This window comes from Comamonas koreensis, assembly GCF_021026195.1.
Lineage (GTDB): Bacteria > Pseudomonadota > Gammaproteobacteria > Burkholderiales > Burkholderiaceae_C > Comamonas > Comamonas koreensis.
In genome coordinates this window covers 1-56163 of the sequence record NZ_JAJNCT010000036.1, presented here as the reverse complement: position 1 = coordinate 56163, position 56163 = coordinate 1, and the positions used below count along the sequence as shown (strand labels likewise).

At 64.5% G+C, this 56163-nt stretch carries 51 protein-coding genes and 1 pseudogene (1 of these 52 only partly in view); 31 read left to right on the top strand and 21 right to left on the bottom strand.

All coding sequences use genetic code 11. The annotated features are described in order from the left end of the window. Both LPW39_RS23190 and fur read right to left on the bottom strand, forming a co-directional pair. Positions 1-622: the start of a DUF1800 domain-containing protein gene (locus LPW39_RS23190; protein ID WP_230781112.1), read on the bottom strand. The gene continues 971 nt to the left of window position 1, outside the view; the window shows 622 of its 1593 coding nt (coding positions 1-622); it begins with the start codon at positions 620-622; the stop codon falls past the left edge of the window. 145 nt (positions 623-767) lie between these two features. Beyond that, on the bottom strand, positions 768-1190 hold the full coding sequence (gene fur, locus LPW39_RS23185; RefSeq protein WP_230781110.1) for a ferric iron uptake transcriptional regulator: 423 nt from the start codon (positions 1188-1190) through the stop codon (positions 768-770). Positions 1191-1290: 100 nt separating this feature from the next. Here fur and LPW39_RS23180 point away from each other — a divergent pair, with 100 nt between their 5' ends. The 6 genes from LPW39_RS23180 to LPW39_RS23155 all read left to right on the top strand — a co-directional run bounded on the left by LPW39_RS23180 (position 1291) and on the right by LPW39_RS23155 (position 7072). Beyond that, positions 1291-1857, top strand: a complete 567-nt coding sequence (locus LPW39_RS23180) for an outer membrane protein assembly factor BamE (RefSeq protein ID WP_230781108.1) — start codon at positions 1291-1293, stop codon at positions 1855-1857. Positions 1858-1974: 117 nt separating this feature from the next. Next, positions 1975-2811 (top strand): 4-hydroxy-tetrahydrodipicolinate reductase, encoded by an 837-nt coding sequence (dapB, locus tag LPW39_RS23175; RefSeq protein WP_230781106.1) that lies wholly within the window; start codon positions 1975-1977, stop codon positions 2809-2811. A gap of 46 nt (positions 2812-2857) precedes the next feature. After that, positions 2858-3592: a MotA/TolQ/ExbB proton channel family protein gene (locus tag LPW39_RS23170; protein ID WP_230781104.1), complete on the top strand. Its 735-nt coding sequence runs from the start codon at positions 2858-2860 to the stop codon at positions 3590-3592. Between the two features lie 27 nt (positions 3593-3619). Next, positions 3620-4048, top strand: coding sequence for an ExbD/TolR family protein (locus LPW39_RS23165; RefSeq protein ID WP_230781102.1), 429 nt, complete (start codon positions 3620-3622; stop codon positions 4046-4048). A gap of 190 nt (positions 4049-4238) precedes the next feature. Next, a complete protein-coding gene (locus LPW39_RS23160) occupies positions 4239-5240 on the top strand; it encodes a DUF2157 domain-containing protein (protein WP_230781100.1) in 1002 nt (333 codons plus the stop codon). After that, positions 5240-7072, top strand: coding sequence for a GDYXXLXY domain-containing protein (locus tag LPW39_RS23155; protein WP_230781098.1), 1833 nt, complete (start codon positions 5240-5242; stop codon positions 7070-7072). The genes LPW39_RS23160 and LPW39_RS23155 overlap by 1 nt, the downstream gene beginning before the upstream one ends. Positions 7073-7085: 13 nt before the next feature. On the opposite strand, the gene LPW39_RS23150 is transcribed toward LPW39_RS23155, so the two are convergent. Continuing rightward, positions 7086-8312 carry a mechanosensitive ion channel family protein gene (locus tag LPW39_RS23150; RefSeq protein ID WP_269075938.1) on the bottom strand — a complete coding sequence of 409 codons (1227 nt, stop codon included), beginning with the start codon at positions 8310-8312 and terminating at the stop codon, positions 7086-7088. 294 nt (positions 8313-8606) lie between these two features. Here LPW39_RS23150 and leuS point away from each other — a divergent pair, with 294 nt between their 5' ends. The 4 genes from leuS (at position 8607) to LPW39_RS23130 (ending at position 13416) form a co-directional block, all read left to right on the top strand. Beyond that, a complete protein-coding gene (gene leuS, locus LPW39_RS23145; RefSeq protein ID WP_230781094.1) occupies positions 8607-11306 on the top strand; it encodes a leucine--tRNA ligase in 2700 nt (899 codons plus the stop codon). A 5-nt stretch (positions 11307-11311) separates the two neighbouring features. Continuing rightward, positions 11312-11824, top strand: a complete 513-nt coding sequence (locus LPW39_RS23140; RefSeq protein WP_230781085.1) for an LPS-assembly lipoprotein LptE — start codon at positions 11312-11314, stop codon at positions 11822-11824. A gap of 40 nt (positions 11825-11864) precedes the next feature. Then, on the top strand, positions 11865-12917 hold the full coding sequence (gene holA / locus LPW39_RS23135) for a DNA polymerase III subunit delta (RefSeq protein ID WP_230781083.1): 1053 nt from the start codon (positions 11865-11867) through the stop codon (positions 12915-12917). Positions 12918-13011: 94 nt separating this feature from the next. Next, positions 13012-13416 (top strand): VOC family protein, encoded by a 405-nt coding sequence (locus LPW39_RS23130; protein WP_230781081.1) that lies wholly within the window; start codon positions 13012-13014, stop codon positions 13414-13416. On the opposite strand, the gene LPW39_RS23125 is transcribed toward LPW39_RS23130, so the two are convergent. From LPW39_RS23125 to LPW39_RS23105, 5 genes are read right to left on the bottom strand one after another with little or no spacing between them, the layout of a single operon-like run. Beyond that, positions 13413-14030 carry a hypothetical protein gene (locus tag LPW39_RS23125; RefSeq protein WP_230781079.1) on the bottom strand — a complete coding sequence of 206 codons (618 nt, stop codon included), beginning with the start codon at positions 14028-14030 and terminating at the stop codon, positions 13413-13415. The genes LPW39_RS23130 and LPW39_RS23125 overlap by 4 nt on opposite strands. After that, entirely contained in the window at positions 14030-14548 is a 519-nt protein-coding gene (locus LPW39_RS23120; RefSeq protein WP_230781077.1) for a carboxymuconolactone decarboxylase family protein, read from the bottom strand. Before LPW39_RS23120 ends, LPW39_RS23125 begins: the two co-directional genes overlap by 1 nt. A gap of 15 nt (positions 14549-14563) precedes the next feature. Then, complete coding sequence (locus LPW39_RS23115; RefSeq protein ID WP_230781068.1) at positions 14564-15550, bottom strand: Bug family tripartite tricarboxylate transporter substrate binding protein; 987 nt, start codon at positions 15548-15550, stop codon at positions 14564-14566. Between the two features lie 30 nt (positions 15551-15580). Then, a complete protein-coding gene (locus LPW39_RS23110; protein ID WP_230781065.1) occupies positions 15581-16414 on the bottom strand; it encodes an SDR family NAD(P)-dependent oxidoreductase in 834 nt (277 codons plus the stop codon). 21 nt (positions 16415-16435) lie between these two features. After that, positions 16436-17323: an amidohydrolase family protein gene (locus LPW39_RS23105; RefSeq protein WP_230781063.1), complete on the bottom strand. Its 888-nt coding sequence runs from the start codon at positions 17321-17323 to the stop codon at positions 16436-16438. A 94-nt stretch (positions 17324-17417) separates the two neighbouring features. On the opposite strand from LPW39_RS23105, the gene LPW39_RS23100 reads away from it, so the two are divergent. From LPW39_RS23100 to LPW39_RS23085, 4 genes are all read left to right on the top strand, one after another. Further along, on the top strand, positions 17418-18305 hold the full coding sequence (locus tag LPW39_RS23100; protein WP_230781061.1) for a LysR family transcriptional regulator: 888 nt from the start codon (positions 17418-17420) through the stop codon (positions 18303-18305). A gap of 264 nt (positions 18306-18569) precedes the next feature. Continuing rightward, positions 18570-21008 carry a membrane-bound PQQ-dependent dehydrogenase, glucose/quinate/shikimate family gene (locus LPW39_RS23095; protein ID WP_230781059.1) on the top strand — a complete coding sequence of 813 codons (2439 nt, stop codon included), beginning with the start codon at positions 18570-18572 and terminating at the stop codon, positions 21006-21008. Between the two features lie 135 nt (positions 21009-21143). Next, positions 21144-21827 (top strand): TetR family transcriptional regulator, encoded by a 684-nt coding sequence (locus LPW39_RS23090; protein ID WP_230781057.1) that lies wholly within the window; start codon positions 21144-21146, stop codon positions 21825-21827. A gap of 90 nt (positions 21828-21917) precedes the next feature. Then, positions 21918-22424, top strand: a complete 507-nt coding sequence (locus LPW39_RS23085) for a hypothetical protein (protein ID WP_230781055.1) — start codon at positions 21918-21920, stop codon at positions 22422-22424. A gap of 161 nt (positions 22425-22585) precedes the next feature. Here LPW39_RS23085 and LPW39_RS23080 read toward each other — a convergent pair whose 3' ends face one another. Beyond that, positions 22586-23956 carry a hypothetical protein gene (locus LPW39_RS23080; protein WP_230781053.1) on the bottom strand — a complete coding sequence of 457 codons (1371 nt, stop codon included), beginning with the start codon at positions 23954-23956 and terminating at the stop codon, positions 22586-22588. Positions 23957-24106: 150 nt separating this feature from the next. Between LPW39_RS23080 and LPW39_RS23075 the strand changes: the two genes are divergently transcribed. The 8 genes from LPW39_RS23075 (at position 24107) to LPW39_RS23040 (ending at position 31391) form a co-directional block, all read left to right on the top strand. Further along, on the top strand, positions 24107-25024 hold the full coding sequence (locus tag LPW39_RS23075; RefSeq protein WP_230781051.1) for a LysR family transcriptional regulator: 918 nt from the start codon (positions 24107-24109) through the stop codon (positions 25022-25024). Between the two features lie 4 nt (positions 25025-25028). Beyond that, positions 25029-26021 (top strand): Bug family tripartite tricarboxylate transporter substrate binding protein, encoded by a 993-nt coding sequence (locus LPW39_RS23070; RefSeq protein WP_230781049.1) that lies wholly within the window; start codon positions 25029-25031, stop codon positions 26019-26021. A gap of 325 nt (positions 26022-26346) precedes the next feature. After that, positions 26347-27072, top strand: a complete 726-nt coding sequence (locus LPW39_RS23065; RefSeq protein WP_230781047.1) for an OmpW/AlkL family protein — start codon at positions 26347-26349, stop codon at positions 27070-27072. Positions 27073-27288: 216 nt separating this feature from the next. Further along, positions 27289-27873, top strand: coding sequence for a DJ-1/PfpI family protein (locus LPW39_RS23060; protein ID WP_133858255.1), 585 nt, complete (start codon positions 27289-27291; stop codon positions 27871-27873). A 69-nt stretch (positions 27874-27942) separates the two neighbouring features. Continuing rightward, positions 27943-28380 (top strand): hypothetical protein, encoded by a 438-nt coding sequence (locus LPW39_RS23055; protein WP_230781045.1) that lies wholly within the window; start codon positions 27943-27945, stop codon positions 28378-28380. Between the two features lie 109 nt (positions 28381-28489). Beyond that, the gene (locus tag LPW39_RS23050; protein WP_230781043.1) at positions 28490-29284 is read left to right on the top strand and encodes a MetQ/NlpA family ABC transporter substrate-binding protein; all 795 of its coding nucleotides are present in this window, start codon (positions 28490-28492) and stop codon (positions 29282-29284) included. A 92-nt stretch (positions 29285-29376) separates the two neighbouring features. Next, positions 29377-30156: an enoyl-CoA hydratase-related protein gene (locus tag LPW39_RS23045; protein WP_230781042.1), complete on the top strand. Its 780-nt coding sequence runs from the start codon at positions 29377-29379 to the stop codon at positions 30154-30156. Positions 30157-30164: 8 nt separating this feature from the next. Further along, on the top strand, positions 30165-31391 hold the full coding sequence (locus LPW39_RS23040; RefSeq protein ID WP_133858259.1) for a CaiB/BaiF CoA transferase family protein: 1227 nt from the start codon (positions 30165-30167) through the stop codon (positions 31389-31391). A 97-nt stretch (positions 31392-31488) separates the two neighbouring features. Here LPW39_RS23040 and LPW39_RS23035 read toward each other — a convergent pair whose 3' ends face one another. From LPW39_RS23035 to LPW39_RS23020, 4 genes are all read right to left on the bottom strand, one after another. Next, positions 31489-32475: a siderophore ABC transporter substrate-binding protein gene (locus tag LPW39_RS23035; protein ID WP_230781040.1), complete on the bottom strand. Its 987-nt coding sequence runs from the start codon at positions 32473-32475 to the stop codon at positions 31489-31491. Positions 32476-32549: 74 nt separating this feature from the next. Then, positions 32550-34604, bottom strand: a complete 2055-nt coding sequence (locus LPW39_RS23030) for a ligand-gated channel protein (protein WP_230781038.1) — start codon at positions 34602-34604, stop codon at positions 32550-32552. A gap of 393 nt (positions 34605-34997) precedes the next feature. Beyond that, positions 34998-37079 (bottom strand): ligand-gated channel protein, encoded by a 2082-nt coding sequence (locus LPW39_RS23025; protein ID WP_230781031.1) that lies wholly within the window; start codon positions 37077-37079, stop codon positions 34998-35000. Positions 37080-37452: 373 nt separating this feature from the next. Beyond that, positions 37453-38778 (bottom strand): DUF445 domain-containing protein, encoded by a 1326-nt coding sequence (locus LPW39_RS23020; RefSeq protein WP_230781029.1) that lies wholly within the window; start codon positions 38776-38778, stop codon positions 37453-37455. A gap of 139 nt (positions 38779-38917) precedes the next feature. On the opposite strand from LPW39_RS23020, the gene LPW39_RS23015 reads away from it, so the two are divergent. Next, entirely contained in the window at positions 38918-39169 is a 252-nt protein-coding gene (locus LPW39_RS23015; protein ID WP_230781027.1) for a DUF3297 family protein, read from the top strand. 150 nt (positions 39170-39319) lie between these two features. Here the strand turns inward: LPW39_RS23015 and hmpA are convergent, their stop codons facing one another. Further along, on the bottom strand, positions 39320-40495 hold the full coding sequence (gene hmpA, locus LPW39_RS23010; protein ID WP_230781025.1) for an NO-inducible flavohemoprotein: 1176 nt from the start codon (positions 40493-40495) through the stop codon (positions 39320-39322). A gap of 141 nt (positions 40496-40636) precedes the next feature. Here hmpA and norR point away from each other — a divergent pair, with 141 nt between their 5' ends. Beyond that, positions 40637-42244 (top strand): nitric oxide reductase transcriptional regulator NorR, encoded by a 1608-nt coding sequence (gene norR, locus LPW39_RS23005; RefSeq protein ID WP_230781023.1) that lies wholly within the window; start codon positions 40637-40639, stop codon positions 42242-42244. A gap of 87 nt (positions 42245-42331) precedes the next feature. Here the strand turns inward: norR and LPW39_RS23000 are convergent, their stop codons facing one another. The 3 genes from LPW39_RS23000 to LPW39_RS22990 form a co-directional block, all read right to left on the bottom strand. Then, a complete protein-coding gene (locus tag LPW39_RS23000; protein WP_230781020.1) occupies positions 42332-42748 on the bottom strand; it encodes an FKBP-type peptidyl-prolyl cis-trans isomerase in 417 nt (138 codons plus the stop codon). A gap of 83 nt (positions 42749-42831) precedes the next feature. After that, the gene (locus LPW39_RS22995) at positions 42832-43968 is read right to left on the bottom strand and encodes a pyridoxal-phosphate-dependent aminotransferase family protein (protein WP_230781019.1); all 1137 of its coding nucleotides are present in this window, start codon (positions 43966-43968) and stop codon (positions 42832-42834) included. Positions 43969-44073: 105 nt separating this feature from the next. Next, positions 44074-44802 carry a YggS family pyridoxal phosphate-dependent enzyme gene (locus LPW39_RS22990; protein WP_230781017.1) on the bottom strand — a complete coding sequence of 243 codons (729 nt, stop codon included), beginning with the start codon at positions 44800-44802 and terminating at the stop codon, positions 44074-44076. Between the two features lie 83 nt (positions 44803-44885). Here LPW39_RS22990 and LPW39_RS22985 point away from each other — a divergent pair, with 83 nt between their 5' ends. The 4 genes from LPW39_RS22985 to LPW39_RS22970 all read left to right on the top strand — a co-directional run bounded on the left by LPW39_RS22985 (position 44886) and on the right by LPW39_RS22970 (position 48859). Next, on the top strand, positions 44886-45929 hold the full coding sequence (locus LPW39_RS22985) for a type IV pilus twitching motility protein PilT (RefSeq protein WP_021027363.1): 1044 nt from the start codon (positions 44886-44888) through the stop codon (positions 45927-45929). Between the two features lie 110 nt (positions 45930-46039). Beyond that, entirely contained in the window at positions 46040-46648 is a 609-nt protein-coding gene (locus LPW39_RS22980; RefSeq protein ID WP_230781006.1) for a cyclic nucleotide-binding domain-containing protein, read from the top strand. Between the two features lie 71 nt (positions 46649-46719). Then, a complete protein-coding gene (locus LPW39_RS22975) occupies positions 46720-47856 on the top strand; it encodes a PilT/PilU family type 4a pilus ATPase (RefSeq protein ID WP_230781004.1) in 1137 nt (378 codons plus the stop codon). 76 nt (positions 47857-47932) lie between these two features. Next, complete coding sequence (locus LPW39_RS22970; protein WP_230781002.1) at positions 47933-48859, top strand: NAD(P)-dependent oxidoreductase; 927 nt, start codon at positions 47933-47935, stop codon at positions 48857-48859. Positions 48860-49077: 218 nt separating this feature from the next. Here LPW39_RS22970 and LPW39_RS22965 read toward each other — a convergent pair. From LPW39_RS22965 to LPW39_RS22955, 3 genes and pseudogenes are all read right to left on the bottom strand, one after another. Next, positions 49078-49737: pseudogene (locus LPW39_RS22965) on the bottom strand (BON domain-containing protein); the annotation flags it as partial. Then, a complete protein-coding gene (locus LPW39_RS22960; protein ID WP_230780998.1) occupies positions 49737-50336 on the bottom strand; it encodes an SIS domain-containing protein in 600 nt (199 codons plus the stop codon). The pseudogene LPW39_RS22965 and the gene LPW39_RS22960, both read right to left, overlap by 1 nt. A gap of 200 nt (positions 50337-50536) precedes the next feature. Beyond that, positions 50537-50983: a YraN family protein gene (locus LPW39_RS22955; RefSeq protein WP_230780996.1), complete on the bottom strand. Its 447-nt coding sequence runs from the start codon at positions 50981-50983 to the stop codon at positions 50537-50539. Here LPW39_RS22955 and rsmI point away from each other — a divergent pair. Beyond that, positions 50974-51906: a 16S rRNA (cytidine(1402)-2'-O)-methyltransferase gene (rsmI, locus tag LPW39_RS22950; RefSeq protein ID WP_230780995.1), complete on the top strand. Its 933-nt coding sequence runs from the start codon at positions 50974-50976 to the stop codon at positions 51904-51906. The two genes, LPW39_RS22955 and rsmI, sit on opposite strands and share 10 nt — an antisense overlap. 21 nt (positions 51907-51927) lie before the next feature. Here rsmI and LPW39_RS22945 read toward each other — a convergent pair whose 3' ends face one another. Further along, positions 51928-53193 (bottom strand): Hsp70 family protein, encoded by a 1266-nt coding sequence (locus LPW39_RS22945; protein ID WP_230780993.1) that lies wholly within the window; start codon positions 53191-53193, stop codon positions 51928-51930. A gap of 330 nt (positions 53194-53523) precedes the next feature. Here LPW39_RS22945 and panC point away from each other — a divergent pair, with 330 nt between their 5' ends. Together panC and LPW39_RS22935 are read left to right on the top strand one after the other, a co-directional pair. Further along, complete coding sequence (gene panC, locus LPW39_RS22940) at positions 53524-54372, top strand: pantoate--beta-alanine ligase (RefSeq protein ID WP_230780990.1); 849 nt, start codon at positions 53524-53526, stop codon at positions 54370-54372. Positions 54373-54820: 448 nt separating this feature from the next. Continuing rightward, the coding region (locus tag LPW39_RS22935) for a DUF7933 domain-containing protein (RefSeq protein ID WP_230780988.1) at positions 54821-56163 on the top strand (1343 nt) is incomplete at its 3' end.

Genomic DNA, 56163 nt, shown 5'->3' with positions numbered 1-56163 from the left:
GGAAGTTGCCCAGGGCATGCGGGCGAATCGCCCGCTCCTCATAATCGCCAATCCAGAGCCGGGTTTCAGCCTTGCGCGTGCTGACATTGAAGTGGTTCATCCAGAACCAGGTCATCTGCTCCTGCAACTGGGCGGGTGAGTACAGCGCACGCAGCACCTGGCGCTGCTGGGCCTGGGCGGCGAGCTGGTTCAGGTGGCTCTGCACCTCCAGACGCAGGCGCGCGCCCTCGCCTTCTCCCTGGCCTTGCTCGGTCGCCGTGCGGGCGGCCTGGCGCTGCGCAGCAATGTCGCGCTGCAGCTCCAGCATGCTGCGCTGGCTGATTTCCAAGGCCGCAATCTGCTGCTGGACCTGCTCCGGCAAACGCGGCGGCTGCTGGGGGGCGAGCTGCTGGTCCAGCCAGCGCTGCAGGCCCAGGCGCTGCAGCTGCCGGTCGGCGCTGTCGCTGGCGCCCCAGCTGACACGGTCCAGCCACTGCTGGCGCTGGGCGGCGCTCAACGGCGTATCGGGCAGCGTCGCCGGTGTGCTGGCCGCATCCGGTGGTACGTGGGAAGCGCAAGCGCTGAGCCACAAGGTGCCTGCCAAGGCGGCGGCGCTGAGGGTGAGCAGTCGGTAGGAGCGCATGGGATCTGGAAACCTGGTGCAGAGGGCTCCATGCTGCGCCTGCACCGTCGCGCTGCTGTAAAGCTATGTGTGCAAAACGTAAAAAGCGAAGCGTTTGAAGCGCTTCGCTTTTCAGGGGTTGGCGGGCAACGCTGGGATGGCGTGCTTACTTGGCCTTGACCGCACACTCCGCGCACTGGCCGTACAGGGCCATCGAGTGGTCATGCACGATCCAGCCCTTGCTCTTGGCAATCGACTGCTGGCGCTTCTCGATCTCGGGGTCATAGAACTCCTCGACCTTGCCGCAGCTGGTGCAGACAAAATGGTCGTGGTGCTGGCCTTCGTTGAACTCGTAAACTGCCTTGCCGCTCTCGAAATTGCTGCGGATCAGGATGCCGGCCTGCTCGAACTGGGTCAGCACGCGGTAGACCGTGGCCAGACCGATGTCGGAGCGCTCTTCCAGCAGCACGCGGAACACATCTTCCGCCGTCATGTGGCGCTGAGCACCGTTCTGGAAGATATCCAGAATCTTCAGCCGAGGCAGCGTTGCCTTGAGGCCAGTGCTTTTGAGTTCTTCAATATTTTTCATAACAAGGTCTTTCAAGTGGGCCCGATTGGTATACGGACTTCTGGAGAAGGCCTGGAGACCAGCCGCTACAATGGCCGATCATATCGCTATGTCTAAAACCATGCCTGAATTTGTTCGTTCCGGTGTCCGCATGGCGGCGCTGTTGGTCCTGGGCGCCAGTGTGGCCGCTTGTGGCTCCTTCAATGAAGCCAGCCGTAAGTTCGCCAGCGCCATCACCCCCTACAAGGTGGAGGTGGTGCAAGGTAATGTGATCACCAAGGAGCAGGTCGACGCCCTGCAAAAAGGCATGAGCCGCCAGCAGGTCAAGGATCTGCTGGGCACCCCGCTGCTGGCCAGCGTGTTCCATGCCAACCGCTGGGATTACGTGTTCACCATCAAGCGCAAGGGCGTGCCGGAGCAGGAACGCCGCTTTACCGTGTACTTCGACGACACCGGTCTGGAGCGCTTTGAAGGCGATGAAATGCCCAGCGAGCAGGAGTTCGTAGCCTCGGTCACGACCTCGATCAAGAACCCCAAGGTACCCCGCTTGGAGGCGACGCCTGAGGAGCTGGCCAAGTACAAGGCGGAGCAGCCTGCCCCCGCCCCGAGCGCCGACATTAGCAGCAGCGACACCAGCACCGCCGCGCCGCCTGCCAACTACCCGCCGCTGGAATCCCCCCAGCGCTGATGCCATGGCGCTGGCAACCACCCGCCTAGTTGCGCCAGCGGGGAGCCAGCGCCGTCTTTGGGCCGTGTCCGGCGCTTGCTGAGATGCCGCCCGTTTGAGCCCCAGGAACCCCGATCCATGACCGCCCCCCTCTCCCCCGACAACAGCCCCCGTATTGCCGTCGCCATTGCAGGCGCCAGCGGCCGCATGGGCCGCATGCTGATCGAAGCCGTGCTGACCAGCCCCGACCTGCAGTTGAGCGGTGCGCTCGACGCGCCGGGCAACCCCAGCCTGGGCACCGATGCCGGCGCTTTTCTAGGCCGCAATACCGGCGTGCAGATCACGGCCGACCTGGCCCAGGGCCTGCAGGGCGCCGATGTGCTGATCGATTTCACCCGACCCGAAGGCACCCTGGCGCACTTGGCACTGGCGGCTGAACGTGGCGTAGGCGTGGTCATCGGCACCACCGGCTTCAGCGACGCGCAAAAGGTGCAGATCCGCCAGTTCGCGGACAAAACCGCCGTCCTGCTCTCGCCCAATATGAGCGTGGGCGTGAATGTGACCTTCAAGCTGCTGGAGATGGCGGCCAAGGCATTGCAGGAAGGCGGCTACGACATCGAAATCGTCGAAGCACACCACAAGCACAAGGTCGATGCTCCGTCGGGCACGGCGTTGAAAATGGGCGAGGTGATTGCTGAAGCCCAGGGCACGCAACTGGCCGACCGCGCCGTCTACGAGCGTTTTGGCCACACCGGCGCACGCGTGGCCAACAGCATCGGCTTTGCCAGCATGCGCGGCGGCGATATCGTCGGCGACCATACCGTGCTGTTTGCCGGCGATGGCGAGCGCATCGAGATCTCCCACAAGTCCAGCAGCCGCGCCGGTTACGCCAATGGCAGCCTGCGTGCAGCGCGCTACCTGGCGCGCCAGAAGGCCGGCCTGTTCGACATGTACGACGTGCTCGGCCTGAAATAAGCCCGGCCCGTCACCCCCACCCAGCTTCTTAGAAGGACGGCCAACCATGACGATCTGGCAATGGCTCTCGCAAGCAGATGGCGTCGCCCGGGCCACGGCTCTGGTCTTGTTGCTCATGTCTGTCGCCAGCTGGGTGCTGATTCTCTACAAGGCCTGGTGGCTGGGCCGCGCCCATGGCTCCACCTTGCGTGCCACCGATGCCTTCTGGCAGGCCAGCAGCTGGGAGCAGGCACGCCTGGATCTGCCCAAGATTGACCGCGCCGCCTTGCTGACCCCGGTGGCCGATGCGATTGCGCATATTGTCGCGGCCGAGCCCGCCGCCCACCACAGCCTGGCCGTGGCCAGCGGTGCCCAGGTGCAAACCACCCGCGTGCTGCGCGAGGCGCTGCATGGCGCCAGCCACCGGCTGCAATGGGGGCAGACGGTGCTGGCCTCGATAGGGGCCACCGCTCCCTTTGTCGGTTTACTGGGCACGGTCTGGGGCATCCACCAGGCGCTGGCGGCACTGGCCGGTGCGGACCATGTCAGCCTGGAGCAGCTGGCTGGCCCCGTGGGCGAGGCGCTGGTGATGACCGCAGCTGGCCTGGCCGTTGCCTTGCCGGCCGTGCTGGCCTACAACCTGCTGGGCCGCAAGCTCGCACAGATCGAGGAGCTGCTCGAAGGCTTTGCCCACGACATGCAAACCTGGGCCTTGCAGCAAGCCACCCAGGCGCCGCAGGCCTACGCCGGCATGCAGGCCCACCATGCGGTCGATGCCATTGCCGTGGTCGGCAGCCGCTGAGCCGCCGCCAAACCCGCCCCTTGCACCATGGCATTCGGTCGCTTCAACAAAACCCCGGCCAGCGCGCCGATCAGCGCCATCAACGTGACGCCGCTGGTGGATGTGATGCTGGTGCTGCTGGTCATCTTCATCATGGCCGCGCCCTTGCTGGCCGCCTCCATTCGCCTGGACCTGCCCCAGGCCGCCAGTGCCACCCGGGCCAATCCGCCCGCCGCGATTGCGGTGCAGATCAACGCCCAGGGCGAGCTGTTTGCCGACGGCAAGGCTACTGATATGGAGGCCCTCAAGGCCCTGCTCAGGCAGCAGGCAGAGCGCAATCCGCAGACCGAGGTGCAGCTGTCCATCGACCAGAGCCTGCCCTATGCCCGCGCCGTCGAGCTGATGGATGCGGCGCAGACTGCCGGGCTCAGCCGCATGGGCTTTGTGGCCCAACCGCAGGCGCCAGCAGCGCGCTGACCCCTACCCACTCCCGCCCCGGTCGCGTTTGGCAGGGCCGGACAGTATCGTTTGATGCTACCTGACCGGGCGCATAGCCAGGTCCGTACCCGTTTGGTTATATTGCTGGCTGTGCCGTCCACATCGGGCGGTGGCAACCGGGCCCTTGCTGCAGCAGCGTGCAAAGTGGCCCAGCAACGAGGAACAACGGATGGACTCCACCCTGTACCAGGTCAATGCCCAGTCGGCGCCCGGCGACCCGCGCATGGCGCCGCTGTATGCATTGGCCGTCTCGGCCGGCGCGCCCGCCGATCTGGCCCGCAAGATCCGCGCCGGCTTGCTGCTGGTCGCCGCATTGCTGGTCGCCAGCGGGCTGATCTTCTGGGTGGCGGCCAACTGGCAGGCCCAGTCGCATTGGTTCAAGCTGGGGCTGATCGAAGGCACGCTGGCGCTGTCGGTGCTGGCCGCCTGCCTGTGGCCGCGCCTGCGGCTGGCCGCCCTCTTCTGCGCCACCCTGGTACTGGGCGGCCTGCTGGCCTATGTGGGCCAGACCTACCAGACCGGTGCCGATGCCTGGCAGCTGTTTGCCGCCTGGGCCGCGCTGGCGCTGATATGGGTGGCACTGGCTGGCAGTGATCTGCTCTGGTCCGTCTGGGTGCTGATCGCCGCCGCCGCCATCGTCTTTTGGACCGGCAAGCTCGACCTCTGGCAGGTGCTGGTCGCCGACCGCGACAGCTTTGCGCAGCTGATGCTGCGCCTGGGGCTCTGGCTGGCGCTAGCGCTGGTACCGCTGCTGGTGTACTGCGTGCCGGCTTTGCGGGTGCGTGGCGGCATGGGGTGGTGGTCGCAACGCCTGGCGCTGGGCGGCGCACTGGCGGCCTGGTCGGCGATTGCCACCGTGCAGCTGTTTGACGACGTCACGCGCCAGACCGTGGCGGCCTTTGCACTCAGTGCTGCCTTGGTGGCTGGCAGCCTGCTGGTGTCGCTGTTCAGCCGTTTTCGCGACTTCATCTGCACCTGCCTGGCCACCGTGGCCGCCAATGTGCTGGTGCTGTCGCTCATCGCCCGCTGGATATTCGAATGGCATGAGACCGAAGCCCTGCTTGCCTTTGCCGTCATCGTGATGGTCTGCTTGGGCATCTCGGTCAAGGCCTTGATCACCGCGCAGCACTACCTGCACGCCCAGCAACGCGACCACCAGGAGGTGCTGTGATGGCTGCCATCCGTCCTTTGTCCTTTCTGCGTACCCAACCCAGCTGGTGGGCCCAGGCCCGCCAGCAAGGCCTGGTGCAAGGCGATGCGCCGGCCCCGGATCTGGAGGAGCCGCCCGTTCTGGTGCTGGCACTGGCCATGCTGGGCGCACTGGCCAGCCTGGTGCCGCTGGCAGTGTTTTTGGCATTTGCGCTGGGCGAGCGCTTTGTGTTCGGCACCGGCGGCGTCGTGCTGGGCCTGGTGCTGCTGGCCGCAGCCGGTGGCTTGATGCACCAGTCGCGCCAGGCCTTTGTCAACTGCGTGGCGCTCGTGCTCTGGTGCGCGGGCGGGCTGCTGGTACTGGTCAACCTGGGCGATGTCGCCGACTCGCGCCTGGGCATGCTGCTGATCGGCACGCTGTCAGCGCTGGTGCTGATGCTCGGCGCCGCGCTGGCGCAGATGCGCTGGATCCAGTCGCTGATGGGCCTGGGCTGGGGCATGGCAGTGGTCGTCAGCCTGATGGCGCTGCAGTCCTGGCTGCCAGCAATGCTGCCGCTGCAGCTCGATGCACTGCTGCCCGCCCTGCTCTGGTGCCTGTGGCTACGTGCCGAGCCTGCCCGCCTGGCCCAAGCGGCGCAGCGCTGGTCCCAGCCACGCTGGGCGGCCTTTGCCGATGCGGCTATCGTCGGCGTGCTGATCAGCAATTTCGCGTCCGACTACGTGGCCCGCGCCATCTTCTGGGAGCAGAGTGGCAACTTTGTCCCCTGGGCTTACCCAGCCGGGCGCGCACTGGCCGTCGTCGTGGTGGCGCTGTCGACCTGGATGCTGGCCCGCCAATGGCGAGCCCGGGGCACCACCAACCGCCAGGGCGAGCAAAGCCTGCTGCTGGCCGGTGCCATGCTGGCGCTGGCCGCCTGGTTCAGCACCGGTCTGGCCGTCGTTGGACTGGTAGCAGCGGGGGCCTTGCTGGCGGCGCGCTGGCGCATTGCGGTGCTTTGTGCGCTGCTGGCACTGGTCGCGCTGGCCCAGTTCTACTACCACCTGGGCTGGTCGCTGGCTGCCAAAGGCCTGGGCCTGGCGCTGGCCGGCCTGCTGCTGCTGGTCTGCCTATGGGTGCTGCGCCGCGCGGCCGATGCTGACACGGCGGCAGCAGGCGCACAACCCGCAGCGCCGCAGCGCCGTCTGCAATGGGTCGGGCTGGTGGTGGGCGCCGTGCTGGCGCTGGGCATCGTGAACTGGGATGTGCGCGGCAAGGAGCAGGTCATTGCCCATGGCCAGCGCATTCTGGTGCCGCTGGTCCCGGTGGACCCCCGCTCCTTGATGCAGGGCGACTATATGGCGCTGAACTTTGCACTGCCCTTTGAGATGCGTGAAAAGCTCCAAGACATTGTCGGCCCTAGTCAGCTGGTGCGCGCCAGCATCGACGACCGGGGCATTGCTACCATCCAGGGCCTGCTGACCGCTAGCGACCCCTTGCAAAAAGGCGAACTCGCCCTGCCGCTCAAACGCCTCAAGGGCCAGTGGGTGCTGGTGACCGATGCCTATTTCTTCCCCGAAGGCCAGGGCCGGCATTTTGAGCAGACCCGTTATGGCGACTTCCGGGTGCTGCCCGATGGCCGCGCGCTGCTGGTGGGCCTGGCTGACGCCGATGGCCAGCCGGTGCTGCCGCTGCCCGGCCGCTCGATCTGGGAAAGCCCATTGGGCATCCACAGCCCGGAAGCGACCAGCGCAGCCAGCGAAGCGCCGGTGCCAGAGCCCGACGAGCCGGTGGCCGTGGCGCCGGAGCCGCTGCCCGCAGCGGTAGCGAACGTGCCGTCTCCGGCGCCAGCACCGGCCCAGGGCACACGCCGCTAGGCAACTGGCAGGCTCAGCGCTGCAAGGCCTGCACCTCGTGCTGGCGCAGCGCCACCTGCATGTCATTGCCCGAGGGCACCTGGAACACGCGCAGGCCGAACTCCGGCAGGATGGCGATCAGGTGGTCAAAAATATCGCCCTGAATAGCCTCGTACTCCAGCCAGGCGGTGGTGTCGGTAAAGGCGTAGATCTCCAGCGGTGAGCCCTGGTTGGTCGGCTCCATCGCGCGGGCCATCAAGGTCATGTCCTTGCGCAGCTTGGGGTGGGCCTGCAGGTAGGCATTGCAGTAGGCGCGGTAGGTGCCGATATTGGTGAGCTGGCGCAGGTTGACGATCTCGTCGGCCATGTCCGGGGCCTTGGCGGAAAAATCCTGGTTGTACGCGGTGATCTCGGCGACCTTGCTTTCCAGGTAAGGGCGCAGCAGCGCGATATGGCTCAGCTCGGCGATTTCGGCGCGGGTCAGAAAGCGCACCGAGGTGGTGTCAATGCACAGGGGCCGCTTGATGCGGCGGCCGCCCGATTCCGACATGCCGCGCCAGTTCTTGAAGCTGTCGCTCATCAAGCGCCAGGTGGGGATGGTGGTGATGGTGTTGTCCCAGTTGCGCACCTTGACGGTGTTGAGCGCCATGTCCACCACGGCGCCATCGGCGCCGACCTGGTTCATCTCCAGCCAGTCGCCCACGCGCAGGATGTCATTGCTGGACAGCTGCACGCCGGCGGTGAACGACAGGATCGTGTCCTTGAACACCAGCATCAGCACCGCCGACATGGCACCCAGGCCGCTGAGCAGAATCAGCGGCGAGCGGTCGATCAACGTGGCCACCATCACGATGCCCGCAACCACCATCACCAGCATCTTGCCCAACTGCACATAGCTTTTGACCGAACGTGTGCTTTGTTCGGCCTCCAGCTGGCTCTCATTGGCCTCCTGGATGCTGTCCATGATGGCGCAGAGCAGGCGCGCCACCTGCAGCGCCGTCACGGCAATGGCCACATTGCGGATCACCGTGCTGGCAATGACCGGCAGGTGCGGCACGGCGGCAATCCCCGTCTGAACCACCAGCGACGGCACGATCTGCGCCACGCGCACGAGGATGCGGTTGTCGAGCAAGGTACGCAGCCAGGCCGCGCCCAGGCTGGAGCGAAAGCGCGGCACGATCTGCAGCAGCGCCAGGCGCACCACCAGGCGCAGCGCATAGGCCAGCAACACCAAGGCCGCCAAGCCGGCGGCCGTTTGCATCCAGGGTTCGAATTGGTCCAGGGTTTCCCAGGTCACGAGGCAAGGTCCTTTCAAAGAGGGGGAGGATAAATCGGGTGGAAATGGGGGATGCAGCCGGCACGGCCAACGGCGTGCCGCCATCACATAATTGGCTATCAATAAGACGATAGCCATTTATTTTTACATGCACTGGATAACCGCACCCCAGCGTGCGGCACTCGCCATCCACGGGCTATGGCGATGGGCCTACAATCTTTGCCCAATTGACCTCGCCCCGGAAAGCCCGTGGGCGGCCGCTTTTTCCTGACCAGTTCCATGCAAGAAAAATACAACCACTCCGACGTAGAAGCCGCCGCGCAAAGCCAGTGGCAAGCCCAAGATGCCTACCGCGTGTCCGAGGACGCGGGCAAGAAAAAGTTCTACGCCTGCTCGATGCTGCCTTACCCCAGCGGCAAGCTGCACATGGGCCATGTGCGCAACTACACGATCAACGACATGCTGACGCGCCAGCTGCGCATGCAGGGCTACAACGTGCTGATGCCCATGGGCTGGGATGCCTTTGGTCTGCCAGCTGAGAACGCCGCGATCAAGAACAGCGTGCCACCTGCGCAGTGGACCTACGACAACATCGCCTACATGAAAAAGCAGATGCAGGCGATGGGTCTGGCGATCGACTGGAGCCGCGAGGTCGCCACCTGCGACCCCGACTACTACAAGTGGAACCAGTGGCTGTTCCTCAAGATGCTGGAAAAGGGCATCGCCTACCGCAAGACCCAGACCGTGAACTGGGACCCGGTGGACCAGACCGTGCTGGCCAACGAACAGGTGATCGACGGCCGCGGCTGGCGCACTGGCGCACTGGTGGAAAAGCGCGAGATCCCGGGCTACTACCTGGCCATCACCCAGTACGCGCAAGAGCTGCTGGACCATGTGCAGATGGGCAACGACAAGGCAACCTTGACCGGCTGGCCCGACAAGGTGCGCCTGATGCAGGAAAACTGGATCGGCAAGAGCGCCGGCGTGCGCTTTGCGTTCACGCATGGCGTGAAGAGCGCCGACGGCAGCCTGATCGGCGATGGCAAGATGTATGTGTTCACGACCCGTGCCGACACCATCATGGGTGTGACCTTCTGCGCCGTGGCCCCTGAGCACCCGCTGGCCATGCATGCCGCTGCCACCAACCCCGAGCTGGCCGCCTTCATCGAAGAATGCAAGAAGGGCGGCACCACCGAGGCCGAACTCGCCGTCAAGGAAAAGGAAGGCAAGCCCACCGGCCTGTTCGTCACCCACCCTATCACCGGCGCGCAGGTCGAGGTCTGGATCGGCAACTATGTGCTGATGAGCTATGGCGACGGCGCTGTGATGGGCGTACCTGCCCACGACGAGCGCGACTTTGCATTTGCCAACAAATACGGCCTGCCAATCCGCCAGGTGGTCGCCGTGGAAGGCGAAGGCCCCTACGACAAGCAGCAGTGGCATGACTGGTATGGCGACAAGGAGCGCGGCGTCCTCATCGAATCGGGCGCCTTTGATGGCCTGCACTACAAGGAAGGCGTGCAAGCCGTGGCCAAGGCGCTGGAAGCCAAGGGCCTGGGCGAACTCAAGACTACCTGGCGCCTGCGCGACTGGGGCGTGAGCCGCCAGCGCTACTGGGGCACGCCGATCCCGATCATCCACTGCGAAGACTGCGGTGCCCAACCGGTGCCTGAGAAGGACCTGCCAGTCGTGCTGCCGCAAGACCTGGTGCCCGATGGCTCCGGCAACCCGCTGATCAAGAGCGAAGCCTTCCACGCTGGCGTGGTCTGCCCCTGCTGCGGCAAGCCGGCCCGCCGCGAGACCGACACCATGGACACCTTCGTGGATTCGTCCTGGTACTTCATGCGCTATTGCGATGCCAAGAACAGCGAGAAGATGGTGGCCGACGGCGCCGACTACTGGATGCCGATGGACCAGTACATCGGTGGCATCGAGCATGCGATCCTGCACTTGCTGTACGCCCGCTTCTGGACCAAGGTCATGCGCGACCTGGGTCTGGTCAAGGTCGATGAGCCCTTCACCAAGCTGCTGACCCAAGGCATGGTGCTCAACCACATCTACAGCCGCCGCACTGCCAAGGGCGGCAAGGAATACTTCTGGCCCAAGGATGTGGAGCAGGTGTTTGACGAGACCGGCAAGGCTGTGGGCGCCAAGCTCAAGGTTGCCGTGGACAGCGCCGATGGCCTGCTGCCCGAAGGCACCGCGATCGACTACGAGGGCGTGGGCACCATGTCCAAGTCCAAGAACAACGGTGTCGATCCGCAGGACCTGATCGAGAAGTACGGCGCCGATACCGCGCGCCTCTACACCATGTTCACCGCGCCACCCGAGCTGACCCTGGAGTGGAACGAGTCGGCCGTCGAAGGCAGCTACCGCTTCCTGCGCCGTGTCTACAACTTCGGCAGCAAGCTGCATGCGCGAGAGTTCGATGCTGCGCGTGCCCAGGCGGCCAGCGCTGCCGGCGCCGCCTTTGGCAAGGAAGCCAAGGCGCTGCGCCTGGAGATCCACACCGTGCTCAAGCAAGTGGCCTATGACTACAGCCGCATGCAGTACAACACCGTGGTGTCGGGCGCGATGAAGATGATCAACGCGCTGGAAGACTTCAAGGCCGTGGACAGCGAAGGCGGCCGCGCCGCGCTGGTCGAAGGCTTTGGCATTTTGCTGCGCGCGCTCTATCCGGCCACCCCTCACCTGACGCAGGTGCTGTGGGATGCGCTGGGCTACCAGCAAGCCTTCGGGGGCCTGCTGGATGCCGCCTGGCCCGAGGTCGATGCCCAGGCGCTGGTGCAGGATGAGATTGAGCTGATGCTGCAGGTCAACGGCAAGCTGCGCGGCTCCATCATCGTGGCCGCTGGCGCCGACAAGGCCACGATTGAAGCTGCCGCTCTGGCCAACGAAGACTTCCAGAAAATCGCCAATGGCGCGGTGCCCAAGAAAGTCATCATCGTGCCGGGCCGCCTGGTGAACGTGGTAGTCTAAGCGCCATGCAAAAACGCACGCTGCTTACTGCCCTGGCAAGCGTGCCGCTGCTGGCGGCATGCGGCTTCAAACTGCGCGGATCGGTGGATTTCGCCTTCAAATCGCTGTATTTGAACGGCAACGCCAATTCGGGCTTCCTCAAAGAGCTGCAACGCCACCTGGAGGCTGCCGGCAGCCTCCAGGTGCTGCGCGACCCGACCCAGGCCACGCAGGCCGAGGCCATCTACGATGACCTGGGCCAGCGCCGCGAGCGCGTCGTCGTCTCGCGCAATGCGGCCGGCGAGGTGCGCGAGCTGCAGATCCGTCTGATCGCGCGCTTTCGGGTGCGTGATGCCAAGGGCGCCCTCTATGTGCCCGATTCCGAGCTGATGCAGTACCGCGAAATCAGCTACCTGGAAACCTACGCACTGTCCAAGGCGAACGAAGAGGAAATGCTCTACCGCAACATGCAGACCGACATCGTTCAGCAGATCGTGCGGCGCTTGGCCATCGTCAAGTCCGTCACCCCTACCGAATGACAAGCGCTGCGGCCACGCAGCCCGGGAAGCGCCACCAAGCATGCAAGTGCCGTCGAATCAGTTGAGTGCCCAGCTGGGCAAGGGGCTCCGGTCTCTGTACACCGTGCATGGCGACGAGCCCCTGCTGGTACAAGAGGCCGTGGATGCCATCCGCGCCAGCGCGCGCGCCAACGGCTATACCGAGCGCAGCAGCTTTACCGTCGCCGGCGCCCACTTCGACTGGAGCGCGGTGCTGGCCGCTGGTGGCAGCCTGAGCCTGTTTGCCGACAAGCAGATCATCGAAGTGCGCATCCCCAGCGGCAAGCCCGGCAAGGATGGCAGCACGGCGCTGCAGCAGTTGGTCAGCAGCAGTGTGGACAACGACAGCACCCTGACCATCGTGGTGCTACCGCGCCTGGACAAGGCCACCAAGACCGGCGCCTGGTTTGCCGCGCTGGACTCGCATGGCGTCACCTTGCAGGTCGACAGCATCGAGCGCGCCGCGCTGCCCGCCTGGATTGCCCAGCGCCTGCAGCAGCAAAAGCAACATGTCAAAGCCGGTGAAGAAGGCCAGCGCACCCTGGCCTTTTTTGCCGACCGGGTCGAGGGCAACCTGCTTGCCGCCCACCAGGAAATTCAAAAGCTCGGCCTGCTCTACCCGGCAGGCGAGCTCGGCTTTGAGCAGGTCGAGCAGGCGGTGCTGAATGTTGCCCGCTATGACGTGTTCAAGCTCTCGGATGCCGTGCTCTCCGGCCAGGTGCTGCGCACCGAGCGCATGCTCAACGGCCTGCAGGCCGAAGGCGAGGCCGAGGTGCTGGTGCACTGGGCGCTGGCCGAAGACATCCGCGCGATGAAACGGGTCAAGGACGCGCTGCGCAATGGCCGGCCCATGCCGATGGCCCTGCGCGAGAACCGCGTCTGGGGCAACAAGGAACGCCATTTCGAGCGCGTGCTGCCCCGCATCAGCGATGCCACCGTCGCCCGCCTGCTGCACTCGGCCCATGCGGTCGATGGCATTGTCAAGGGGCTGAAGGTGCCCGAGTGGCCGGCCAATGGCTGGCAGGCACTGCACCGCCTGGCCTTGCAAACCTGCAAGGCCTGCAGCAACCGCTAAGGGTTATCTGCAAAGCTTGCCTTCATGCACGCACCCAGCGCTGCATGGCCAGCTGGCGCAGGGTTCAGCATCTGTTCTCAATCAGGCATTCACCATGCAAGCACTACAGTTCGGTTACACCATCGTCTACGTGCCCGATGTCACGGCATCGCTGGCCTTTTTCTCGCAGGCCTTTGGCCTGACCACCCGTTTTCTGCACCCGTCGGGCAGCTATGGCGAGCTGGAGACGGGCGCCACCACCTTGGCCTTTGCCGACCACGCGCTGGGGCATGCCAATTTCAGCGGCGGCCATGTGGCAGCCTCTGAATCGGCCCAGCCGCTGGGTGTGGAGATCGCCCTGGTCAGCGGCGATGTCGCTGCGGCCTACGAGCGCGCCCTGGCCGCCGGTGCAACGGCCTTGGCCGCCCCCACCACCAAACCCTGGGGCCAGGTGGTGGCCTATGTGCGCTGCCCGGATGGCAGCCTGGTGGAGCTGTGCTCGCCGGTGGCTGGCGCCTAAGGCAGCGCCTGCGTATCAAACATGGTGCGCCGTGTATTCGTGAAATGCGGCCGCACCCGCGCGCTCCAGTCTGTACCCCGCACCGCCAGCCAGGCCGGGCAGCCCATCACCTCGGCATCGACCAGGTCATAGCAGGCCAGCGACAGCGGCCCATGGTCCAGGTTCAGGTAGCGAAAAGCCTGGGCGGTGCCGGCCACGCTGGCCAGACCAGGCAGATGCTCCTGGTCATACCAGGCAAACAGCTCGTCCTGCCAGCCGCTCTCGGGGTCCATCTCGACGGCATAGTGCACGGGTGTGGCCTCGCCCAGGGCGGGGCCGGTGCAGTGCATCACCAGTTGCAGGCGCGATAGCTCGCAAGCCGCCAGGCCGGCGCTGCCCGCATTCTGCAAACGGCGCTCGGCCTGCACTGTTTGATCAGCGCTCAGCGGCTGCGGGCTGCCGAGTGCAAAGTACAGATAGGCGGTGCCTTGCGGCTGCTGGGCCACACGCAGCAAACGCAGACCGGCCAAGTCCTGGCGCAGCAGCGCCAGCGCGGTCTGCGCCAGCGTGGTGGCGGTTTCATGCGCCGCTGGCGTGCAGCGCAGCAGCAGGCTGTCGATGACGGGTGTGGACATCAGTGGCCAATCTCAAAGGCGTTCAAGAAGCGCGACACCATGTTGTAGGCGCCGATGGTGGCAAACAGCTCCACCTGCTCCTGCGCATTGAAGCGCGCAGCCACCTGGGCAAACAGCGGCTCGGGCACCTGCAGATCGCGGGTCAGCGCATCGGTCACTGCAATAGCCAATTGCTGCAGGCCATCCCAGTCCGGGCTGGCGGTGGTGGCGGTGTCGCGCGTTGCATCGATGGCGGCCTGCGTCACGCCGGCCTTGAGCGCATGCGGCACATGGGCATCGAACTCATAGGCCGCCTGGTTGAGCATGGCCACCCGCAGGATGATCAGCTCACGCAGCCCGGCATCGATGCTGCTGTAGTTGCGCACGGCAGAGAGCATCTGCTCCCAGCCCTTGGCAATGGCGGGGCTGTGCAGCAGCACCTGGTAGAGCGGCGAGATGCGGCCACGCTCGGCCTGGATCTGTTGCTCCAACTCCGCCAAGGCACTGCGGGTGCCTGGCTCAATCGCTTCTATGCGCATGTCGGTCTTTCCATCTCAATCGGGAGTGATGCGGTTGCGGCGGATGATGGCGGTCCACTTCTCGGTGTCGGTCGCCAGCTGCTGGGCCAGCGCTTCGGGGCTGGAGCCCACCACCTCGGCACCCGAGGCCTCGATCTTGCGCTGCACATCGGGTGTATGCAAGGCTGCATGGATGGCGCGGCTCAGGCTGGCCGCCACCTGGGGGCTGGTGCCCTTGGGTGCAAACACCGCATACCAGTTGTTCGAATCGACGCCCTTGTAGCCCAGCTCGTCAAAGGTGGGCACGTTCGGGTAGCGGGCGCTGCGCTTGGCAGCGGCAATGCCCACGGGCCGGAACTTGCCGCTGTCGATGGCACCCACCAGGCCGGGAATATCGCCAAAGAAGCCATCGACATGGCCGGCCATCAGGTCGGTAATGGCAGGGGCCGCGCCCTTGTAGGGCACATGCATCAGGTTCAGGCCGGCCGATTCATTGAGCTGGATGGCCGCCAGATGCGGCACGCTGCCGGTGCCTGACGAGGCCATCGTCATCGGCTTGTCCTTGCGCTGGCTGGCGGCCTGCACAAAGTCCTTACCGTCCTTGAAGCTGGTCTGCGCGTTGACCACCATGATCTCCACATTGTTGACCACCAGCGAGACGGGCACCAGATCGCTGGCGGGCTTGTAGTTGAGCTTGGGATAGAGCGCGGGGTTGATGGCCACCGCACCCACGCTGGTCAGCCACAGGGTCTTGCCATCGGGTGCGGAGCGGATCACGCTGTCGGCGGCAATCGCGCCGTTGGCGCCGGGCTTGTTTTCCACAATCACTGGGTGGCCCAGCTCCTTGGCCAGCTGTTGCGACATGCTGCGCGCAATAAAGTCCACCGGGCCGCCGGGCGGAAAAGCCACCAAAAGGCGCGTCATATCGCTTTGCGCCATGGCGCTGCTGGCGCACCCCAGGGCCGTGCCCAGCAAGGCGGCATGCAGCCACTGGCGGGCGGAGGGAAAGGCTTGGAATCGCATGGTTGTCTCCTTGATTGGTCTTGTCTTGCTTTATCCGCAGCGCACGGTCATACCGCCGTCCACCACAATCTCGGTGCCCGTCACAAAGCGCGATTCGTCACAGGCCAGGAACAGCGCCGCATTGGCGGTGTCGCGCCCATCGCCCATGAAGGGCAGCGGAATACGCGCCTGGCGCTGGGCCAGCAGCGCCTCGACATCGCCACCCGCGCGCTGGCCGGCCAGGCGGGTCTCGACCATGGGCGTGTGCAACTGGCCGGGCACGACGGTGTTCACGCGGATGCGGTGCGGCGCGTACTGCACGGCCAGCACCTTGGAAAACTGGATCACCGCCGCCTTGCTTGATGCATAGGCGATCTGCGCCGCACCGGTCCAGCGCATGCCCGAGGTCGATGAGATATTGACGATGCTGCCTGCGCCCTGCGCCTGCATCAGCGGCAGCACCGCCTTGCAGCACAGAAACACGCTTTTGAGGTTGTAGTCCAGCTGGGCATCCCAGACCGCTTCGTCCATCTCCACCGGCCCGCCCTTGGCCGAGCCGCCCACGTTGTTGACCAGCACATCGATGCGCCCGAGCGCCGCCTGGCAGGCCTGCACCGATGCGGCGATCGACGCCGGGTCCATCGCATCGCAGTGGCCCGCGACAAACTGGCCACCGGCACTGCGGATGCTGTCTTCGGTCTCGCACAGCGCCTCGGCATTGCGGTCCACGCCAAACACCATCGCGCCTTCCTGCGCAAAGCGGATCGCGGTGGCGCGGCCATTGCCCCAGCCGGCGCCTGCAGCCCCGGCACCGGTGATGTAAACCACCTTGCCGGCCAGCCGGCCTTGCGGGTTGACGGGGGTGTGGGCATCAAAAATCGGCATGCTTTATTCCTCGCAAATGGCTCAGGCAGCAAAGCGGTAAAGGCGCTGGGGGTTGTCCACCAGCAGGGCCTGCAAATGCGCCGGATTAGCGCTGAACTGCGCCAGCGCATCGACCAGCACGCCGTCATCGGGCAGATGGGTGTGGTTGGGGTGCGGCCAGTCACTGCCCCAGAGCACGCGGTCGGGCACATGGGCCACCAGCTCCTGCGCCCGCGCAATGCCGTGCTGGTAGGGCGGGGTTGCATCGATGCGGTCGATACCGCTGACCTTGACGTGGAACAGTGGCTGCTCCAGTAGCCGCAGCAGTGCCTGAAAATCTGCTCCTCCGCTGCCCAGCGTCGCATCGACACGGCCCATGTGGTCAATCACCACCGGGCAGGCCGATTGCTGCAGCACGGGGCCCAGGCTGTGGATCAGCGCGCTTTCAAAATGGATCTGCAGGTGCATGCCCAGGTCGGCCAGCATGGGCGTCAAGGCCACCACGTCCTCGACCGATGCGCCGGTGTTCAGGTGCTTCATGAAGTTGAAGCGGATCGCCCGAAAGCCGGCCGCCGCCAGGCGCTGCAGCTCGGTACGCGTGACTGACAGCGGCACCAGGGCCACACCCAGGTAGTGGCCACCACCGTGGGCAATCGCATCCTCGACCACGCGGTTGTCATAGCCATGGCAGGCCGATTGCACGATCACGCAGCGGCTGATGCCCAGATGGCGGTGCAGCGCAAACAAGGTCTCCTTGCCGGCATCGGCGGGGGTGAAGTTGCGCGGCTCGGCATACGGAAATGCATCCACCGGGCCAAACACATGCACATGGCTGTCGCAGCTGCCAGCGGGCAGCACCAGGCTGGGCTTGGAGGGCGCCAGCATATAGGTCTGTACGGGTCGCTGGAGGTCGGAGGTCGGGGCGTTCATGCAAGGGCCATCAAAGAGTCGTCTTGAGCGCATTGTGGAACTGCCGCATTTTTGATCACCTATAAAATCCAAATATCAGATATAGAGGTGATGCATGGATTTTCTGCGCTTGCAGTACTTCATGGCGGTGGCCCAGGCCCAGAGCTACAGCAAGGCCGCTGCGGCGCTGAACCTGAGCCAGCCGACCTTGAGCCGCCAGGTGCAGCTGCTGGAGGCCGAGCTGGGCCAGCCGCTGCTGGAACGCCATGGCCGGGGCGTGCGGCTGACCGAATCGGGCAAGGCCATGCTGGCCCATGGGCGCAGCATCAGCGCGGCCGTGGATGCCGCCAAGGCCGACATGGCCGACCGCCTGCAAAGCCCACGCGGCAAGGTGCGGCTGGGCCTGCCGCCGCTGGTGGCCAGCCTGATCACGCCCGATGTGGTGCAGCAGTTTTTGCAGGCCTGCCCCGATGCCTCGATCATTGTTGAAGAGAGCCTGAGCATTCGCCTGCGCGAATGGCTGCTGGCCGACCGCCTCGATGTGGCCGTGCTGTTTGACCCCAGCCCCACGCCGCAGCTGTTGACCGAGCCGCTGACGCGCGAACCGCTGGTGCTCATCAGCACCCGGCCGTTGCCCGAACGGGTCAAGGTCGCCCAACTGGTGGACTACCCGCTGGTGCTGCCCAGCCGCCCGCAGGCGCTGCGCATGATTTTTGACGATGCCGTGGAGGACCAGCAGCTGCCGCTGCGCATCGTGGCCGAGGTCGATTCGATCAAGATGGTGCTGTCCTTGGTCGCGCGCAATGTGGGCTGCTCGGTCGTGCCCGCCAGCGCCGTCAAGACCTGGCCAGGCAGCGCGCCGGTGTTCACCGCCCAGGTCAGCCACCCCGTGATCCGCAACCGCATCGTGCTGGCCACACCGGCAGCGCGGCCGCACAACCGCCTGGTCAAGGCTGTGCACGGGATTCTGAAGCCACTGATGAAGCAGCACTTCAGCGCCTGAATACCTCGCCGTTTCAGCGCCCTTCTTGCTGGTTTCTGCACCCGCCCGGGGCGGCTCAGCAGCCATTGATTTCAGAAATTTTTGAAATGTCCGGTACACACCAGGCAGCGATGGACTTTATTTCTCACCACAATGGACATTTTTTCTCACACAAGACAAGGTCTGTAGCAGCGACTGCTCAGGGCCCTCTGCACAGCGCCTATTCCTGGCCTTGTGCAGAGGGCCCCTGCGCCTGCCAGACCCAAGACAGATTCGAGGATCGATATGACACAACAAGCACGGTCACCGTCACTGGCGGTGCGCCTGCTGCTCGGCATTCTGGGCGCTGTGCTGGCCATTGCCGGCCTGGCCTTTCTGGTCGGCGGCGGCAAACTCATCAGCCTGGGTGGCAGCTGGTACTTTTTGCTGGCGGGCCTGGGCCTGCTGCTGTCGGGCGTGCAGGTGCTGCGCGGCCGCCGCTCGGGCGGCTGGCTGTACCTGGCTACCTTTGCGGCCACGGTGCTGTGGGCCCTGGCCGAGGTGGGCCTGGACTACTGGAGCCTGGTCTCGCGCCTGCTGGCGATGACCTTTGGCGCAGCGGTGGTCAGCGCCTGCCTGCCGCTGCTGCAAGCGGGTACGCCGCGTGCGCGCAGCAACAAGGGCCCGCTGGCTTTGGCGGCTGTGCTGTTGCTCGTAGGCCTGGTCAGCTTTGCCTCCATGTTCCAGATCCATCCTGAGGTGCAGAACCAGGCCGCCATCAGCCGCAAGCCGGTGGATGCCGCCAGCGCGCAAAAGGACTGGAGCCACTACGGCAACAGCAGCAACAACGACCGCTTTGCGGCGCTGGACCAGATCAATGTGGACAACGTCAACCAGCTGCAAGTGGCCTGGACCTTCCGCACCGGCGATGTGCCCAAATCGACCGGCGCCGGTGCCGAAGACCAGACCACGCCGCTGCAAGTGGGTGACAAGGTCTTTGTCTGCACCCCTAGCAACAACGTGATAGCGCTGGATGCCGATACCGGCAAGCAGCTGTGGCGCCACGACACCAACTCGCATGTGGGCGGTGTCTGGGAACGCTGCCGGGGCCTGGCCTACTTTGATGCCAATGCGCCGCTGCCGGTGCCGAAGGTGGCGGGTTCGTCGCCCGTGCAGCCCGTTGCGCTGCCCGCTGGCGACCAGTGCCAGCGCCGCATTGTGATGAACACCATCGACGCGCGCCTGTTTGCCATCAATGCCGACAACGGCGAACTCTGCGCCGGCTTTGGCAACCAGGGCATTGTCGATCTGAAGCAAGGCCTGGGCACCATCGCCAACCCCGCTTACTACACGCTCACCTCAGCCCCCACCGTGGCCGGCACCACCATCGTGATCGGCGGCCGTGTGGCCGACAACGTGCAGGTCGATATGCCGGGCGGCGTGATCCGTGGCTTTGATGTGATGACCGGCGCGTTGCGCTGGGCCTTTGATGCGGGCTCCAACACGCCCAACGAGGTGCTGGCCCCTGGCGCCACCTACACGCGCTCATCCGCCAACGTGTGGGCCGGCACCACCTACGATCCGAGCTCCAACACCGTCTACCTGCCCATGGGCTCGCCCTCGGTCGATCTGTACGGCGTGCCCCGCTCTGCAGCCGATCTGAAGTACGGTGCGTCCATCCTGGCGCTCGATGCCGCCAACGGCCATGAGAAATGGGTCTACCAGACCGTGCACAACGATCTTTGGGATTTTGATATTCCGATGGCCCCGACCCTGATCGACTTCCCCAAAAAGGATGGCAGCAGCACGCCCGCACTGGTGGTGGGCACCAAGGCCGGCCAGATCTTTGTGCTGGACCGCCAAAGCGGCCAGCCGCTGACCCAGGTGGACGATGTGCCGGTCAAGCCCGCAGGCATCCCTGCCGAAAAATACGCGGCGACCCAGCGCGTATCCGTCGGCATGCCGCAGATCGGCACGCAGACCCTGACCGAAGCGGACATGTGGGGCGCCACGCCGCTGGACCAGCTGGTCTGCCGCATCAAGTTCAAATCGATGCGCTATGAAGGCCTGTTCACCGCGCCGTCCACTGATGTGTCGCTGAGCTTCCCCGGATCGCTGGGCGGCATGAACTGGGGCGGTATCTCGGCCGACCCGAACAACCACCTGATCTTTGTCAACGACATGCGCCTGGGCCTGTGGGTGCAGATGATGCCGCAAAAGCCCAAGGCCACGCTGTCCGACGGCGGCGAGCAGCCCAACACCGGCATGGGCCAGGTGCCGCTGGGCGGCACGCCCTATGCGGTGATCAAGGACCGCTTCATGTCGCCGCTGGGCATCCCCTGCCAGAAGCCGCCTTTCGGCACGCTCTCGGCCATCGACATGAAGACCCAGCAAGTGGTCTGGCAAGTGCCGGTGGGCACCGTGCAGGACACCGGCCCGCTGGGCATCAAGATGCGCCTGCCTATGCCAGTCGGCCTGCCCACCTTGGGCGGCAGCCTGTCGACCCAGGGCGGCCTGGTGTTCTTTGCCGGCACGCAGGATTACTACCTGCGCGCCTGGAACACCGCCAACGGCCAGGAGATCTGGAAGAGCCGCCTGCCGGTGGGCAGCCAGGGCGGCCCGATGACCTACCAATCGCCCAAAACCGGCAAGCAGTATGTGCTGATCTCCGCCGGCGGCGCGCGCCAGTCGCCCGACCGTGGCGACTACGTGATCGCCTACGCCTTGCCTGACAAGGCCCGGTAAGCACGCAGGGGTTGCCCTGCCCCTGACCCGAAAAGCGCCATGGCCTGCACTGCAAGCCATGGCTTTTTTTTACCCCGGCCTCGGTGGGGAGCGCGCATGTTACGCTTGCCCGCTTGTGTCCACGGAGATCCGGCAGTGAGCAAGCAGCAAGGCCAGCAAGAGCCACCCCCACAAGACCCCCACGCAGACGACCCCGGCGCATCGGCCGGCATGCGCCAGGCGCTGCTCGATGCCGGCAAGACCGAGTTTGCCAACTATGGCTATGACGGCGCCCGGCTCGAACGCATTGCGGCCAAGGCCGGCTGCGCCAAGCGCATGCTGTACTACTACTTCGGCAACAAGAAGGATGTGTACCTGGCCGTCATCGAGCAAAGCTACACCGACATCCGCGCCTCCGAAGAAAGCCTGAACCTGGATGCCCTGGAGCCCTTGGAAGCGCTGCATGCGCTGGCCCAGAAGAGCTTTGACTACCACGCCAACAACCAGGCCTTCACCCGCCTGGTGCTGCAGGAGAACTTCCAGGGTGGCGAGATGCTCGGCCAGGTCTCCAACAACGAATCGCTGCGCCGCGCGGCCCTGACGCCGTTGGAACGCATCCTGGAACGCGGCGTGGCCCAGGGCCTGTTCAAGTCCGGGGTCACTGCCACCGATGTGCACTACCTGATCTCCGCCCTCAGCGGCTTTCGCATCGACCACGCCGCCACCTGGCGCAGCCTGCTGCAGGTGGACTTGCTGGGCGACGCCTTGCGCGAGCGGCATCTGCAGTTGCTGCTGGACCAGGTGGATGCGCTGGTGTGTGTGCGGGCGGCACAGGGCTGAGGGCAGTCGCAGAAACACGTGCTGATGTGCCGTGTGTCGAGTTCACACTGACTTCATCCTCCTGCTGATGCGCGCTTTGATAATCCGCGCATGCGCCCCGACAACCGCCCTCTATCGCCATGGCTGCATTTGGAAGTCACGGCCACCTTCACGTTCATGCTGGCCTACGCCGCAGGGGTGTATTTCCATGCAGCCACCGCGTCACTTTCGGATGCCTACCAGCCAGGTCTGGATAACGTCAAACGCTATGTGCAGCCGGGCATTGCCCTGTGGTTGCTGCCGCTGATCGCATACGGATGGAAGTCAGTTCAACTCGCCAAAATTGCACAGCGTTGCGCGCTGCTTGGCGTGGCCTGCTGTGCCTTGTTGTATGCGTTCTGTAGGCTCCACAGCCCAGAAGCGGGCATCCCCTGGGTTGCGCCAGCAGATCGCACGCTGGCCAGCACCGTTCACCGGTCGCTTTTCTGCCCCTCCTTTTCTAACCGTTCTTTGGGCTCAATCGCGGGCAGCGCTATCTTGGCCGCGATGGCGTGGCTGCTGGGTACCAGTATCGAGCGGAAGCTTAAGCAGCGCGCATCAGGGACACCCAGAGGCTAAGAGCGTGCACGGATAGTCCATTTTTATGGTTGGCAACACTGGCGCTCCTATTGCATCCTAGACATGCAATAAGCATCCTTCAAAGCCTTCGCCAAGTACGTGCCGGCGCCCCCACGCACTGCCTTTGCACCAGCCACAGTATTGGCCAGCGCCAGCAGAGATCACTGCGGACGCTGACGTGCAGCGACGCGTGTGGCCAGTGCCGGTGACGTGTAGCCCGCATCAAAGCTACAGCCCTTGCCGTAGGTCGCCTCCATGCCGATGCAGGCGCTGGCGATACCGGCAGGCGTGGGCTTGGTGCCGGTGCTCACCCACTGCAGCAGCGCTTCCATCAGTGTGGGATAGGTGGGATCGCTGATAAAGCTGTGGGTGCCATTCGCCGTGAAGGTCTGCACCAGACGGCCACCACTGCCGCCTTCATCCATCACCTCGCGGAAACGAGAATCGAGCTCCACAAACGCGGTCGGGTCGCTGATCCATTTGGTCGACAGCACCGGCACAGGAATCTTGCCGACCGGGTCGGTGTCGGTGGCGAACGTCTGGTAGGCGGCAGGGTTGGCCTTGTAGCGCAGCACGCCGGCGTTCAGAGCTGCATCGTCGGCCGATCCGGTGTAGACGGCGCCTTCATTGCCAAAAGGGCTCTCGCCGCCGGTGCGCTTGGCGGAGATATCCTGAAAGTGCATGGTCGCCCAGTTCATGTGCGACTGGATGGCGCTCTCGGGAATCTTGATCACATCGACGATGGTCTGGATCTTGGCCTTCTGCTCGGGGGTGCGCTCGGCAGCGGGCTTGTTGAGCGCCAGGCATTCGTTCACACGCAGCGCCACATCCGCCTGCTTCATCGTGACATTGGCGGGCAGGCCGAGGTTGAGTGCGTAAGGCTGTTCGGTCGGGCGCGGGTGGTTGCCGCACAGGTACTGGTAGACCACGCGCAGATCAAGCCGGAAATCATAGGAACGTGTGCCCCCACCCAGCACGCCGCTGGTGAGCAAAACGCCATCGTAGGGACGCTCGCCGACAGTATCTACCGTGAACATCTCCGCGCCCTTGGCCGCCACGCCAGCGCCCCATGACTGGCCATGCAGGATGGTCTTGGTGGGGACCGCCACATGCTTGCGGAAGATGCCGCGCAGACGTTCTGTGTCTTCAGCGGCAGCGCGTACTTCCACCCCGCCCTGGCGGTAGGAGGAGCCCGCCCATGCGTAGCCAGACTTCACCATGATGGACCAGCGGGTCAGGTCTTCCATCGAGCGGTCCAGATCGGGCGCGGCCAGATCGGGGCCTCCATGCGCATGCATCACCAGGATGCCATTCCACTTTGCCGGCACGGCGATCATGTAGAACGCGCCCTTGGAATCGCGGCCGGACAGGCATTTCGCGTCGGTGGGCACATCGGCAGGGCAGGTGGCCAGCACCGGCGCTGCCTCGTCGGACATGGAGGGCCCTCGCAATACCAAGGAGCCGTCGCCGCAGCCGCTGAGCGCGAGCAGCGCCAGCAGGGGCAGACCGAGTGTGGGAAGAGGCGATTTCATGGTTTGTCTCCTATCAAGCGTTTTTTATGTGTGCGGCTCCTCGCAAGGCTGGCGGACCAGCGGTAGGTTTGCGGGGGCTTTCCTATTCTTGGTCGGCTTGCGAAATATTTCAAAGATTTCTAAGATATCAACCGCATACTTTTTAAATATATGGAACTGCGTCATCTCCGGTATTTTCTTGCGGTGGCCGAATGCGGCCATATCACGCGTGCCGCAGAGCGCCTGGGCATCCAGCAGCCGCCGTTGTCGCAGCAGATTCTGGCGCTTGAAAACGAGCTGGGCAGCGCGCTGTTTCGCCGCCACCCCAAAGGCGTGGACCTGACCGATGTCGGTCATGCGTTGCGCGCCGAGGCTGAGCAACTGCTTGGCGACTTTCATGCGATGCAGCAGCGCATCGAGGCGTATGCGCGCGGTGAACGGGGCCATCTCCGTGTGGGCTTCACCAGTTCGGCCGCAGCCCATGCCTTCACCCCGGAGGTGCTGCGCACCTGCCGCAAGTCGCACCCCGACATCCTGCTGAGCGTCAGCGAGAACAACGCCGCTGAAATCACCGAAGCCGTCGCGGCGCAACGTCTGCATTGCGGCTTTTTGCGCGTTCCGGTGGCCCACCCGGAGGGATTGGCGTTCGAGCCGCTGCTCCAGGAAGAAGCGCTGCTGGCCATTCCGGTGGACCACCGGTTGGCGCACAACAGCGCCCAGCCCGTCATGCTCGATGAGCTCGATGGCGAGAAACTGGTGCTGGTGCGCAGGCCTGGTGCGCCGGGCCTGTATGCCAATCTGCTGGCGCTGTGTGCACAACGCCATGTCCATGTGGAAGTGGCCGCCGAAGTCGAACGCATGATGACCAATGTGAACCTGGTGGCAGCAGGCGTGGGCTTGTCCATTGTTCCGGCATCAATCAAAGGATCGCATCGCCATGCGGTGGTGTACCGCTCGCTCGATCCGTCCCTCGACCTTTGGGCGCCGTTGACCTTGGTGTACCGGGCGCATGACTGCGATGGCCCGCTGGGAACGGTGATCGCGTTGGCCAAGAAGCTGGCCAAGCGCCATGCGGCCAAAGCCAGGTGAGCGCATGTCCGGATGGCCAGCGCTGACCCCGGCAAACGCCCAACCATGGTCGCGCAGGGCCATGCTGCTGAGCGGCTTGATGGGCGCATCGCTCGTGATTCCAAAGGGTTGGGCTGCCCAGAGTAGGCCGGGCGCGGGCCTCAAGATTCTGGTGGCCTATCCCCCCGGCGGCGTCAGTGACCTGGTGGCGCGCGCCTTGGCCAAAGCCGTGGCCGATCAGCTCCAGGCACCAGTCATCGTCGAGAACCGGCCCGGCGCGAGCGGAACCTTGGCGCTGGAACTCCTGCAACGCCGCCCGCCCGATGGCCAAACGCTGGTCTTTACCGCCGCCGCCGCCGTGGGCCTGCTGCGCCACGCGGCTGCGCGGCGTGCCACAACCTCAGCGGCTGCGGCGCCATTGCCGGTGCAGCCCGTGGCCGGTGTCATGCGCACGCCGCTGCTCCTGGTGGGCACCTCCGCGCTGGCCGCAACGGCTTTCGCCGACATGGTCGAAGCGGCGCGCAAGCACCCGGGCATGCTGCGCTGGGCGACGACAGGCGAAGGCACGACCGGGCACACCGTCTTGCAACGCGTAAGTCAGCTTGCGGGCGTGCGCATCACCCATGTGCCGTACAAGGGTGGCGGGCAGCAATTGACCGATGCGCTGGGTGGCCATTTCGAGCTGCTGTCGACCAATGTCGCACCGAGCCAGCTCAGCGCCTTGCGTGACGGGCGCTTCAAGGCCTTGGCGGTAGGCGCACCGCATCGCCTGCCCGTGCTCCCCGAGGTGCCGACCCTCGCGGAGCTGGGTTACCCGTCCGCGAATCTGGATTCCCTGTTCGGACTCTTTGCCCCACCGGGTACCCCCACCCCTGTGCTGCTGCGCCTGCACGCATGGACTGCGCAAGCGCTTCGCTCGCCCTCCATTCGCCAGAGCCTGCTCGATGCCAACAACCAGCCTTACGAGGGCTCTGCGCAGGACTTTGCGCGGCAGGTGGAACACGAAACCGATCGTTGACCCACGCAGCTTTGCATCCAGTTCCAGGGGCTGGGTCCAGGGGGGCGACGCATCCGGATCGGCCGAGTTGTACACCCGATCCGCATGGAAGATCACCGCACCGAACCCCCAGGCGCATCTGTATGAAAGGCGTGCTTTTACAACAAACTTCCGCCCTTTCCCATCTGCGTTTTCCCCAGGTCGGCACAAATTAGAACGAGTGTGCTTTTTTTGCTGAAATTCAGCGCTTACCCTGTCGACACAGCCTGCCCAGCTTCCTATGCTCTGTCTTCGAGACAAGCCAGATTGGACGATCGTTCAAACAGCAACCCAAGGAGACAAAGCAATGAAACAAGCCAAGAAATGGATGTGGCTGGCGGCCACCGCCTTGCTCGCAAGCAGCGCTTACGCCCAAAAGGCAGGCGACTGGGTGTTAGGTGCCGGGGCGCTCAATTACTCGCCCCAGGACAAGAGCAAGCCGCTGACCTTCACGGAGCCCTTTGAACGCCAGATTCCCGGCTCGGGCGCCGATCTGAAAAGCTCCACCACCCTGGGCTTGAACGTGCACTACTTCCTGACCGACAACTGGGCGGTCGAAGGCGTGCTGGGCATTCCACCGCGTCTCAAGCTCAACGGTGCCGGCACCTTGGAGCCCATTGGAGAGCTGGGCAATGCGCGCCTCTATGCACCTTCCCTGCTGGGCAAGTATTTCTTCGGCAATGCCGATGACAAGTTCCGCGTCTCGCTGGGTCTGGGTGTTACCTACTCGCAGTTCCGCAGTGTGCGGCTGAGCAGCGGCTTGCAAAATACGCTGGGCGGCGCCATCGGTGCGCCTCCAGGGGTTGCCAAGACCACCGCCAAGATCGACAGCCAATGGGCACCCGTCTTCAACATCGGTGCCAACTACGCGATCGACAAGAACTGGGGTATCACCTTCTCGGTGTCCTATGTGCCAATGAAGACCGACGCCAAGCTGACCACCACCGTCAATGGCAACAAGGTGGCAGTCTCGCAGACCCGCCTGACCCTGGATCCGATCATTCCGTTCCTGTACGTCACCTACAAGTTCTGATTTTCCGAGAGGAGAAGCCCGCAGCGCATGCGCTGCGCCCAACAAGTGGCCTGCTTCAATGAACGCCACAGCATGCGGTGGCTCCAAGCCATCTTTTGCCACCCTGCTCCATGAGCAGGGTTTTTTTTGCCTGCGCGGTGCGCCCTTGGCATCTCCGCCTGCACGGCCCACAATCGCGCAGGCAGACCCGCCTGAACCCCAACTTTTGGAGACCCTATGCCGGCCAAGAAAATCCTGATGATCTGTGGTGACTACTGCGAAGATTACGAAACCATGGTGCCCTTCCAGACCTTGCTGGCCGTGGGCCACCAGGTGCATGCGGTCTGCCCGGACAAGAAAGCCGGTGACCATATCAAGACGGCGATCCACGACTTTGAAGGCGCGCAGACCTATAGCGAAAAGCCCGGCCACAATTTCACCCTGAACGCGAGCTTTGCCGACATCAAGGCCGAAGACTATGACGCGCTGGTCATCCCCGGCGGCCGTGGCCCCGAGTACCTGCGCAACAACGAGGCGGTGCTGGCCGCCGTGCGCCATTTCTTCACGGCCAACAAACCAGTCGCCGCCGTCTGCCATGGTGCGCAGCTGCTGGCGGGTGCCGGTGTGCTCAAAGGCCGTACCTGCTCGGCCTACCCCGCCTGCAAGGCCGAGGTGGTGCTGGCCGGCGGCAGCTATGCCGATATTGCGGTGGACCAGGCCTACACCGATGGCAACCTGGTGAGCGCCCCTGCCTGGCCCGCCCACCCGCAGTGGCTGGCGCAGTTCCTGGCCCTGCTGGGCACCCGCATCCAGCACAGCTAAACGGTCGCTGCGGTGGCAAGTGCTGGGCCGCCTGCAAGCCCTTGCCATCGCTGCTACCATCGCAGCCCCATGACCGCAGACAGCTACAGCCACCACCTCGCCACCGGCAATCAGTTCGTTGCCGATGCACAAAAGATTGCCACCACCGATTTTGCTGCCGCCCGCGCGCTGTGGCAGCAGGCGGGCCAGGCCTTTTACCGCGCCCACCAGGCCGACCGCGAGCAGCCCGAGGCCGCCATGCGCCTGGCCCAGGCCTGGATGGCCGAGGCCCATGCGCTGCAGAAGGAAGGCTCGCCCAATGCCACGGTGATGTGGCAAAACGCAGCCGCCCAGAACGAGCTGGCCTTTGACCTGGACCCGCGCAATGCCCGCATCGCAATGGCTGCCGCCAGCTGCCACCACTTTGCCGGCGATGCCGAAGCCGCCCAGGCCTGGATGCAGATCGGCCAGCACCTGGCATCGGGCGGCGACCAGACTCCAGAACCTGCGGATCCAACAGACGACTAAGCCGCTCCATATAGCGGATAGCGTCTTTGGTTATTCGATAATATTATTTTTTAATCTGAGCGATCGAACGTAGCATGTGGGCCCGTCTACTTGTTCCCGACTGCCTTCCATGCTCAAGCGCCATTTCACCCTCGCCGCCCTGCTGGCGGTTTCTGCCGCCTTTGCCGCCCCCGCCTTTGCGCAGGACAAGCCCATCAAGCTGGGCGTGACGGCCGGCCCGCATGCGCAGATTGCCGAAGCGGTCAAACAAGCGGCCGCCAAAGAGGGCCTCACGGTCCAGGTGATCGAGTTCAGCGATTTCATCCAGCCCAATGCCGCCCTGGTGGCCGGCGATCTGGATGCCAATGCCTACCAGCACCACCCCTATCTGGACCAGCAGGTCAAGGACCGTGGCTACAAGCTGGTGGCAGCTGCCAACACCGTGGTGCTGCCGATTGCGCTGTACTCCAAGAAAGTGAAATCGCTGGGCGACCTGCCACAGGGCGCGCAGATCGGTGTGCCCAACGACCCCACCAATGGGGGCCGCGCGCTGCTGCTGCTGCAAGAGCATGGCCTGATCAAGCTGCGCGCATCGGCCGGCATCAAGGCCACGCCGCTGGATGTGGTCGACAACCCCAAGAAGCTGCGCCTGCGCGAGTTGGATGCCGCCCAGCTGGTGCATGCGCTCAATGACCTGGATGCCGCCGTCATCAACACCAGCTACGCGATTGCCGCCAAGCTCAACCCTACCAAGGACGCCATTGCCCGCGAGTCGGCCAAGTCGCCCTACACCAACCTGATTGCCGTGCGCCAGGGTGACAAGGACAAGCCCTGGGTGGCACGCCTGGTCAAGGCTTACCATTCGGACGAGGTGCGCCAGTTCATCGACAAGGAGTTCCAGGGATCCATCGTCCCCGCGTTCTGACAGGGGCTGACATGGCCCGCCACACCTATTCGACGCCAGCGGCGCGCAAACTGGCGCGCCTTTTTTCCATCACCCTTTGACCAAGCCAGCCCATGAGTGGACAGATCACCCTTAGCCGCGACGGCCATGTCGCCACCTTGTTGATCGACAACGTGGCCAAACGCAACGCGATCAGCCACCAGATGTGGATCAGCCTGGCCGAGCAGCTCGATGCGCTGGTGGCAGACAGCGATCTGCGCTGCATCGTGCTGCGCGGCGCAGGCACCCAGGCCTTTGGCAGCGGCGCCGATATCGACGAGTTCGAATCGCTGCGCTCGTCCAAGGAAAAAGGCATTGCGTTTGCCCAGCAGGCACACCGGGCCATGGCCTTGCTGCGCCACTGCCCCATCCCCACCCTGGCCGCCATCCGTGGCGCCTGCGTTGGCGGCGGGCTGGAGCTGGCGGCCTGCTGCGATCTGCGCCTGGCCAGTGACGACGCCCGCTTTGGCATCCCCATTGGCCGCCTGGGCGGTGTGCTGGCCTACCCGGAGCTCGAGGCGCTGGTGCATGTCGCAGGCCCGCAGGTGGCGCTGGAGCTGCTGCTTGAAGGCCGCCTGCTCGATGCGCAAGAGGCCTGTTCCAAGGGCCTGGTGACCCGCGTGGTGCCGCAGGCCGAATGGGAGGAGGAGCTGGCCCAGACCATCGCCCGCATCAGCGGCCTGGCGCCGCTGTCGGCGCGCTGGCACAAGAAATTCATCGCCCGGCTGCAAAGCGGTACGCCCTTGACGGATGCCGACCAGCAAGAGGGCTACGCCTGCTTTGACACGCAGGATTTCATCGAAGGCTACCGCGCCTTTTTGGACAAGCGCAAGCCGGTATTCACAGGAAAGTAAGAGCGTTCATGCAGCCATCCCCTTCCCCGCGCACAGGCCCGCTGTCGGGCCTCGTCGTTGTTGAGTTAACCAATGTCATGGCGGGCCCCGTCGGCGGCTTGCTGCTGGCCGACATGGGCGCCGAGGTGGTCAAGGTCGAGCGCCTGCCCGGCGGCGACGACACCCGCCGCGCAATCCCGCCCGAGATCCAGGGCGAGTCTGCCACCTTCATGATCGTCAACCGCAACAAGCGCGGTATCGCCGTCGACCTCAAGCACCCCGATGGTCTGCAGGTGGTGCGCCGCCTGATCGACAAGGCCGATGTGGTGATCGAGAACTTCCGCCCCGGCACGATGGAAAAACTCGGCCTGGGCTATGAGGTGCTGCGCGCTAGCAACCCCGGCCTGATCTACTGCAAGATCACCGGTTTTGGCCTCAATGGCCCCTATGCCAAGCGCGCCGGCTACGACCTGATTGCGCAGGGCATGTCCGGCATCATGAGCCTGACTGGCGAAGGCCCGGGCCGCCCGCCCGTCAAAGTCGGCGTGCCGATTGGTGATGTGACCGCCGGCATCCTGGCCTCGACCGGCGTGCTGGCCGCCTACATCGAGCGGCTGCGCACCGGCGAAGGCCAGTATGTCGACACCTCACTGTACGAGGCCTCTCTGGTCCACACCTACTGGCAGGTGGCCATGGCCTTTGCCACCGGCGAGTCCGCTGGCCCCATGGGCTCGGCCCACCCGGTGGCTGCGCCCTACCAGGCGATACCGACGCAAGACGGCTGGATCAATATCGGCGCAGTGAGCCAGGCCACCTGGGTCGGCATGACCCGCGTGCTGCAGCTGGAGCACCTGCTCGAAGACGAGCGCTTTGCCAGCAACCGCGAGCGCATGGCCAACCGCGATCTGCTGATCTCCATCATCTCCGAGGCCATGCGCAGCAACACGACCGACTACTGGGTCGAGAAGTTCGAGCAGGCCGGTGTGCCTGCCGGCCCGGTGCGCAAGATCAAGGACATGCTGGAAGACCCCCAGACCCTGGCGCGCGACATGGTCATCGAGGTCGACCACCCTGTCGCCGGCCAGGTGCAGGCCCTGGGCCTGCCGATCAAGTTCTCGCACGGCAATGGCGTCACGCGGCGCGGCGCACCGCAGTATGGCGAGCACACCGCCGAGGTGCTGCAAGAGCTGGGCTACAGCAGCGACGATATCGCGGCGCTGGCTGCCAGCCAGGCGGTGCAGCTGCACGGGCGCTGATACGCACCAACGCGTCGTTCACCCCCAAAGAAAAGGAGTGCCATATTGAACGGCACTCCTTTTTTGCATCTGCAACGCAGCCGCTACAGCACCGCCATCAGCGCTGCTTGGCCTGCCAAACTTCCTTCAACTGCGCCGTCGTCTGCAGCATGGCCTGCGGGCCTGCCACCCCCAGCAGGTACCAGACCTGCGGATCCAAAAACACCAGCCGGCCCTGCTGGCCGGCGGCGCTGTTGCGGATGGCTTCGTTGTTGAACAGGTCAGTGCTGGCAACGACGGGCTTGCCATCGCGACCGGTGGTGCTGCCGGTGCCGGCATTGCGGTCAATCACATAGAGCCAGGCGGGGTTGAGCTGGCTGATGTCTTCCATCGTCATCGGCACGCCGCGTGGCTTGCTGGCATCGGCGGGGATGGCTGGCTTGACGCCCAGCACATCGTGCAGCAGGCCAAAGCGTGCGCCGGGGGGCTGGGCGTTGATCATGGTGCTGATGGCCAGCACCAAGAGGCCTGGTGCCTGCTGCTGGGCCAGTGCGCGGGTGCTCTCCACCTCGCTGCGCACGCGCTGCATCAGCTGCTCGCCCTGGGCCTGCTTGCCCCACAGCGATGCGAGCGCCATCACATTGCGCTGCATATCGGCCAGCAGCTGCTGGTTGTTGACGCTCAGGTCCAGCGTGGGCGCAATCTTGCTCAGGATGTCGTACTTGCCGGCGCTGCGGCCCGCCACAACGATCAGGTCCGGGCGGATCTGGCTCAGCGCGTCAAAATCGGGCTCGAACAGGGTGCCGGCTGGCAGGTAGCGCGCATCGGCATAGGCCTGCATATAGCCGGGGAAGTTGGCCTTGGCCAGGGCCGTCACCGGCAGGTTCAGCGCCTGCATCGTGTCCAGCGATGCCAGGTCATACACCACCACACGCTTGGGGGCCAAGGGCACCACCGTGCTGCCCTTGGCATGTTGCACGGTGATGGTTGCCGGCGCTTTGGGGCTGGGGGCTTGCGCAAAGGCCGCCGGGGCAGCAAACAGCGACGTGGCGAGGGCGGCAGCAGCGCTGGCGCGCCAGCAGGCCGAGGTCAATGGCTGGGTCATGTCTTTCTCCAAGGGATGCGAATCAAAGCGATAGCCGCAGCGCCCGCCGCAATGCGGGTCGCCGCGCGGCGGGTTTAGAACTTGAGGTTCATGCCCACCCAGTAACGGCGCCCGTCCTGCACGGTGGCGTAGTCTTCGTAGTACACATCCTTGTCGAACAGGTTGTAGATGCCGGCGAAGAAGGTGGTGCTCTTGTTGTAGTGGAACGAGCCGCCCACATCGAACATGGCGTAGCTGCCAGCGACCCAGGTGCGGGCCGAGCGGCCGCCGGTCGGCTGGCTCTCCTTGCCTCGGTAGGACAGCTTGGTCCAGCCGTTCCAGCGGTCAGACGGCTTCCAGTCCAGTGCGACATTAAGCATATGGCGCGGCAGCTGCGACAGCGGCTGGCCGGCAAACTCGCCGCTCTTTTGCTCGGACTTGGTGAAGGTGTAGCTGGAGTTCAGATCCAGGCTGCGCGCCAGCGGCATGGTCAGCGTAGCCTCGATGCCGCGCGTCACTGCCTTGTCGATATTGATATTGGTCGTAGGCGTGTTGCCGGACGAATTCAACGGGCCACACTCGGGGCAGGCAATGCGGGTGATCTTGTCGCGGAAGTCGTTGTCAAACACGGTCAGGCCTGCCGACAGACCGGCACCATCGTTGTAGAGCACGCCCACTTCCTTGGACAGCGATTTCTCCGGCTTCAGATCCGGGTTGCCATAGATATTGCCGCCCCGGCTGGCCTGGCCCCAATCGCCCAGCGTCTGGCGCAGCGAGGGTGCGCGGAAACCGGTGGAGACACCGCCCTTGACTGTCCAGCGCGGGTTCAGGTTCCACACGCCATAGAGGCGCGGGCTCCATTGCGATCCGCCCTTGCTGTCGTCGTCAAAGCGCAGGCCGCTGGTCAGCGCAAAGTCCTCGCGCAGGCGCCATTCGTCTTCGGCAAACCAGGCGTACTGCGTGCGGTCGGCCGTGGTGCGGTTGCTGCCGGGCAAGGTGTTGGTCGTGGTGTCGGTCAGATCTTGCTTGTTGTAGTACAGGCCAGTGCTGACGATGTGCGCGTCGCCCACCGGTATCACCCAGCTGGTGTTGGCCACCGTGTTCTTGATGGTCATCTCACGCGAGATGTTGCGGGTCTTCTCATGCTGCACATAGGTATCGGACGAGGCCCAGCCCCAGCGGCCCTTGTGCTGCAACGAATAGTTCTCGCGCTCGAACCTGCGGTCGGACAGCGCACCCGTCTCCAGCAAGGTCTTGCCGGGGGTGGAGATGAAGTGCTGCTTGGCCGCGCCCAGTTCGGCAATGATGTCGTGGTCCTTGTTCGGCGTCAGCGCAATGCGGGCGTTGAGCGCCTGGGTATCGCTGTCGTTGTAGCCCTGGTAGATGCGGTCTTCATCGCGCTTGCTGTAGTTGCCGTAGAGGCTGATGCCCAGCATCTCTTCCTTGATCGGGCCCGAGAGGTAGAAGTTGCTCTGGTAGGCATTGCCGGATTCGGAGCGCTCTTGCAAGGTGGCATCGGCGCGCAGCGAGCCATGCCACTGCTTGGCCACCTTGCGCGTGATGATGTTGACCACGCCGCCCATTGCATCCGATCCGTAGAGCGAGGACATGGGCCCGCGCACCACCTCGATGCGTTCGATGGCTTCGAGCGGCGGCACCCAGCTTTGGTCGGTGCCCGTCGAGCCATTGGTCTGCGTCTCGCGCGTGCTCATGCGTTTGCCGTCCACCAGGATCAAGGTGTAGTTGGCGCCCATGCCGCGCAGGCTGATGTCGTTGGAGTTGTTGTCCGACGGCGTCATGATGACGCCCGGCACATCGCGCAAGGCATCGTGCAGGTTGCTGTAGGCGCCCTGCTCCAGCTTCTCACGCGGGATCACGGTGATCGAGGCCGGTGCCTGGGTCACCTCCTGCTCAAAGCCCGCCGCTGTCACCACTACGGTGCCCAGTGTTTTGTCGCTGGCAACCTGCTCGGCAGCATCGGTGGCATCAGCGGCCTGCGCTGCTGCTGCGCCATTTACCAGCATGCCGGCCACCAGACCGGCGATGGCGCGCAGTGCATGGCGCTGGGGTGCCGATGGCAGCCGGTGGAAATCAAGACGCAGAGGCCGTGCTGACGCGCGACCTGCTGCCAACGAAGCAGAGGAGGACATGGAAATACTCGGTGTTCAGGTGACAACAGCCACGCCTCAGGCACCCGCAGATGCTGGCCATCGGCAGGTGCTGGCGGCGGGCCAGCGATGCTTCGCTTGTTGTGCAGGTCTGCGGTCACGGCGCTTGTCAGGGCACCGTCCCGAGGAGGCATGGCCGCCCCATGCAAGCATGGGCAGCAAGGGGGAACGCAAGACGTTTATATGCGAATAATTCTCATTATAGAGATTGATGAAGAATCGTTACGAAATGCCATGTAGCGATTTTGTAAAGTTCGTCCTACAGCGCGCATGCGGCAACCGCTTCTCACGCTGCGCAAACCAAGCCTGGAGCCGCTCATGGCCGGAGGCGCGTCGTAACACGCGGACCTCCAGCGATGGCCTGGACACTACCGCTTAAAAACCGACGGTGACCTTGGCCCAGTAACGGCGGCCGTCATACACCGCGTCATAGGTGGCACTGTCCACGCGCTTGTCGAACAGGTTGTATATGCCGGTGCTGAAGCGCACATCCTTGCTGTAGGCGTAGTTCAGGCCCAGGTCCATGAACGTAAAGGACGGCGTGCCCTTGGCCATCGAGGTGCGGCTCAGGTAGTCCGAGCTCTTGCCGCGGAAGTTGAGGCGGCTCCAGACGCCCAGCTTGTCCGTGCCCTGCCAGTCCAAGGTGGCGTTGAGCATGTGCTTGGGCATCTTGTTGAGCGGCTGGCCGGCAAAGTTGCCGCTCTTTTGCTCCGAGCGGGTGAAGGTGTAGTTGGCCGCCAGGCGCAAGGCTTCGCTGGCCTTCCAGGTGGCGGTCGCTTCCACACCGCGCATATTGGCTTCATCCACATTGGTACGGTCGCTGATGAACTTGTAGGGCGTGCCCAGTACCGTGCAGTTGCCGGTGACGATGGCGCGGCCCGCGCCCTCGGTGTCCTCACAGCTGCGCACCTCGGTGATCTTGTCCTTGAAATCGGTGTTGAACAAGGTCAGACTGCCGGTGAAATCGCGGCGGTTGTCCCAGATCACGCCCAGCTCCTGGCTGGTGCTTTTCTCGGGTTTGAGGTTGGGGTTGCCTCGGATGATGGCCGGGTCGCCACCGCCGCCGGTGATCTGGCCCCAATCGGCCACGGCTGCACGCAGGCTGGGCGATTTGAAGCCGGTCGAGATACCGCCCTTGACGCTCCACTCCGGCGTTGCGTGCCAGACGCCGTAGACACGCGGCGTCCAGTCGGTGCCGTAGTTCTGGTCATGGTTCATGCGCAGGCCGGTGGTCAGCGCAATCGCATCGGTCACCCGCCATTCGTTCTCGGCAAACAGCGCCCACTGGTAGCGCTTGAGCGTGTTGATGGGGTTGTCCACCTTCATCTGGTTGCCGTTGTCCGTCAGCTTTTCATGTTTGTAGCTCAGGCCCACGGTGGTCAGGTTGCGCTCACCGATCGGCATCACCATCTGGCTGTTGAACTCGGTGTTCTTCAGCTTCATCTCGCGGCCAGGGTTGTCGATCTCCTCGTGCTGCAGGTAGGTCGTCGAGGTGCCAAAGCCCCAGCGCCCGGTGTGCGAAATCGCGAAGTGGTTGCGGGAGTAGTCCGAGAAGCTGGAGCTGCGGCTCGCGCTCTTGCCTGCCGTTGCATAGCGGTCCTGCAGGGTGCGGCCCACTTCCAGCGCCAGGTCGTGGTCCTTGTTGGGGGTCAGGGTCAGCTTGGCGGTGCCCGAGCTGCTGTCCTGCTCATTGAAGCCGCCGACAAACTTGTCTTCGAGGCGGCGCGATTTCTGGCCGTAGATCTGCAGGCCCAGCACATCGCTCTTGATGGGGCCGGCCAGGTAGAAGTTGCTCTGGTAGATATCGCCCGAGGCGGAGGATTCCTGCTGCGTGGTCTCGGCGCTCAAGGTACCCGTCCACTGCTTGGCCACCTTGCGCGTGATGATGTTGACCACGCCCCCCATTGCGTCCGACCCGTAGAGCGAGGACATGGGGCCCCGCACCACCTCGATGCGCTCAATCGCGCTGAGCGGCGGCAGCCAGCCTTGCTCGATGCCGGCGCCATCGCTGTTGGGCCGGGTCTCGCGCGAGTTCTGCGGCTTGCCGTCCACCAGAATCATCGTGTAGTTCGAGGCCATGCCCCGGATGCTGATGTCGCTGGAGCTGCCGCCACCGGTGATGACCACGCCGGGCACATCGCGCAGCGCATCGGTCACATCGCGGTAGGCCTTTTTCTCCAGCTCCTGGCGCGGGATCACGGTGATCGACGCCGGCGCATCTTCCACCGCCTGCTCAAAGCCCGAGGCCGTCACCACCACGGTCGACAAGGTCTTGTCGGCCTCCGCCTCAGTCTGCGCCAGCGCAGGGCTGGCAGCCAGCATGGCAGCGGCCACCAGGGCCGTGGCGCGCCATGCATGGGGCGCAGCAAGGCGCGGCGCTGGGCCGGCTTGCAACAGCGATGAAGGGTGGGCAGCACAGGCTGCAGCGAAAGCTGCAGAAAGGGGGCGGGCAGTCATGAAAAAGCTCCAGTTCAGATCGGTGGATGGCGCATGGCTGCGCCACCTGGGCGCTCGTGACGCTCGGGCAAAGCGCAGGCCCAGGGCCGGCGTTTATTCGCGGGGTTTGGCGGTGTCAGTCACGGCGCGGCAGGCAGCAAGTGCTTGCGCTGGGCCGTCCTGGCGTGCATGCCGGGCTGTGCGGCATGGAGATGGCGGGGAGCCACCTGGCTTGGCAACGGTAAAGGTCGGTAGACTATCAGCAAATGCGAATGCTTCTTATTATATCTATCGATGAAGAAGTGTTGACTAATGTGAAGCCACCGTGAAGCAATTCAGCGGCTGAACGTTGTGCTTATGCCTACGAACCTGTCCAATGTGCCGTTCAGTAGGGCTACACCGAACCACCGCCCAGGTGGTTCACCAACCAGCCCAGCCAGAACAGTGCAAAGCCGATCAGCCCGCCTACCAGGGTGCCGTTGATGCGGATGTACTGCAGGTCACGGCCAATGTTCCACTCGATCAGCTCGCCTAGTTCGCGCGCATCCCAGCGCTTGACGGTATCGGCAATATGGGTGCCGAAGAACTGCGAGATCTCCGGCGCCAGCTCCTTGACCCACAGCTCCATGCGGGTGTTGAGCGAACTGCGCAGCGCCTGGTCGGCCGCCAGCGATTTGCCCAGCCACAGGCCCATGCCCCGCACATTGCGCGCCATCGCCGAATGCTCGTTGGCCAGGTCGGCCTGCAGGCTGGCGCGCAGGCTTTGCCACAGCTCTTGCACATACTGGCCCACGGCAGGGTCGTGCTGCAGGTAGCGGCGCACTTCCTCGCCCTTGGCATGCCAAGCGGGGTCTTCGGCCAGGCGCTCCACCCACTCCTGCATGGTCTCGTCAAACTTGGCGCGCAGCACATGGCTGGGGTTGTCGGCAATCGCATCGAGCAGGTGTTCCAGGCTGCTGGCGATCATTGCCGAGCCCTTGTCGCTGAGCCAGCCGGTGGGCAGCATTTTTTCCTTCAGCGGGTGCTCGGTCTTGAGCCAGTGCGCAATGGTCTGCGCAATCAGGGTACGGGTCTCGGCCTCGTGCAGCAGCTCGACCAGCTTGTCCAGCGCCTGCGCCAGCAGCACCTGGTGGCGGCCATTGTGCGTCAGCACCGTCAGCACCTTGGACAGCGACTGCGACAGGTCGATCTGGCCCAGCAAGGTGCGCAGCGCCAGCTTGATGAAGCGCTCCACCTGTGCATCCTGCACGGTGGCCAGCGCGGCGGCAGCCAGGCGCGCCACCTGGTGGCCCAGCAGCTCGGCATTGGCCGGCGCCTTGAGCCATTGCGCCAGCTTGTCCGCCGGCTGGTGCGTGCGCACCAGCTGCACCAGCGATTCGCCATCGAGAAATCGCTCGCGCACAAAGACGGCCAGGTTCTCGCCAATGCGGTCCTTGTTGCGCGGGATGATGGCCGTGTGCCGCGAGATCCAGGGAATCGGGATGTGCTTGAACAGCGCCGCCACCGCAAACCAGTCGGCCAGCGCGCCGACCATGCCCGCCTCGGTCATCGCCCGCAGGCAGCGCAGCGCCAGCTGCCAGTGGCGCGACTGCGCAAACGGCTGGCCCAGGCACCAGCTGGCCAGCACAAACATGCAGGCCACGGCCAGCAGCAGCAGCAAGGGGGTGAGCTTGGCGCGGCGCAGCAGACGCTGCTGCGCATCGGTCAGTAGCAAAGGCATGGCGACCACTGTAGCGGCAAGCAGCAGAGCTTGCCAAGTCAGCCAACGGCGCGGTTTCCCATTCCTGGACACAGTGCCCGCAAAGTGTGGACAATGTCGGCCTGTGCGGCCCAGGGCCGCGTACTTTTCTGCACCAACCATGACCGATACCACTGCCCGCCCCGAACTGCCCGACCACCTGTCCATCGACCCCAAGAGCCCGCACTTTGTGCGCGAGGTTTTTGACCACGATATCGGCATCCGCTTCAACGGCACCGAGCGCGTGGATGTCGAGGAATACTGCGTGAGCGAAGGCTGGGTCAAGGTGCCCGCCGGCAAGACCGTGGACCGCAAGGGCAAGCCTTTGCTGATCAAGCTCAAGGGCAAGGTCGAGGCCTATTACAAGGACTGAGTCCTGGCCTGACACCTCCGCCGCGCTGCGCTGAAGCGGCCCGTAAAACGAAAACCCGATCCAGGCTCGCCTTGAATGGCCAGCATGGCTCGGGTTTTTTGCCTGCGGCGGCCGGTGCCGCACGCGCCTCAGCGCTTCAGAGGCATGCAATCAGGCCAGCGCCTCGGCCGGGCCAAAGAACTCATAGCGCACCTGGGCATCGGGCACGCCGAGCTTGCGCAGCGAGGCCTTGACCGAGCGCATAAAGGGCTTGGGGCCGAGAAAGTAGACATCGGCATCGCGCGATGCGGGCAGCCACTGGCCCAGCAGGTCCTCGGTCAGATGGCCCTGGGCAGCGACCGCTTCGCCCTCGGCCACTTCGTCATACACATAGCGCGGCTGCAGCTGGCTGTGCGCCTGCGCCAGCGCATCGATCTGCGGGCGGAAGGCATGCACCGCACGGCCCCGGGCGCAGTGGATGAAGGTGATGGGGCGGTCGGTCTGCAGCGCGGCTTCGAGCATCGGCAAGGTAGGGGTGATGCCCACACCGCCGCTGATCAGCACCAGCGGGCGCTCGCCCGCCTGCAAGGTGAAATGGCCGGCCGGTGCAAACAGCTCCAGGGTGTCACCCACTGGCAGGTCATGCAGGTAGTTGGAGACCTTGCCACCGGGCTCGCGCTTGACACTGATGCGGTAGCTGCGGCCATTGCTGGGGGCCGACAGCGAATAGTTGCGGCGCTGCTCGGTGCCTCCCACGATGGCGCGCAGGCCGATGTACTGGCCCGGCTGGTGGGCGATCACGGCCTTGCCGTCCACCGGCTCCAGGTAGAAGGAGCTGATCTCGGCGCTCTCGGCCACCTTCTGCACCAGCTTGAAGCTGCGCGCACCGCGCCAGCCGCCTTCGGCCTGGGCGATGTCGTCATAGGCCTTGGCCTCGGCAGCGATCAGGATGTCGGCCAGCTGGGTGTAGGCAGCGGCCCAGGCGTCGATCACCGCATCGGTGGCAATCTCGGCGCCCAGCACCTCGCGGATCGCGCGCAGCAGGCAGCTGCCCACGATCTGGTACTGGTCGGGCTGCACCTGCAGCGCCACATGCTTGTTGATGATCTGCGCGGGCAGGTCGCCCAGGTTCTCCAGCTTGTCGATGTGCTTGGCATACATCAGCACGCTATGGGCCAGTGCGCGGGGCTGGGCGCCGCTTTGCTGGTGGGCCTGGTTGAACAGCGGGCGCACCTCGGGGTACTCGCTCAGCATCATTTGGTAGAAGTGCGTGGTCAGCGCCTCACCGCCGGTCTCCAGCAGAGGGACGGTGGCCTGGATGATCTGTTTTTGGCTATCGCTCAGCATCTAACTCTCCTTGCATGTGGTTGGTCTTGACAATGCATGCATCGTGCCAACACCTGGTTTGTGGAATATCAATACCTTGCACAATGCATGCAGTCATACTGACTACGGTTAAATGCTGTGTTTTTGACACCCCGAGTCGTTTTGACATCCTCCACAATCCTCCACGCGGTGATTCCGCTGGTCGCCGATCTGGCCCAGGAACTGCCCGAGCGCGAGCGCCTGCGCCGCCTGCTTGCCGCGTTGCGCACCCTGCTGCCCGCCGATGCCGTGGCGCTGCTGCGCCTCAACGGCGAATGGCTGGAGCCGGTGGCCATCGATGGCCTGGTGCCCGATACCCTGGGCCGGCGCTTCAAGGTGGCCGAGCACCCGCGCCTGGCCCAGCTGCTGGCCGCCGGCCAGGCCATGCGCTTTGCGCCCGACAGCCTCCTGCCCGACCCCTATGACGGCCTGATCACCACCCCGGGCGAGCTGCATGTGCATGACTGCATGGGCTGCGTGCTGCAGACCGGCGGCCTGGCCTGGGGCCTGTTGACCCTGGATGCGCTGGAGCCCGACCGCTTTGCCGATGACAATGCGCTCGAGCTGCTGCAGGCCTTCAGCAACCTAGCCGCCGCCACCGTGGCCACGGCCGAGCGGGTGCAGCAGCTGTCCCAGGCCGCGCGCAGCGCCAGCGCGCCGGCACCGCGCAGCCCGGGCGCAGATCGCAGCCGCCAGATCCTGGGTACCAGCCCTGCGATCCGCCAGCTGCAAAGCAGCATTGCGCTGGTCGCCGCCAGCGACCTCTGCGTGCTGATCACTGGCGAGACCGGCACCGGCAAGGAGCTGGTCGCCCAGGCGGTGCATGCGCAGTCGCCACGCGCAGCGCAACCGCTGGTCAGCATCAACTGCGCCGCGCTGCCCGACAACCTGGTCGAGAGCGAGCTGTTCGGCCATGTGCGCGGCGCCTTCACCGGCGCGTTGAGCGAGCGGCGCGGCAAGTTTGAACAGGCGCAGCACGGAACCCTGTTCCTCGACGAGGTGGGCGAGCTGTCGCTGTCGGTGCAGGCCAAGCTGCTGCGCGTGCTGCAAAGCGGCCAGCTGCAGCGCCTGGGCTCGGACCGCGAGCACCAGGTCGATGTGCGCGTGATCGCCGCCACCAACCGCGACCTGGCCGCCGAGGTGCAGGCCGGCCGCATGCGCGCCGATTTCTACCACCGCCTCTGCGTCTACCCGGTCGTGGTGCCACCGCTGCGTGCGCGGGACAGCGACACCCTGGTGCTGGCCGGCTGCTTTCTCGAAGAGAACCGCGCCCGCCTGCAACTGGGCGGCCTGCGCTTGGATGCCGCCGCCCAGGCCGCCCTGCTGCGCTACCCCTGGCCCGGCAATGTGCGTGAGCTGGAGCACTGCATCAGCCGCGCCGTGCTCAAAGCGCTGAGCCGCACGCTGGGCCAGCGCAAGGACAGCAGCAAACCGCGCATGCTGAGCATTGGCGAGGAAGACCTGTGGGACGGCGCCGCCGCCGCACCCTTGCCGCCAGGCCAGCAGGCAACGGGCCTTATCGCGCCCGGGCCCGTTGCCGACGTGGCCGAAGGGCCAGCCGCCAGCGCCGGGGCCTTGGGCCTGCGCGCCCAGGTGGAGCGCTACGAGCGCCAGCTGCTCAGCGCCAGCCTGGCCCGCCACCACGGCAACTGGGCCGCAGCCGCGCGCGAGCTGCAGCTGGACCGCGCCAACCTGCAGCGGCTGGCCAAGCGCCTGGGGGTGGAACGCTGATCGGCGAACGAACCCAGCGCCCTAAAAACAAAATAGCCTCCGCGCCAGCAAGACGCGGAGGCTTTTCAGCTTGTAGAGAAGCAGGTTTTACTGGCCCTTGATGCCCAGCAGTTCCACTTCAAAGTTCAGCGTGGCATTGGGCGGGATCACGCCGCCAGCGCCACGGGCGCCATAGGCGATCGAGGCCGGGCAGGTCAGCTTGGCCTTGCCACCCACCTTCATCAGCTGCACGCCTTCGGTCCAGCAGGGGATCACGCCTTGCAGTGGGAACTCGATCGGCTCACCGCGCTTGTAGGAGCTGTCGAACTCCTTGCCGCTGTCAGGGAAGGTGCCCTTGTAGTGCACCTTGACGGTGTCGCTCGCCTTGGGGCTGGCGCCGGTGCCGTCCTTGATGCTTTCAAACACCAGGCCGCTCTTGGTCGTCACAGGCTTGCTCTGTGCCTGGGCCAAGCCGGCGGTCAGGGCGATGGCAGCGAACAGGGCGCTGGCAGTCAATGCTTTCATTGCGAAATCCAATCCAATGTTTTTCAAACAAAACCCGCATTCTGCACTTGGTTGGCAGGTGCAGAACGCGTTAAGAACACAAGTTAACCCTTGATACCCAAACCATCGAGCGCCTGGCGCAAATGGCCCACGGTGCGCTCGACGTTGTGCCATTTATCGAGGCCAAACAGGCCGATGCGGAAGGTCTTGAACTCCGGCCCCTCGTCGCACATCAGTGGCACGCCGGCAGCGGTCTGCAGGCCCACGCTGGCAAATTTCTTGCTGTTCTGGATCTCCGGATCGGTGGTGAAGCTGACGACCACGCCGGGCGCCTCAAAACCTGGGGCCGCCACGCTGGGAAAGCCCCGCGCCTTGAGCAGTGCGCGCACCTCTTTGCCCAGCTGGGTCTGCTCCTCGCGCAGCTTGTCCAGCCCATAGGCCTCGGCCTCCTGCATCACCTTGCTCAGCTGCACCAGCGAATCGGTGGGCATGGTCGCGTGGTAGGCGTGCTGGCCCTTTTCGTAGCCTTCGGCAATCTGCATCCACTTCTTCAGGTCGCAAGAGAAGCTGCTGCTCTTGGTGTCTTCGATGGCCTTGCGGGCGCGCTCGGACAACATCACCATGGCGCAGCAAGGCGGGCCGCTCCAGCCCTTTTGCGGCGCGGTAATCAGCACATCGACACCGGTCTTTTGCATGTCCACCCAGATGGCGCCGCTGGCCACGCAGTCGAGCACCATCAGCGCGCCAACCTCATGCGCAGCGGCGCTGATGGTCTGGATGTAGCCGTCGGGCAGCACAATGCCGCTGGCCGTCTCGACGTGCGGGGCAAACACCACCTGGGGCTTTTCCTTACGGATGGCAGCGGCCACTTCTTCGGCCGGGCAAGGTGCCCAGGCATCCTGCGGGCCGCTGCCTTGGGGGCGGGCCTTGCAGATCACTGCGCTGCCGCCCAGGCCGCCTTCTTCAAAAATCTGCGTCCAGCGGTAGCTGAACCAGCCATTGCGCACGATCAGCACCTTGGCGCGGTTGGCAAACTGGCGCGCCACGGCCTCCATGCCAAAGGTGCCACTGCCCGGCACTATCACGGCCGTGTGCGCGTGGTAGGTGGTCTTGAGGATGCGCAGCACCTCGCCCATCACACCGATGAAGCGGTGCGACATGTGGTTGAGCGCGCGGTCGGTGTAGACCACCGAAAACTCCAACAGGCCATCGGGGTCAACGTCGGGTAGCAATCCTGGCATGGGGTCTCCTGTCTTTTAGAGGGGGTACACAGAACAATCGGGGGCCAGCTTAGCACGCAGCACCATGCGCTGCAGCCGGGCTGGCGGGTGGGCAGATGGCGCCATTCAATGGGCGCTGCCGTAGTCGCGCTGGCCGAAGATGCCGCTGCCCACGCGCACCATCGTCGATCCGGCCTGCACGGCGGCCTGCAGGTCGGCCGTCATGCCCAGGGAGATGGTGTCCCACTGCGCCAGCTGCGGCAGGCCCAGCGCGGCGATGTCATCGAACACGGCCTTGACCCGCTGGTGCACGGCCAACTGGGCGGCAAAATCGGCCACCACATCGGGGATGCTCATCACGCCGCGCAGCTGCAGCTGGGGCAACTGGGCCACCTGCTGCACCAGCGCCGCCACGTCGCCCGGGGCGACGCCGGACTTGGTGATACCGCCATCGACATTGACCTGGATGCAGATCTGCAGCGGCGCCAGCTGTGCGGGCCGCTGGGCGGACAGGCGCTCGGCCGTCTTGAGCCGGTCCACCGTATGCACCCAGTCAAAGTGCTCGGCCACCAGGCGCGTCTTGTTGCTCTGGATCGGGCCGATGCAGTGCCACACCAGGCCCTGGTCCTTCCAGGCGTGCTGCTCGGCAAAGTAGCGGATCTTCTCGACCGCTTCCTGGATGTAGTTCTCACCAAACGCGCGCTGGCCGGCTTGGGCCGCCTCGGCAATGGCATCAACGCCAAAGGTCTTGGAGACGGCCAGCAGCTGCACGCTGCCCTCGGGCCGGCCGCTGGCACGACAGGCGTTGTCGATTTGCAGGCGAACCTGCTGAATTTTTTCGGGAATCGTGCTCATAATGTAAAAATATGCACGGCCTTGGAACGTGTGAACAACGCGGCCTTGCACTCAAAGCGTACCAAAACAACGAGGGAACTGCAGTGGATATCACCCAATTGCTGGCATTCAGTGTCAAAAATAAAGCGTCGGACTTGCACTTGTCTGCAGGCCTGCCGCCGATGATCCGGGTCCACGGCGATGTGCGCCGCATCAATGTCGATCCGCTGGACCACAAGCAGGTCCACGCGATGGTCTACGACATCATGAGCGACGCCCAGCGCAAGCAGTACGAAGAATTCCTCGAAGTCGACTTTTCGTTCGAGATCGAGGGCCTGGCGCGTTTCCGGGTCAATGCCTTCAACCAGAACCGCGGCTCGGGCGCCGTGTTCCGGACCATTCCGAGCAAGATCCTGACCCTGGAGCAGCTCAATGCCCCCAAGATCTTTGCCGACCTGTCGCTCAAGCCGCGTGGCCTGGTGCTGGTGACCGGGCCCACCGGCTCGGGCAAGTCCACCACCTTGGCGGCCATGGTGAACTACCTCAACGAAAACGAGTACGGCCACATCCTGACGGTGGAAGACCCGATCGAATTCGTGCACGAATCCAAGAAATGCCTGATCAACCAGCGCGAAGTGGGCCCGCAGACGCTGTCGTTCAGCGCCGCACTGCGCTCGGCGCTGCGTGAAGACCCGGACGCCATTCTGGTGGGCGAAATGCGCGACCTGGAAACCATCCGCCTGGCAATGACGGCCGCAGAAACCGGCCACTTGGTGTTTGGCACCCTGCACACCTCCAGCGCCGCCAAGACCATTGACCGGATCATTGACGTTTTCCCCGCCGAAGAAAAGGAAATGGTCCGCGCCATGCTGTCCGAATCGCTGCAGGCCGTCATCTCCCAGACCTTGTGCAAGACCAAGGACGGCCAAGGCCGCGTGGCCGCGCACGAGATCATGCTCGGCACCCCCGCCATCCGCAACCTGATCCGCGAGGCCAAGGTGGCACAGATGTACTCCACCATCCAGACCAGCAACAGCATGGGCATGCAGACCCTGGACCAGAACCTGACCGACCTGGTGCGCCGCAATGTGATCAGCCCGGCCGAGGCGCGTGCCAAAGCCAAGACGCCTGAGAACTTCCCAGGTTAAAAGCGCTGACAAACAGCAACTGACAAACGGTTGCACGAAGGGCACCAGCGGTCATTGCCAGTACCGCTGGTGCCCTTTATGCTTTGCGGGATCAAAGGAGACCACGGGCCATGAACCGCTTGCATTCCGCATCCCCGGCAGACGAGCCCGTAGAGGCCGATACCGGCTTCTTCCTCCATGGCTTCCAGCAGGCCAGCACGTCGGAAGCCCCCTATGTGCTCTGGAGCCAACGCCGCAAGGCCATCCATGCCCAGCTGCTGGCACCGGCCGACCCGGCCACCGCGCTGCGCATGGTCTGGGCCCAGGATGCCGCGCTATCCCTGCTGCAATCCCCCTTTATCGAACAGATGGTGCAGTACCTGGAGTTCTACCAGGTGCCCGCCGGGCAAACACTGATCCAGCAAGGCGAACTGGGCGATTACCTGTTGATCGTGCTGAGCGGCCAGGTCCGCGTGGACCGGCTTTTGGCCACCGGCCAGACTGTCCATCTGGCCGACATCCACCCCGGCGAAGTGCTGGGCGAGATGTCTCTGTTTGACAGCAGTCCCCGTTTTTCTTCGTGTACCACTACCACCGACTGTGCACTGGCTGTGCTGAAGGCCGATACACTGGATGCCATGATGGAGTTGGACGCGTCCACGGCCGCCTATTTGCTGGCCTTGTTCACGCGCAAACTCTCCACGCGGCTGCGGCAGACCAGCGCCCGGATTGAGCCCTGAGCCTTTCAGGGCGGCCGTTCCCGGGCGCTTCTGTTGCATAAGCAACAATAACGGAGCGAGAGAGGATTGTCATGGAACGGGATCAGGCCAGTAAGTTCATCAACGACCTGTTGAAGCTGATGGTGCAGCGCAATGGCAGCGATTTGTTCATTACCGCTGACTTTCCGCCAGCCATCAAGATCGATGGCAAGGTCACCAAGGTCTCCAGCCAGCCGCTGTCGCCCACCCACTCGCTGACCCTGGCCCGCTCGATCATGAGCGACAAGCAGGTGGCTGAGTTCGAAAAGACCAAGGAATGCAATTTCGCCATCTCGCCCTCGGGCATCGGGCGTTTCCGGGTCAATGCCTTCATGCAGCAAGGCAATGTCGGTCTGGTGCTGCGGACCATTCCACTGACCCTGCCAACGATTGACGGACTGGGCGTGCCCCAGGTGCTCAAGGACCTGGCCATGGCCAAGCGTGGCCTGTGCATCATGGTCGGCGCCACCGGCTCGGGCAAGTCCACCACCTTGGCGGCCATGGTCGATTGGCGCAACGAAAACTCTTACGGCCACATCATCACCGTCGAAGACCCGGTGGAGTTTGTCCACCCCCACAAGAACTGCATCGTGACCCAGCGCGAAGTGGGCCTGGACACCGACAACTGGGAAGCGGCGCTGAAAAACACCTTGCGCCAGGCCCCTGACGTCATCCTGATGGGCGAAATCCGCGACCGCGAAACCATGGAACACGCGGTGGCCTTTGCCGAAACCGGCCACTTGTGCCTGGCCACCCTGCACGCCAACAGCGCCAACCAGGCGCTGGACCGCATCATCAACTTCTTCCCCGAAGAGCGCCGCGCGCAGCTGCTGATGGACCTGTCACTGAACCTGCGCGGCCTGGTGTCGCAGCGCCTGCTGAGCAAGCAGGACAGCAAGGGCCGCGTTGCGGCGGTCGAGGTGATGCTCAACTCGCCACTGATCTCGGACCTGATCTTCAAGGGCGAGGTCAACGAGATCAAGGAGATCATGAAGAAAAGCCGCAATCTGGGCATGCAGACCTTCGACCAGGCGCTGTTTGACCTGTACGAGGCCAACCTGATCACCTACGAAGACGCGCTGCGCAACGCCGACTCGGTCAACGACCTGCGCCTGCAGATCAAGCTGGGCAGCCAGCGCGCCAAGCGCAGTGATCTGGCCGAGGGCACGGAGCACCTGACAATCGTTTAAGCTGTCAGCGTTTTGGGTTTTCAGCGACACGGCACCCAGGCCCGCCTTGGGTGCCGCTCTTTTTGGAGTCACCGCAATGGCATCGAGTATTCAAGCACGCAGCTATGACAGCACCCCTTCCCTGAACGTCGCCTTTTTGGGCCTGGGCGTCATGGGCTACCCCATGGCGGGCCACCTGGCCCAGGCAGGCCATGCGGTCACCGTCTACAACCGCACGGCGCAAAAGGCGCAAGCCTGGTGCGACGAGTTTGCCAGCGCCAAGGCGCCCCGCCATGCCGCCACGCCGCGCGAGGCGGTCGCCAATGCGGACATCGTATTCTGCTGCGTGGGCAATGACGACGACCTGCGCTCGGTCGTGCTGGGTGCCGATGGCGCGCTGGCCGGCATGAAGCCCGGCGCCATCTTTGTCGACCACACTACCGCCTCGGCCAATGTGGCCCGCGAGCTCTATGCCGCCGCCCAGGCCCAAGGCCTGCACTTCATCGATGCGCCCGTCTCCGGTGGCCAGGCCGGTGCAGTCAACGGCCAGCTCACCGTCATGTGTGGTGGCGATGAGGCCGTGTTCAACACCGTCAAGCCGGTGGCCATGGCGTTCTCGCGCGCCTTCACCCTGCTGGGCAGCAGCGGCGCGGGCCAGCTGGCCAAGATGGTCAACCAGATTTGCATCGCCGGTGTCGTGCAGGGCCTGTCCGAGGCCATCGCCTTCGGCATGAACGCCGGCCTGGACATGCCCCAGGTGCTGGATGTGGTGAGCAAGGGCGCCGCGCAAAGCTGGCAGATGGAAAACCGGGGCAAGACCATGGTCGAGGGCAAGTTCGACTTCGGTTTTGCCGTGGACTGGATGCGCAAGGACCTGGGCCTGGTGCTGGACGAGGCCAAGCGCAATGGCTCACGCCTGCCGCTGACTGCGCTGGTGGACCAGTTCTATGCCGATGTGCAGCAGTCGGGTGGCAACCGCTGGGATACCTCCAGCCTGATCACCCGCCTGGGCAAGAAGGCCTGATCGCTTTCCCCGAACGCAAAAAAGGCCGCGGATGCGGCCTTTTTGTTGCGTGCTGAGCAGGCTCAGGGCTTGGTCGTGAACCCATCGTTGAGCGGCTGCACAGGCGTGGTGCTGACCGGCGAGGTCGTCACGCCGGTAGACACGGGAGCTGCCGCAGGCGCTGCTGGTGCGGCCGCTGGTGCGGGCACGACGGTCGCTGCCGGGGTGCTGATGGCCGATGCGCTGCTGTCGTTGACCACCGGCGCGGCATTGCCGGTGCTGCGGTTGTTGCTCAGGGACTTGAGCTCGTCTTCACTGATGATCTCGAAAACGCGCACGACCTTTTGCACATTGGCCACGCCCCGGGCGATTTCAGCGGCGCGCTTGGATTCGCGCTCGGTCACACGGCCCATCAGGTAGACCACATTGCGCTCGGTCAGCACCTTGATGGCGCTGGAGCTGAGGTCCTTGGCATCGATGATGCTCGCGCGCACCTTGCCGGTGATCAGGGTATCGCTGGAGCGCTGCGACAGGCTGGAGTTGAACATCACCGCCACATCGTTGACGACGGAGCGCACGTTCTGCGCAGCCTTGGCGGCCTCTTCGGCCTTTTGCTTGAAGGCCTCGTTCGGCGCTTCCCCGGTCAGCAGCACCTGGCGGTTGTAGCTGGTGACATTGATATGGCCATCATTGCCGGCACGTTCGCGGATGGCGCTGGCCACGCGCAGCTCTATGCTTTCGTCCTCCACCTGGATGCCAGCGGTGCGGCGGTCGATTGCCATCACCGTGCCACCGACGGCGGCGCCGCCGATCACCAGCGGAATGCAACCCGAGACGGTCGCAGCGACCGTTCCAGCCGCCACCAGACTCAGGGTCAGTCGCTTCCAAGACACAGGCATCATTCCTCTTCTCCTAACAATTGGGTATCGATTCCGTCAACGAGGCAGTGCAGCACCAGCTGGTGCACCTCGCGCACGCGGGTGCTGCGGTCATGGGGCACGCGCATTAACACATCGGTTTCGCTCAAGGCATTGGCCAGCAGGCCGCCGGTGCGGCCGGTCAGCACCACGGCCGACATGTCGCGCTCATGCGCTGCGTCGATCGCGCCGAGCAGCGCACGGTCATGGCCATCGGCACTTATGACCAGCAATAGATCGCCAGGCTGGCCCAAAGTTCGCACCTGGCGCGCCAGGCCTTGGGACAGGGCTTCGGCCGTCAGGCTGCTGCCCAGCTGGGCCTGCGCCAGCGCGCCGTTGTCCAGTACCAGGGCGGCCAGCTCGGGGCGCTCGCGCTCCATGCCGCTGACGCACATGGCGGCAAACTGCGCTGCCTGCGCCCAGGACAGGCCATTGCCGCAGCACATCACCTTGTTGCCGCTGGTCACACAGGCGAGCAGCGCGTAGACCGCGCTGGCGACGCTTTCGCTCATCTCCTGTGACACCTGGTAGTGGAGATCGGCGCTATCGATAAAGTGCTGTTGGATGTGTTGCTCAAGCATGGAGGCCCGATGATAACCTTGGCAGGTTTCCCCCTCGGGTCGGGATGACGACTTTTCTCAGCGCCCAAGGCCATCTATAGTCCAGCAACGGCGCGGTTCAGGACCCTTTGCAAGACCCTCGCCGAATGGGATGGACGCGGAACGGGATGAGACGCGAGGCGTCTTTTGCAGTTAATAGCGGGCTATGTTGCAGAGGGCTCTTATCCCCCGTCGGGCACATCAAAAGCCGCCCGCAGCCAGACGATCTCCTGCTCGACCAGCACCGCATCAAAACGGCAGGCCGGCTGCTGGCGCAGACTGGCCAGGTAGTGCCTGGCGGCCAGGATGATGCGCCGCTGCTTGGTGCTGCCGATGCTGCCACCCGCACCGCCAAAGCCGCTGTGCTGGCGCTGGCGCACCTCGACAAACACGACGGTGCCATCGCGCTCCTGCATCACCAGATCGATCTCGCCGCCGCCGCGCCCGGGTGTGCGGTAATTGCGCGCCAGCAGGCGCAGGCCCTGTTGTTGGAGATAATGGAGCGCGGCATCTTCTGCCTGCTGGCCCCGCAGCTTGCTGTTGTCGGCCCCTTCGCTGGCAGCCCTGGGCGATGCAGCAGGCGGGCTTTGGCCTCGCCATTTTTCAAGGATCTTCCACGGTGTCTGCATCTTTCACCTCCGCTTTGCAAGCAGCCCAGGCTGCAGCCGGCACCCAGCACTACCCCGCCTCCACCTTGTATGTGGTGGCCACCCCGATCGGCAACCTGGCCGACATCACCCTGCGCGCACTGCATGTGCTGGAGCTGGCCGATGCCGTGGCCTGCGAGGACACCCGCCACACCCACAGCATGCTACGTGCCTACGGGGTTGGCAAGTCGGGCGGCCAGCTGATTGCGGTACACCAACACAACGAGGCCGAGGCGGCCGAGCAGGTCATCAACCGCCTGCAGCAAGGCCAGCGCATTGCCTACGTGAGCGATGCCGGCACGCCCGGGGTGAGCGACCCGGGCGCACGCCTGGCAGCGGCCGTGGCGCGTGCAGGCCTGCGCGTCAGCCCGCTGCCCGGCGCCAGCAGCGTGACCGCGCTGGTCAGTGCCGCCGGTGCGGTGGCCGGCGAAGGCGCCAGCAGCGGCTTTGCTTTCATCGGCTTTTTGCCGACCAAGGCGCAAGAGCGCCAGCAGGCCGTGGCCCAACTGGCGCAAGATCCGCGCACCCTGGTATTGCTGGAAGCACCGCACCGCATTGCCGACCTGGCCCAGGCGCTGGCCGTGCTGCAAGACCGGCCCGTGACCTTGGGCCGTGAGCTGACCAAGCAGTTTGAAGACATTGCCACCATGCCTGCGGCTGATGTACCCGCCTGGCTGGCCGCCGACCCGCACCGCAGCAAGGGCGAGTTTGCGCTGCTGCTGCACCCGCAGGCGGTGCAGACCGATAGCCTGGCCGATGCGCACCGCGTGCTGGCGCTGCTGCTGGCCGAGCTGCCGACCAAGACCGCCGTCAAACTGGCCGCTGACATTAGCGGCGCGCCGCGCAATGCGCTGTATGACACGGCCCTGGCCTGGAAGCGCGATGCCGAGCAAGCCGGCGACTGATCGCCGTTGGGGCGTTGGGGCTTAAAGCGCCTGCCCGTGCACCAGGCCCGCCGCCACACCACCAAACAGATCGCCCTCGACCTGGGGCGTATCCGGAAAAGCCTGGGCCAGCGCCGCGCGCAGCGGCTGCAAGGCCGATGAACCACCCGTCAGGTAGATCGCATCGATCTGCCCTTGCTGCAGGCCGGCGGCCTGCACACAGTTCAGCGCGCACTGCGCCACCTGGGCCAGCAAGGCCTGCAGGCATTGCTGCAGATCGGCGGGCCAGACCTCGGGGCTGAGGCCCGGCTCCAGCCAATCAACCTCCAGCTTTTGCACGCTTTGCTGGTTGGACAGACCGATCTTGGTCTCCTCAACCGCATTGGCCAGGCGGTGGCCCCAGTGCTCCTGCAGCAGGCACACCAGCCGGTCATGCAAGACCGTGTCGCTGTAGCTGCTGCGCAGCGCCTGCACCTCGCGCTGGCGCTGCGGGCTGTACAGCCACTGGATCAGGTGCCAGGTCGACAAGTCATGGAACACCGCGCTGGGCACCTCGCGCCCGCTGGGCCCCACATGCTGCAGGCCCAACAGCGGCATGGCCGCCATCAGGCTGAGGCGCCGGTCAAAGTCGGTACCGCCAATGTGCACGCCGGTGGTAGCCAGAATGTCGCCGCTGCGTTCGGGCTTGTTGCGGCGCTCGGGGCCCAGGCGCACCACGGTGAAGTCCGAGGTACCGCCGCCAATGTCGACCACCAGCACCAGCGCTTCATTCGCAATGCGCTGCTCATAGTCCAGCGCCGCGGCAATCGGCTCCAGCTGAAAACGCACATCCTTGAAACCCGCTGCCTGCGCCGCCAGCTGCAGCGCGGTTTGCGCGGCCTGGTCGCGCCCGGCGTCCTCGTCGACAAAATGCACGGGCCGGCCCATAACCACGGTGGTGGGCAGATGGCCAATCTGGCGCTCGGCCGTGGCGGCCAGCTGCTGCACAAACAGCGCGACGATGTCCTGGTAGGCCACCATCTTGCCGTGTACCACCGTTTTCTCCTGCATCAGCGCGCTGCCCAGCAGGCTTTTGAGCGAGCGCATCAGCCGGCCTTCGGTGCCTTCCAGATAGCGTGAGACGGCATCGCGCCCGTAGTGGGTGCTGTGGTCCTCGGTGTTGAAAAACACAGCCGTTGGCATCGCTTGCGAGGCGCCCTCGGCCTGCAACAGCGTGGAAGGCCCGGGCGCAGCCAGGTCGGCCTTGAACGCCATGGCGGAATTGGAAGTGCCGAAATCAATGCCCAGGATGGCGGGTGCAGATGACATAAAGACCAGGTCCGACGGGAGAATCGGACGAAAAAAGCAAGGCATGCAGACTGCGCAGAATGCAGGCAAGGTGCCGGTAAAAAAGGGAAAAGCCTCTGTCCCCTTTGCGGGAACAGAGGCCCAAATGCGACTGGCCTGACACGGAGTCGGCTGACCCAGGCGTGCGCTGCAACCACCGGTACACCGGGTTTGCGCGCCGCGACGGGAAAATTATAGGGCAAGCGCATGCGGCGACCAGGGGCAAACCATAGACACCAGAAATAGCCCCATACAAAGCCCATTTGTGTGCTGCTATGCTCGGCGCTCCCTGCAGCACTGCCCCTGCCCACCATGCAAATCGTCCATACCATCGCCGAACTTCGACAAGCCCTGGCCGAGCGCGGCCGGCCCGCCTTTGTGCCCACCATGGGCAATCTGCATGCGGGCCATATCTCGCTGGTGCATGAGGCCAAACGCCATGGCGCGGTGACAGTGGCGAGCATCTTCGTCAACCGCCTGCAGTTCTTGCCCAGCGAAGACTTCGACAGCTATCCGCGCACCTGGGAGAACGACTGCGACCAGCTGCAGGCGGCTGGCTGCGACATCCTGTTTGCGCCGCGCGAGAAGGACCTCTACCCCGAGCCCCAGCTGTTCAAGGTGCAGCCCGACCCGGCCCTCGCCGACATTCTGGAAGGCGCGTTCCGCCCCGGCTTTTTCACCGGCGTCTGCACTGTCGTCATGAAGCTGTTCAGTTGCGTGTTTGCCACCACCGGCGGGGGTGCGGCCATCTTTGGCTGGAAGGACTACCAGCAGCTGATGGTCATCCGCCGCATGGTGGCGCAGTTTGCGCTGCCCATCGAGATCATCGGCTGCCCCACCGCACGCGCTGACGACGGCCTGGCACTGAGCTCGCGCAATGGCTACCTGAGCGCGGCCGAGCGCCAGCAGGCCATGGCCTTGTCACAAGCGCTGCAGGCACTGGCCGCCGCCGCCCGCAACACGCCGGGCGACCTGGCTGTGCTGGAAGCCCAGGCCATGCAGGCCCTGCGCGCCCAAGGCTGGGAGCCCGACTACCTGACCGTGCGCCAGCGCCACAACCTGCTGGCACCCGCTGCAGGCGATCTGGCCAGCGCACCCTTGGTGGTGCTGGGTGCGGCGCGGCTGGGCAGCACGCGCTTGATCGACAACCTGGAGTTCTGACGCAGCGCGGCCACCCGCTGGCCGCTGCGCAGGGGGAGAGGCGCATGCACCAGGCCCCATGCCTGCTCAGCGCCCTCCTGTGCCGTTGCCGCTCTGTATTTAATAGCACCTGAACGTCACACCAGGTGCTGTTCTCCGTTGCACCAGTGGATGACATTTGTTTGCCTGGGCGACGCCGTTCTGCCCAAAAAACAGACATATCAATTCATCAATCGACTGTACATTTTTATTCTAAGTCTCAATTCATAACAGCGGCTCTGCGCGCCCATCCGGCCTGCATCAGTTGCTCGTATGGGGATCATTACGCCCAAGTTATGATTCATATTGATACATATAAACAATAATTGTTACTATCGAAGATAGGCGTGCGCTTGCGCGCCTCGTGGACTCAACAGACCCAACAGACCCAACAGGCCCAACAGGCCCAACAGGCCCAACGGTAAGAGAAATGACCCATCCATTGACGTTTTTCCGGCTGCTGATCGCAGCCTTGCTCCTGTGTCTCGGCGCACAGCATGCCTTTGCGCAAAAGGTGCTGCTGCTGACCACCAATATCACTGACCCCAATCCAGAAAAACCTGACGCCGTCGACGCCTACCTGAATCTGCAAAACGAGTTTGCCAGCGCGCTGGCCAATCCCAGCGATCTCACCAAGTTGTCGGAGCTGGGCAATCCCAATGCCATCTCGCAGGCCACCTTCACCGCAGCATCGGGCTCGCCCTATGACATCGTGATTGTCGCGGCTACCTACAAGCCGATCGACCCCACCAACTGGGCAGTACTGCAAAGCGCCGTCGCCAACCGCTGGGCCAATTCCATCGTTTTCTTTATCGATGGTTGCTGTGAGGCGGAGAACGGCGGCAACGGCGGCAGACTAGTGGCTGCGCTCAATGGTGGCACGGGCTCTGCATTCGAGCTGGGCAGCCAGCTGAATGGGATTGCCTCCTTTCCGCTGAACACCAACTCTCCCTTCGCGACCTCCTTCAGTGCGCTGAACCCTTTCGCAGGCGGCTATATCACCTATATCAACAAGGTGCCTGCAAGCAATGCGCTGTACCTGGCCTCCGGTACCCCTCCAGCCAGTTTCCCGGCGCCAGGCGCCACGCCCACCAACAACGTATACGGCCTGCTGATTCCCACTGCCCAATCGAACGCCGGCAAGGGCGCCTGTGTTTTTGCCGTGGTGGACATCTCTCCTTTCATCGGCGACCCTTGGAACGCCAACAAAACCAAGGTGGCTCCTGCATTTCTGAATGCCGCCACCTCGGAGAATGGCGCCTGCGGCCTGCCCAAGATCAGCAAGAGCTTTGACAAGACCGATCTCTATCTGGGTGGCAGCGACAACACCGCAGCGCTCACGATCACGCTGTCCAACGGCACGCCCACCGACATCAGCAACGTCAACCTGACCGACAACCTGCCCGCACCGCTGGTGGTGGGCAACGGCACCGTGGGCAGCACCTGCACCGCCAACAGCCTCAGTGCGTCACCCGGCTCTAACGTCGTCAGCAACAGCGCCTTCACGATCCCGTCGGGCGGCTGCACCATCACCGTGCCGGTTGTCTGGCCCAACAGCGTTGCCGGCCGCCAGGCTTGCATCGATACCCCGTCAGTGACCAATACCATCACGCCGGGCACCGACTTTGTCTCGCCCACTGGCCAGGTCAATACGCCAGCTACAGCATCGCTCGCCTGCCATGCTGCACAGCTGAGTATCTCTAAACAAGTGGTCTGGCCTGCCAATATCACGCCCGTCGATCTGACCGGCACCAGCTTCCCGGTCTCGGTGGT

What these genes read in the sequence shown, in the direction of transcription:
- fur (WP_230781110.1), bottom strand. Translation starts at nt 1,190, where the DNA reads ATGAAAAATATTGAAGAACTCAAAAGCACTGGCCTCAAGGCAACGCTG.
- LPW39_RS23180 (WP_230781108.1), top strand. Translation starts at nt 1,291, where the DNA reads ATGCCTGAATTTGTTCGTTCCGGTGTCCGCATGGCGGCGCTGTTGGTC.
- dapB (WP_230781106.1), top strand. Translation starts at nt 1,975, where the DNA reads ATGACCGCCCCCCTCTCCCCCGACAACAGCCCCCGTATTGCCGTCGCC.
- LPW39_RS23170 (WP_230781104.1), top strand. Translation starts at nt 2,858, where the DNA reads ATGACGATCTGGCAATGGCTCTCGCAAGCAGATGGCGTCGCCCGGGCC.
- LPW39_RS23165 (WP_230781102.1), top strand. Translation starts at nt 3,620, where the DNA reads ATGGCATTCGGTCGCTTCAACAAAACCCCGGCCAGCGCGCCGATCAGC.
- LPW39_RS23160 (WP_230781100.1), top strand. Translation starts at nt 4,239, where the DNA reads ATGGACTCCACCCTGTACCAGGTCAATGCCCAGTCGGCGCCCGGCGAC.
- LPW39_RS23155 (WP_230781098.1), top strand. Translation starts at nt 5,240, where the DNA reads ATGGCTGCCATCCGTCCTTTGTCCTTTCTGCGTACCCAACCCAGCTGG.
- LPW39_RS23150 (WP_269075938.1), bottom strand. Translation starts at nt 8,312, where the DNA reads ATGCAAACGGCCGCCGGCTTGGCGGCCTTGGTGTTGCTGGCCTATGCG.
- leuS (WP_230781094.1), top strand. Translation starts at nt 8,607, where the DNA reads ATGCAAGAAAAATACAACCACTCCGACGTAGAAGCCGCCGCGCAAAGC.
- LPW39_RS23140 (WP_230781085.1), top strand. Translation starts at nt 11,312, where the DNA reads ATGCAAAAACGCACGCTGCTTACTGCCCTGGCAAGCGTGCCGCTGCTG.
- holA (WP_230781083.1), top strand. Translation starts at nt 11,865, where the DNA reads ATGCAAGTGCCGTCGAATCAGTTGAGTGCCCAGCTGGGCAAGGGGCTC.
- LPW39_RS23130 (WP_230781081.1), top strand. Translation starts at nt 13,012, where the DNA reads ATGCAAGCACTACAGTTCGGTTACACCATCGTCTACGTGCCCGATGTC.
- LPW39_RS23125 (WP_230781079.1), bottom strand. Translation starts at nt 14,030, where the DNA reads ATGTCCACACCCGTCATCGACAGCCTGCTGCTGCGCTGCACGCCAGCG.
- LPW39_RS23120 (WP_230781077.1), bottom strand. Translation starts at nt 14,548, where the DNA reads ATGCGCATAGAAGCGATTGAGCCAGGCACCCGCAGTGCCTTGGCGGAG.
- LPW39_RS23115 (WP_230781068.1), bottom strand. Translation starts at nt 15,550, where the DNA reads ATGCGATTCCAAGCCTTTCCCTCCGCCCGCCAGTGGCTGCATGCCGCC.
- LPW39_RS23110 (WP_230781065.1), bottom strand. Translation starts at nt 16,414, where the DNA reads ATGCCGATTTTTGATGCCCACACCCCCGTCAACCCGCAAGGCCGGCTG.
- LPW39_RS23105 (WP_230781063.1), bottom strand. Translation starts at nt 17,323, where the DNA reads ATGAACGCCCCGACCTCCGACCTCCAGCGACCCGTACAGACCTATATG.
- LPW39_RS23100 (WP_230781061.1), top strand. Translation starts at nt 17,418, where the DNA reads ATGGATTTTCTGCGCTTGCAGTACTTCATGGCGGTGGCCCAGGCCCAG.
- LPW39_RS23095 (WP_230781059.1), top strand. Translation starts at nt 18,570, where the DNA reads ATGACACAACAAGCACGGTCACCGTCACTGGCGGTGCGCCTGCTGCTC.
- LPW39_RS23085 (WP_230781055.1), top strand. Translation starts at nt 21,918, where the DNA reads ATGCGCCCCGACAACCGCCCTCTATCGCCATGGCTGCATTTGGAAGTC.
- LPW39_RS23080 (WP_230781053.1), bottom strand. Translation starts at nt 23,956, where the DNA reads ATGAAATCGCCTCTTCCCACACTCGGTCTGCCCCTGCTGGCGCTGCTC.
- LPW39_RS23075 (WP_230781051.1), top strand. Translation starts at nt 24,107, where the DNA reads ATGGAACTGCGTCATCTCCGGTATTTTCTTGCGGTGGCCGAATGCGGC.
- LPW39_RS23070 (WP_230781049.1), top strand. Translation starts at nt 25,029, where the DNA reads ATGTCCGGATGGCCAGCGCTGACCCCGGCAAACGCCCAACCATGGTCG.
- LPW39_RS23065 (WP_230781047.1), top strand. Translation starts at nt 26,347, where the DNA reads ATGAAACAAGCCAAGAAATGGATGTGGCTGGCGGCCACCGCCTTGCTC.
- LPW39_RS23060 (WP_133858255.1), top strand. Translation starts at nt 27,289, where the DNA reads ATGCCGGCCAAGAAAATCCTGATGATCTGTGGTGACTACTGCGAAGAT.
- LPW39_RS23055 (WP_230781045.1), top strand. Translation starts at nt 27,943, where the DNA reads ATGACCGCAGACAGCTACAGCCACCACCTCGCCACCGGCAATCAGTTC.
- LPW39_RS23050 (WP_230781043.1), top strand. Translation starts at nt 28,490, where the DNA reads ATGCTCAAGCGCCATTTCACCCTCGCCGCCCTGCTGGCGGTTTCTGCC.
- LPW39_RS23045 (WP_230781042.1), top strand. Translation starts at nt 29,377, where the DNA reads ATGAGTGGACAGATCACCCTTAGCCGCGACGGCCATGTCGCCACCTTG.
- LPW39_RS23040 (WP_133858259.1), top strand. Translation starts at nt 30,165, where the DNA reads ATGCAGCCATCCCCTTCCCCGCGCACAGGCCCGCTGTCGGGCCTCGTC.
- LPW39_RS23035 (WP_230781040.1), bottom strand. Translation starts at nt 32,475, where the DNA reads ATGACCCAGCCATTGACCTCGGCCTGCTGGCGCGCCAGCGCTGCTGCC.
- LPW39_RS23030 (WP_230781038.1), bottom strand. Translation starts at nt 34,604, where the DNA reads ATGTCCTCCTCTGCTTCGTTGGCAGCAGGTCGCGCGTCAGCACGGCCT.
- LPW39_RS23025 (WP_230781031.1), bottom strand. Translation starts at nt 37,079, where the DNA reads ATGACTGCCCGCCCCCTTTCTGCAGCTTTCGCTGCAGCCTGTGCTGCC.
- LPW39_RS23020 (WP_230781029.1), bottom strand. Translation starts at nt 38,778, where the DNA reads ATGCCTTTGCTACTGACCGATGCGCAGCAGCGTCTGCTGCGCCGCGCC.
- LPW39_RS23015 (WP_230781027.1), top strand. Translation starts at nt 38,918, where the DNA reads ATGACCGATACCACTGCCCGCCCCGAACTGCCCGACCACCTGTCCATC.
- hmpA (WP_230781025.1), bottom strand. Translation starts at nt 40,495, where the DNA reads ATGCTGAGCGATAGCCAAAAACAGATCATCCAGGCCACCGTCCCTCTG.
- LPW39_RS23000 (WP_230781020.1), bottom strand. Translation starts at nt 42,748, where the DNA reads ATGAAAGCATTGACTGCCAGCGCCCTGTTCGCTGCCATCGCCCTGACC.
- LPW39_RS22995 (WP_230781019.1), bottom strand. Translation starts at nt 43,968, where the DNA reads ATGCCAGGATTGCTACCCGACGTTGACCCCGATGGCCTGTTGGAGTTT.
- LPW39_RS22990 (WP_230781017.1), bottom strand. Translation starts at nt 44,802, where the DNA reads ATGAGCACGATTCCCGAAAAAATTCAGCAGGTTCGCCTGCAAATCGAC.
- LPW39_RS22980 (WP_230781006.1), top strand. Translation starts at nt 46,040, where the DNA reads ATGAACCGCTTGCATTCCGCATCCCCGGCAGACGAGCCCGTAGAGGCC.
- LPW39_RS22975 (WP_230781004.1), top strand. Translation starts at nt 46,720, where the DNA reads ATGGAACGGGATCAGGCCAGTAAGTTCATCAACGACCTGTTGAAGCTG.
- LPW39_RS22970 (WP_230781002.1), top strand. Translation starts at nt 47,933, where the DNA reads ATGGCATCGAGTATTCAAGCACGCAGCTATGACAGCACCCCTTCCCTG.
- LPW39_RS22960 (WP_230780998.1), bottom strand. Translation starts at nt 50,336, where the DNA reads ATGCTTGAGCAACACATCCAACAGCACTTTATCGATAGCGCCGATCTC.
- LPW39_RS22955 (WP_230780996.1), bottom strand. Translation starts at nt 50,983, where the DNA reads ATGCAGACACCGTGGAAGATCCTTGAAAAATGGCGAGGCCAAAGCCCG.
- LPW39_RS22945 (WP_230780993.1), bottom strand. Translation starts at nt 53,193, where the DNA reads ATGTCATCTGCACCCGCCATCCTGGGCATTGATTTCGGCACTTCCAAT.
- panC (WP_230780990.1), top strand. Translation starts at nt 53,524, where the DNA reads ATGCAAATCGTCCATACCATCGCCGAACTTCGACAAGCCCTGGCCGAG.